The sequence below is a fragment of the Falsiroseomonas algicola genome, assembly GCF_011040385.1.
Lineage (GTDB): Bacteria > Pseudomonadota > Alphaproteobacteria > Acetobacterales > Acetobacteraceae > Falsiroseomonas > Falsiroseomonas algicola.
On the sequence record NZ_JAAIKB010000019.1, the window covers coordinates 1 to 57,671 of the forward strand.

The following is a 57,671-nucleotide window of genomic DNA, read 5'->3' on the forward strand; positions in this document are numbered from 1 at the left end:
CGTCGCCGTGCCGATCGCGGCCAGGTCCGCCGTCTCGAAGGCCGCCACCTGCGCCGTCGTCAGCGATGCCAGCTGCGTCGAGCTGAAGCCTGCCATCTGGGCTGTCGTCAGGGCGACGAGCTGCGCCGTCGAGAAGCTGCGGATTTCCGTCGTGCTCAGACCGGCGATCGTCGCCGTCGTCAGAGTCTGGATCTGGTCGGTGGTCAGGTTGGAGATCAGTGTCATCTGCGGCGTGCTTTCCTGCTTGATCCGTTGTCGCTTTGCTGGGAGGGCAGGGTTTTCCCTGAGGCCTGCCCCATCGATCTCAATGTCAGGTCCACCAGCCGCGGTCGGGGGCGGCCGAGCGGTGTCCTGGGAATGTCGGAGGTGAGTGGGTCGGGCAGCCGTGGCGCGGATTGGGCACGATTTTCTCCATCCTCCCGGCCCCTGCTGGACTGGGATGAAGCCAAATCCTTTGGCCCGTTACGACAGCGCCCGAAGTGCCGAGGCGCACCGCAGTGAGCGAGGCACCATCCAAATGAGCCGCTCCATGCCAGGGCATCCTGGTCCCCGACTATGAACCGCTTTTTAACGCTTCTTCCGAGACGAGCCTTTGCTACGACCCAGGCGACGCGGCCTGCGATGGCGATCCTGGTTCAGAGCCGATCAACAGCGCCATGGTGCCTTGTGATGCCCGGCAACACTGGAACTCGCTTTGGCACCGGAATTCACCGCCCTCCGCAGCCTGTTCCTCATCGCGATGCACCACGGCGTGCAGCTTGCACCCGAGGAACTGCCGCCCGTGGTCAAGGGCGACATGACGGGCACCATCCTCCGCGCGATGGAGCAGGTCGGGCTCTCGCCCAAGGTGCTGCGCAGCCGGCGCTGGGAGGATGCGGCAGGGCTGGGCACGGCCTATCCCGCCATCGCCATCTGCAGGGATGGCAGCTGGATCATCCTCGTGCATGTCGTTGCCGCGGCCAATGGCAACCGCATGGCGGCCGTTCTGGACCCTGCAGACGAGCAGGCCGGCGTCACGCTGGTCACAAGCGACGACTTCATCGCCCGCTGGAGCGGCACGATGATCCTGGTCCGCAAGCAGCACCGCCTGACCGACGAGGACCAGCCCTTCGGACTGCGCTGGTTCCTGCCTGAACTCATCCGCCACGGCCGTCTCCTCTCGGGCGTCGCCGTGGCCGCCATCATGTGCAACCTGATCAGCTTCGCGATCCCGCTGCTGTTCCAGGTCATGATCGACAAGGTGATCGCGCACCGATCGACCCAGACCCTTTTCGCCATCGTCGTGGTCTTCGTGCTGCTCGTCGCCTTCGATGCCCTCTTCAGCCTGGCGCGGCAGCGCCTCATGCTGCTGGCCGGCAACAAGATCGATGGCCGCCTCAACGCCCGCACCTTCAGGCACCTGCTGGGCCTGCCGCTTTCCTTCTTCGAGGCGAATACGGCGGGCGTCCTGACGCGGCACATGCAGCAGGCCGAGAAGCTGCGGCACTTCCTGACAGGACGCCTCTTCCAGACGCTGCTCGATGCGGTCGCCATGCCGGTGCTGCTGGTCCTGCTGCTTCTCTACAGCTGGCAGCTGACCCTGGTCGTGCTGGGGTTCTCGGCGGCCATCGCCGCGGTGATCGGCGGGCTGGTGCCGTGCTTCCGCCGCCGGCTCGACCGCCTCTACCAGGCCGAAGGCGGGCGCCAGGCCTTCCTGGTCGAGACCCTGCACAACATGCGGGCGGTGAAGGCGCTGGTCCTGGAACCGACGCGGGAGAAGACCTGGAACACGAAACTGGCCGAGACGCTGCGCAGCAGCGCCGCCGTCGGCAGGCTCGGCGCAGCGGGCAACGTGACGACCGGCGCGCTCGAGAAGCTCATGCAGATCGCCGTGCTGGCCATCGGCGCCATGCTCGTCTTCGACGGCCACCTGACCATCGGCGCCCTCGTCGCCTTCAACATGCTGTCCTCCCGCGTCACCGGGCCGCTTGTCCAGATCGTGGCGCTGATCAACGAGTATCAGGAGGCCGCGCTCTCGGTCGCGATGCTTGGCACGGTGATGAACACGGCGCCGGAGCGCGCTGGGCAGGACCGCCGCGCACGCCCGGCCATCGCCGGCAACTTCGTCTTCGACGATGTCGGCTTCATCTACCCAGGTGCCGCGGCGCCGACGCTCAACCGCATCAGCTTCGCCATCCGGGAGGGCGAGGTTATCGGCGTCGTCGGCCGATCGGGCTCCGGCAAGACGACGCTGACGCGCGTGCTCCAGGGCATCGCCGTGCCGCAGCAGGGCGTCGTCCGGTTGGACGGTACCGATCTGCGGCATATCGACCTTGCCCATCTGCGGCGCAACGTCGGGGTCGTGCTGCAGGAGAACCTGCTGTTCCGGGGCACGATCCGGGAGAACCTGGCCGCGGCCCGCCCCGATGCGTCCCTGCCGGAGATCGTGCAGGCGGCCCGGCTGGCGGGGGCGGAGGAATTCATCGACCGGCTGCCAAGATCCTATGACACGATGGTCGAGGAGAATGGCGCAAACTTCTCGGGCGGACAGCGCCAGCGCCTGGCGATCGCCCGCGCGCTGCTGACCCGCCCGCGCGTCCTTGTCTTCGACGAGGCGACGAGCGCGCTCGATCCGGAAAGCGAGGCGATCATCCAGCGCAACCTCGCGGACATCGCGCGTGGGCGGACGATGATCATCGTCTCGCACCGCCTCTCCTCGCTTGTCCACGCGGATGCGATCCTGGTTCTTGAAAACGGGCAGGTTGCGGACTTCGCGTCGCATGCCGTCCTGCTCCAGCGCTGCGACGTCTATCGGCACCTATGGCAGCAGCAGACACAGCACCTCCAGGCGGCCTGACCGCCTCCGGCACCGTTTGGACCGGCAACCTCCTTGCGCGCCTGCGCCCAGGACGGGCGGGCCGCCGCGCGCCCGCGCCACGTGTGATCGCCGACGCCCTGGCCTTCCAGGATGAGCTGGACCAGGTGATCGCCGAGCCGCCGCCGCCCTGGCTCCGCGGCCCTCACCTGCTGGCGATGCTCCTCCTGGTCTCGATGTTCGGGATCTCCGCCCTGCTGCGGACCGATATCGTCGTCATGGGCCAGGGCCGGCTGCTCACGGACAGCCCGCCCATCATCCTGCAATCGCTGGAACGGTCGGTCATCCGCGAGATCCGGGTGAGGCCGGGCGATGCGGTGCGTCAGGGCGACGTGCTCGTGGTGCTGGACTCCACCTTCGCGCGGGCGGACCGCGAGGCGCTGCTGATCCAGCAGCGGCGGCTGCAGGCCGAGCAGGCGCGGATCGAGGCCGAGCTGGCCGGCCTGCCCTATCCCGCCGGTGTCCGGGGCGCCGATCACGCGCTGCAGGCACTGCTCCATGCGCAGAGGCAGGCGCAGTACAACGCCCGGCTGCAGGGATTCGACGAGCAGATCGGCGGCCTCGAGGTCGCCTTGCGCTCCGCCCAGGACTCGGCCGGGACCCTCGCGCAGCAATTGTCGATCGCGGTGGATGTGGAGAGGGCCCGGAGCCGCCTGCTGGAGGAGCAGGTCGGGTCCCGCCTGCAATACTGGGGGGCGCGAAACCAGAGGCTGCAGGCGGAACGCGAGCACCGCGAAACGCTGAGCCGGATCGCCGAGCTGCGGCACCAGCTGCAGGCGCTGCAGGCCACCCGCCAGGGCTTCGCCGATGAATGGCGCCGGCAGGTCCTGGAAGACTCGGTCCGGGTCATCGGCGAACGGGCACGGGTCGAGGAAGCCCTGGCCAAGGCCTCGCTCGTCGATTCGATGACGGTCCTCGCAGCGCCCGCCGACGGCATCGTGCTGGAGGTCGTGCGGCGCGCCGCAGGCTCGGTGACGCGGGAAGCGGAACCGCTCGTCAGCATCATTCCCGACGGCGTGCCCCTGATCGCGGAGATCGGCATCGCATCCTCCGATGTCGGGCATGTGCGGGCAGGGGCCGATGTCGTGCTCAAGGTGGATGCCTTTCCCTTCCAGCGCCACGGTCATGTCAGCGGCACCTTGCGGTCGCTCAGCCTCGCCTCCTTCTCCCAGGGCGCGCAGGGCGTTCCTGGAGAGCCCGAGGCGCCGGTCGCCGCAAACGGTTCGGGCGCCTTCCACCGCGCCAGGGTGGAGATCACGGCGCAGCAGCTCGTGGACCTCCCGCCCGGGGCCCGTCTGCTGCCCGGCATGACGCTGACGGCGGAGGTGATGGCGGGCACGCGCAGCGTGCTGTCCTACTTCCTGAACCCGGTCCTGCGTGGCTTCCGGGAGGCTGCGCGCGAACCCTGACGGTCGCCGTCCCTCACAAACGGTTAACAGGCCGATGGCACCTCCTGGTCTCGAAGGATGGCAAGGAGTGCCGGCACAGCTGGACAGGCGATCCGCGGCTCTCCGCGCGATCCACGCCAGCGGACGGCGCTTCTTCCCGCCCCGCCACGATCGACCGGCCGGCCTGATGCCGGAGCGACCGGTCCGGCTGCAGGAAGAGCGATGATCCAGGACACGGCCTTCGCCCCCGACACGAACTGGCTTCGCAGCCGCCTTGGCGTCGACCTGCCGCCCGCCGAACTGGCAAGGCGCCGGGCGATGCTGGGCGGCATGCGGCTGGAGGCGCTGCTGCCGCTGATCGAGGGTGCGGGAAGCGCCTTGCTGCGCATCCAGGCCTATGCCGACTGGATCACCGCGAATCCCGCATCGCCTCAGCGCATTGCCGCCTGGTTCAACCTGGGCGCGGAGTGGTCCGCGTTCGGCGACAAGGCGAAGGCCGCCTCCGCCTACCAGCAGGCCCTGCTGGCCGACCCCACCTTTCATCCGGCGGCGGTCAATCTTGGCCTGGCGCTCGAAGCGCTGGGCCAGCAGGATGCGGCCCTCGCGTGCTGGACCAGGGCGCTGCAGCCGGACGGCGCTCGTACCGCGCTGCTCAATCATCGCGGGCGGCTGCTGGAGGAGCAGGGGCGCCTGGCCGATGCCGAGAAGGCGCTGGTCCAGAGCCTGCTGCTCGATCCCGCCCAGCCCGACGTCATCCAGCACTGGCTGCACATCCGCCAGAAGACCTGCAGCTGGCCCGTCGTGCCGGAAGGCCTGCCCGGCCTTCCCGCGGCCGCGCTGCGCGCGGCCTGCGGTCCGCTGGGTGGATTGGCGCTGGTGGATGATCCCGATGAGCAGCGGCGCATCGCGCAGGACTGGCTCATCCGGAAGGTTCCGCCGGCGCCCGAGCGCCTGAGCCCGCCTGGCGGCTACCGCCATGACAGGATCCGCCTCGGCTACCTCTCCTCCGACTTCTGCCGCCACGCGATGAGCTTCCTGATCGCCGAGATGCTGGAACTGCATGACAGGAGCAGCTTCGAGGTCTTCGGCTACTGTTCGAGCCCCGAGGACGGAAGCGACATCCGCGATCGCGTCATCCGGGCGCTCGACCACCACGTACCGGTGCGGCAGTTGGATGATACGGCCGTCGCCCGACGCATCCGCGAGGATGAGATCGACATCCTCGTGGACCTGAACGGCCTGACCAGGGGCGCCCGGCTGCACACGCTGCGCTGGAAGCCAGCGCCCGTGCAGGTGACCTATCTCGGCTACATCGGATCGGTCCCGCTGCCCGAACTCGACTACCTGCTCTGCGACGACTACGTCATCCCGCCCGGCTTGCGTCCGCAGTACATGCCCGCGCCGTTGAGCCTGCCCGGCATCTATCAGGCCAATGACGGCCGCTCACCCGAACTGCCCGTGGCAACGCGCGCGGCAGAGGGGCTGCCCGAGGACAAGTTCGTCTTCTGCTGCTTCTGCAGCACCTACAAGATCACGCCCGAGATCTTCGACGCGTGGATGGAGATCCTCCGATCCGTCCCCGATTCCGTGCTGTGGCTGGTTTGCGAGAACGAGACCGCGCGCGCGAACCTCGCGGCACGCGCCGGGGCGGCGGGCATCACGGCGGAACGTCTGATCTTCGCGCGGCGGGTGGAGCCGAGCCTCTATCTCGCGCGCATGGCACTGGGCGACCTGTTCCTGGACACGTCGCCCTACAATGCCGGGACGGTGGCGAGCGATGCGCTTCGCATGGGCCTGCCGCTGGTGACGCTGTCGAAGCAGCCTTTCGCGTCGAGGATGGCGGGAAGCCTGCTGAACGCCATCGGTCTGCCGGAGACGGTCACCGATACCGTCGAAGAGTATGTTCGTCTGGCCGTATCCATCGCCTGCAGCCCGGAATTGCTTGCGACCTTCCGATCCCGGATCGGCGGGGACCGCTGGCAGCACACCCTCGGCGACGTGCGCGGCTTCGTCGCGGGCCTCGAGGACATCTTTCGCCGCGTCAGGATACGCCCGGACGCGCTCGGCTGACCGCGGCAACCGGCTCGCGCCCGGTGCCTCCATCGTCGTGCGGCAGAAGCGCTGGCACCAGGATGAATTGGTAGCACGGGGTCGGCGCCATCTGACGTTTCCGCCACCTCCGGCTCGCCCGGCGAGATGCTGATCGCTACCGGGACGGGCTGGGACCAGGTGCTGGCGATGCGCACCGTCTCATGCAGCATCCGGCGGCTGATGTCCCGATTCAGGCCGTCGGCCTCCGCCACAGCAGTGAAGCGGCCGGGGCCGATCAATCCGTGCTGCGCGTGCTGCCACCGAATCAACGCCTCGACGTCGCTCCGCCTGCCGTCTTCCATCCGCATCTGCGGCGGCCGGAAGCCGACTGGCGGCTGTTCCGCGACCGCTTCGTCACCGAAGCCGGCCACGTGCTGGATGGCGACGGCAAGCGTCCGGAAGGCCTGGCCTGGGCGCTGTTCCTCGCGGCGTGGCATGGGGATCCGACGACCTTCGATCTCATGCTTCGCTCAGCCCGGCGGAAGGACGCAGCCGCACTGCTGCCATGGGCGCAGCAGGCTGGGTCGGACGTACCGTTGCGGGCCGATGACGCTTCGGCGCGCTCGTCCCGGCCGATGAAGGGCGCGGCCCTTCGCGGACATGCCACGCAAGGGCGCCGATGCCTGGCCGCGCGATGGCCAGTTCGGCCCGGCAATTCGCTGAAGCACCTTGGCGGCCGCCACCGCTGCCCGGACCCATGGCCTGCACGCGCGCGTCGGCATCACATCAAGGCGCCACATCCGGGCCGGGTGAACGATATCCTGCGGCACTTCACGCGCGCGACGCTGCGGTGCCGCGAGCAGCGGGACCATCGTCCGAGGCCTGAGATGCGTCGGCCGTGCAAGCGTCGTCCCTTCACGCTGAGCGGCCCCGCGGCGTTATTTCCACAAACATACATCGAAGCGCGAACGGGGAGGGCGGCTGGCGAGACGTAGGGCGCCGGCTGGACGGCACTGACGCAGGCCCCGCCGACCGGATGCTAATCAGTGGCGTCCTCGGTGATGCGCGCATGCTCTCGCACCTCGTCGGTGCCGCGAACCGCGCCGAGCCCGGCCACCCGATCACCGGCCTGCGAACGCGCCTCGCCGGGCTCGGTCCCCGACGCGTCGCCTCCCAAGCGCGGAAGGCGACGGCCCGCGCGGCGCTGGCGGATCGACGCGCCGCGCCGGAGGAGCCGGCCCCCGCGACCTGCCCCTGCGGCACGAGCCTGCATGTCGGCGACCGTTCGGGGCAGAGCGCAGCATCGCGCCGACCAGGTCATCATCCCGCTGGATGGCATTGGCCGTGACGCAACCCCTGGCGTGAAGCGCCTCTGCCGGCAGCGGGAACTTGCTTCCGCTCGCGGCCCTGCGGAATCCCGTTTCCCTGCCGGAGTGATGGACGGCGCGGACACGGTGGGCTATGTCCAGTGACATACAACGTTCGCGGGACATGTCCGATGCGCCGCCGCTTCCTTCCCGTGCTTGCCGCCCTTGCGCTGTCACTCTCCGCATGGCCCGCCCGCGCCCAAGGGACTCAAGGCGAGGCGGTCACCGTCTTCGCCGCGGCCAGCCTGACGGACGCTCTGCGCGACCTCGGCGCGCAATGGGCGGCACGCGGCAATCGCGCGCCGCGTCTTTCCTTCGCCGCCTCCTCGGCGCTTGCGCGCCAGATAGAGCAGGGCGCGCCAGCCGACCTGTTCATGTCGGCGGACGAGGCCTGGGCCAACTACCTCCAGGAACGCAACCTGCTGGTGAACGCAACGCGCAGCTCACCGCTCGGCAATTCCCTGGTGCTGATCTCGCCCGTCAACGCCGCGCGGCCGGTCACGCTGGCGCGCGACACCAACCTGGCCGTGCTCCTCGGCCCCAACGGACGCATCGCAACCGGTGATCCGGCGCATGTGCCGGTCGGGCGATATGCGCAGGCCGCCCTCACCTGGATGGGGCAGTGGGACGCGATCGCGCCGCGCGTCGCGCGCGCCGACAATGTCCGCGCCGCGCTGCTGCTGGTCGAACGTGGCGAGGCTCCCTTCGGCATCGTCTATTCCACCGACGCCGCCGCCAGCCAGGGCGTGCGCGTCGTCGGCACCTTCCCCGCTGCCAGCCACGAACCGATTACCTACCCCTTCGCGCTGACGCGGCGCGCGGAGGGCAATGCGCAGGCGCGCGCGCTGCTCGCCTTCCTGACCGGGCCCGAGGCCGCGGCCACCTGGCAGCGCTTCGGCTTCATCCGCGCACAGTGATGCCGGGCCGGGACGGCGCGCGATGACGGCGTGGTTGAGCGCGGAGGAATGGCAGGCGGTCCGCCTCAGCCTCGATGTCGCGACGCGATCCGTGGCTGGTTCGCTGCTGCCGGCAGTCGCCGTCGCCTGGGTGCTGACGCGGCTGCGCTTCCCCGGCCGCGCGCTGCTGGATGCGCTGGTGCACCTCCCGCTGGTCGTTCCGCCCGTCGTGGTCGGCTGGGGGCTGCTGATGCTGTTCGGCATCCGCGGGCCGATCGGCGCGCCCCTGCATGAGTGGTTCGGCGTGCGCCTGGTCTTCACGACGGATGGTGCGGCGCTCGCCACCGCCGTGATGTCCTTCCCGCTGATCGTGCGATCGGTCCGTCTTGGCCTCGAGAACGTGGACCAGGGGCTGGAAGCGGCGGCACGCACCCTGGGCGCGGGGCCGGTGGACCGCTTCCTCACCGTGACGCTGCCGCTGATGTCACCGGGCATCCTGGCCGGCGCGGTGACCGCCTTCGCGGCGGGGCTCGGTGAATTCGGCGCGGTCATCACCTTCGCGTCCAACATTCCCGGCCAGACGCAGACCCTGCCGCTCGCGATCTATGCCGCGACGCAGACGCCGGGCGGGGAGGCAACGGCCGCGCGGCTCGCGCTGGTGTCGTTCGGCCTGGCGGTTTCAGGGCTGCTGCTGGCGGAGCTGATCGCGCGGCGCATGCATCTCTGGCTCGGACGCGGCTGATGCTGGGTGTGGCACTGCGGCATCGCTTCGGGCGAGACGGCTTCACCATCGATGCGTCCTTCAAGGCGCCCGGGGACGGCGTGACCGCGCTGTTCGGACCGTCGGGCTGCGGCAAGTCCACCATCCTTGCCGCCGTTGCCGGGCTGCTTCGGCCGGACGAAGGCCGCGTGACGCTGGACGATGCCGTGCTGCTCGACACTGCGCGGCGCGTCTGCCTCGCGCCCGAGCGGCGGCGCTGTGGCGTCGTCTTCCAGGAGGCGCGGCTGTTCCCGCATCTCAGCGTCGAGGCCAACCTGCGCTACGGCCTGAAGCGTGCGCCGCACGACGCGACCGGTCCGGGCTTCGAGGCGGTGGTCGCGTTGCTGGGCATCGCGCAGCTGCTGCCGCGCCGCCCGGGCCGGCTTTCCGGCGGCGAGCGCCAGCGGGTCGCGCTGGGTCGCGCCCTGCTGTCACGTCCGCGGCTGCTGCTGATGGACGAACCGCTCGCCGCGCTGGACGCTGCGCGACGAGCCGAGGTGTTGCCCTTTCTCGCGCGGCTGCGCGATGCGGCCCGCATCCCGATCCTCTACGTCACGCATGCGCTGGACGAGGTGGATGCGCTGGCTGATCGTCTGGTGCTGCTGGAGGCCGGGCGTGTGGTGGCCGAGGGCAGCGTCGAGGACCTGACCGCGCGCACCGACCTGCCGCTTGCCGCGCGGCGCGATGCCGGCGTGCTGGTCGGCTGCACGGTGCGTTCGGTGCAGGATGGCCTGGCGACGCTGGACTTCGAGGGGGGGACGCTGGTGACCACCTCGCGCCCGGGCCCGCCAGGCACGAGGCTACGCGCGCGGCTGCGCGCGCGAGACGTGGCGGTCGCCACAGAGCAGCCGCGCGGCATCTCGACGCAGAACATCCTGCCAGTGACGCTCGTCGCCATCGACGAAGGCACGGAGGCAGGGGAGGTATTCCTGCGCCTCGCCGCCGGGCCGACGACGCTGCTGGCGCGCATCACGCGCGAGAGCGTCGCGCGGCTGCAACTGCGCCCCGGCATCACCGTCTGGGCGCTGGTCAAGGCTGTGACCTTCGATCATCGCGTCGTCAGGCAGGTCGCGGCGCACACACCGCCGGGGCGAGGGGAGATTCCGACCTGACCGGATTGCCGCCGACATCCCGGTGCGCTCGCTGTCTTTCGGCGGTGATCATCAACGACGTGATCGACGAGCGGGGCTGTTCCATCGCCAGCAAGGCCAGCGCCGTCGTCGAGACTTCGGATGACGGGGACTGACGTTCCGCCGTTGCGCGGCACTGTCCGGAGCATCGGCTGCGCGCCATGATGGGCCGCGATCACGAATCGCGCCGCAGTGCCGCCAAGGCGGCTGGAGGAACGCCATGGGAGGCGCACCGAAGCAGCGAGAGTCCGCCCCGCGGCCTGCGGCCGGCACGCTCAGCCTGCGCATCGACCTGCCGCAGGGCCGCATCGGTCCCGGCAAGATCCACCTGCTGGAAGCGATCGACCGCGAGGGCTCGATCTCGGCCGCCGGCCGTGCGCTGGGCATGAGCTACAAGCGCGCCTGGGACCTGGTGGATGCCCTCAACAAGCTGATCGGGGAGCCGGTGGTGGCGGCGAGCACCGGCGGGTATCGCGGAGGCGGGGCAACGCTGACAGATGCAGGGCGCAACCTGGTCGCCGACTATCGGGCGATCGAGCGGGCGGCGCATCGCGCGGCGGAACCGAGGCTCGCCGCCCTGCTCAGGCGGATGCCCGGCTGAGCTTCCCGGAGAGCCCGCTCGGGCGGGGCCCTGGCCGTGGCGATCCATGACGGCAAGGACTGCCATTCGATCTCGTTGCGACGCGGCGGACAGTCGCTCCGGCACGAGGCGCGCACCGCCCGATCACGGTGAAGGAGGCGAGGCAAGCGGCCGGGTGGCATGGGGCCCGGACGGGCGCCGCGGCATATGCCGCGAAGCCAAGGAAACCGGAGGTTTCCGCCCGGCGTCTGAGGGGGGCCTGAGCGGTCACGCGAACGGGCCGTTGGTATCAGGCCGGCTTTCCCGCGGTGCGAACCGCGGCGACGCTCATCCATGATGTCGGCAACCCCGGGGCACTGCCAGCCCTCAGGCTGCCGCCGAGAAGGGCTGGAGCGTCTCGCCGGAAACCCCGTCGCCACGCCCCCTGTCCCCATCGCCCATGCTTCTGCCGGCCCGCCGGCAGGCGGACGCCGCTCCCCGCCGCCGGCGCCTACTGCACCGTGATGCCGCGCAGCAGCACCGCCTTCTGGTCGATGTCCTGCTGTAGCCGACGATTGAAGTCGGCGGCGTTCAGGAAGTAGTTGGCGGGCTGCGAGGCATTGCGCGCGGCGTTGCGGTAGCTCTCGGTCTGCGCGGCCTGGGCACAGGCCGCCTCGATGCGCGCGATGCGGTCATCGGGCGTGCCGGTCGGCGCGAAGAGGCCGCCGAAACTCGCCGGCGCCACGTCGAAGCCCTGCTCCATCGCCGTCGGCGCTTCCGGGAAGTCCGGATGGCGCTGCGCGTCGAAGACGGCGAGGATGCGCAGGTCGTTCCGCCCCGCGGCCGACCCGAGCACGATCGACCCGACATCGAGCCGCCCGGCCAGCACCTCGGTCATGACCGTGGCATCGGCACGGAAGGGCACGTGCTCCACCTCCACCCCCGCGGCCTGCGCCCACTGCACCATGGCGAGGTGCGGGATGGAGGTGACGCCGAGCGTGCCGTAGGTGACCTGGCTCGGCCGCGCCCGGGCCGCCGCCTGCAGGTCGCGCAGCGTGCGGAAGGGGCTGTCCGGCTTCACCACCAGCGCCATGGAATTGCTGAACACCTGGCAGATCGGGCGGAAGGAATTCCGCTGCAGGCCCGACTGCGCCTGGATCACCGGCAGGACGGAGGCGACGAGCGCCGGGACGAAGAGCAGGGTGTAGCCATCGGCGGGCGACCGCATGACGGAAGCCGAGCCGACCGCGCCGGCGGCGCCGTCGCGGTTCAGCACCACGGCGGACTGCCCAAGATGCGGCTGCATGGCGGCCGCGAGCGCGCGGACCAGCAGGTCGATCGCATTCCCCGGCGGGTAGGGAATCACGATCTGCACGGGCCGGTTCGGGAAGGCTTCCTGGGCGCGCGCCGCGAAGGGCAGCGCGAGGCCGGCCGCCGCGGCGGCCAGGCTTCGACGGGTCAGCATGTCTTTGTCTTTCCGTGGTGGGTGGGCGATCTTGGACGTGAAGCCGGCGGCGCTTCCGCGCCGCCGGGTGAACCTGCAGGCGTCAGCCGGCCGGCATCAGCTTCGATGGGTCGGAACCGACGCGCCCCGCGGGCACCAGCTTGGACGGGTCGGAGCCCACGCGGCCACCGGAGCCATCCAGATCGCGGGACATGGTGAAGTCGTAGCGGATGCTCGGCAGGCCCTTGATGGGCGCGTCCGGCAGGTCGAGCGACGGCATGATGACCAGCGACTTGGACACGCCGAAGACCGTGTCGCTGTCCACATGCTTGTCATCGGCGAAGTAGAGCGCGGTGACGAGTTCCCGGTAGCCGGGTGCCGCGATCAGGGTGTGGATATGGGCCGGGCGGAAGCCATGGCGCGCCTGGCGCTTCACGAGGTCACCGACCGGCCCATCCATCGGGATGGAGTAGCCGAGCGGACGGAAGGTGCGGAAATGGAACCGCCCATTCTCGTCGCATTGCAGTTGCCCGCGCATGTCCATCGTGGTGGGGTCGTAGGCCTGCAGGTCGTAGTGCCCGTCCTCGTTGGTCTGCCAGACATCCATGACGGCATGCGGCACCGGCTTGCCCTCGGAATCCGTCACCTGGCCATAGATGACGATCTCCGAGCCCTTCGAGACATTGGCCAGCGTCCCGCCGAGCGGGATCTTCGGCGCGCTTTCGCGGAAGAAGGGGCCGAGGAGGCTGGTCTCGGTGCCGGCTGCCTCGCGCCCGCCGGCGTCATGCATCACGTTCACCAGGCGCGACAGGCCGATGACGTCCGACAGCAGGATGAATTCCTGCCGGTAGGGCGTGCAGGCCTGGCCGACGGCGGTCATGAAGGCGATGCCCTTCAGCCATTCGTCGGGGGTGAGGTTCGTCTCCCGCGCGAAGGCATGGAGGTGCCGGACGGCGGCCTCCATGATCTCCTTCAGCCGCGGGTCGGGCGTCGTCGCCATCTGTTCGATGACGGCGTCGGTGACGTCGTTGACGTTGAGGTCCTGCACTGCTTCCTCCTGTCGCCTGCGCCGGGCGGCGCGGAAATTGTTCCGGTCCTACGATCCGCCCCGCATGCTTCGCATGGCGGCAGTCTGCTGTCAGCCCGATCGGGCTGGTGTCTCCGATACGCCGTCGCGGCGCGCATCGCCGCGCATCTCCCCCTCCGCACTCACATAGGCAGCCAGGTCCGGCCCGGGCAGCCCCCGCCACATCGGCAGGCAGGCCTCCGGGAAATCCTGGTGGAAGGTCGCGCCGGCATCCTCCAGCCGGCCGAGGAAGGCGTCGAGGTGGCGCGTCGCGCCGTTCGGCAGGTCATGCAGCACCAGGACCGGGCGCGGCTCCGCCAGGCATTGCCGCAGCGCCACCTCCGGCCAGCCATCCGGGTCGCGCCAGTCACCGGGCACGGCGCTCCAGGTGACGATGGTGTGCCGCCCCGCCGCGAGCAGGTCCCTCGCCTCCTGGCTCAGCAGATGCGGGCCGAGAAGGCCGCCGCCGCCGACCGGCCGGAACAGGCGATCGGCATGGGCCAGCGGGCCGAGTTCCGCCTCCGTGCGGGCGATCTCCGCCTCCGCATGGCCGGGATCGTGGCGGTCACCGAGCGGCCCCGAATGGGTCCACGAATGGTTGCCGATCCAGTGCCCTTCGTCATGCGCGCGTTTCGCCAGGGCACGACGCGCAGGTTCCTGCAGCTTCTGGCCGATGACGAAGAAGGTGGCCTTCAGGCCGCGACGGCGCAGCACGTCCAGCACGGCGGGCGTCGCCTCCGGCTCCGGGCCGTTGTCGAAGCTGAGGGTGACCGCCGGCCCCTGCATCGCGCCACTATCCCCCATGCGAGCCCCGAGCAGGCCCCCATTTTCCCGACAAAACACTCGATAATCCCGTTTCATCGACTTGTCGAGCCGGGATGATCGCGCCATGGTGGCGCGGCCATGAGCACGACGGCCGCTGAAACCGACCGCCAGCCCTCACCGGACACGCAGGCGACGGCCGTGTACCGGCGGCTGCGCCTGGACATCCTCAAGGGCCGCCTGGCCCCCGGAATCCGCCTGAAGGTGCAGGACCTGTCGGCAGCCTATGGCGCCGGCCAGGCGCCGCTGCGCGAAGCCCTGGCGCAACTGGCGGCCGAGGGCCTGGCCCGGCGCATCGAGCAGCGCGGCTTCCGCGTGGCGGATGCCGATCCGACGGAATTCGCCGGCCTGATCCGCACGCGCTGCCTGACGGAAGCCCTGGCGCTTCGGGAATCCATCGCGCGCGGCGATGCGGCGTGGGAGGATGCCGTGGCCGCCGCGGAACGCCGCCTGCAGCGCCTGCCGCGCTCCCTGGAAGCGGGGCGCTTCGTGGCCAATCCGGCCTGGGAAACCGCGCACCGGGCCTTCCATACCGCCCTGCTGGCCGCCTGCGACGCGCCACCGCTGCTGGCCTTCTGCGAGCGGCTGCGGGAGGAGGCGGACCGCTACCGCATGCTGGCCAATGCCATCGCCTATCCGGGCCGGGACGTCGCTGCCGAACACGCCGCCATTGCGGAAGCCGCGCTCGATCGGGATGCGGAGCGCGCCGGCGCCCTGCTGGCGCAGCACCTCGGCAGCACCGGCGAATTCGTTCGCCTTGCCCTCGAACGCCGCGCGGCCCATCAGGGGCAGCAGCGCAAGCGGCGGCATGCCGCCGTGCTGGCGGCCGAATAGCACCCCAGGAGACACCATCGCATGGCAACCCCGCAGAAGCTGCTGCCGACCACCGTCGTGGGCAGCTACCCGCAGCCCGCCTGGCTCGTGGACCGCAACATCCTCATCAAGAACAACGTCGTGCCGCGCGTGCGGCTGAAGGAGATCTGGCGCGTCGCGGAGGATGCGCTGGAGCAGGCGCAGGACGACGCCACGCTGATCGCCATCCGCGACATGGAGCGCGCGGGCATCGACATCATCACCGATGGCGAGATGCGGCGGGAGAGCTATTCGAACCGCTTCGCCCTGGCGCTGGATGGCGTGGATGTGGACACGCCCGCCATCGTGAGCGGCCGCAACGGCAAGCCGACGCCGGTGCCGCGCGTGGTCGGCCCGATCCGGCGGCGGGAGCCCGTGGAACTGCGCGACATGCGCTTCCTGCGCGCCAATACGGAGCATGGCGCGAAGATCACGCTGCCCGGCCCCTTCACGCTCTCCATGCAGGCGGTGGACGAGTACTACCAGGACCCCGAAGCCCTCGCCATGGCCTATGCCGAGGTGGTGGCGGAGGAAGCGCGGGACCTGAAGGCGGCCGGCGCCGACGTGATCCAGCTGGATGAGCCCTGGCTGCAGGCCCGCTCCGAACAGGCGAAGCGCTACGGCGTGAAGGCGATCAACCGCGCGCTGCAGGGCGTGGAGGGCACGACCGTGGTGCATCTGTGCTTCGGCTACGCGGCCGTCGTCTCCGACAAGCCGTCAGGCTATTCCTTCCTGCCGCAGCTGGCCGACAGCACCGCGGCGCAGATCTCGATCGAGGCGGCGCAGCCGAAGCTCGACCTCGGCATGCTGTCCGATCTCTCGAACAAGACGATCATGCTGGGCGTGCTGGACCTCGGCACCCCGGAGGTGGAGACGCCGGACATCGTCGCGGCGCGCCTGCGCGAAGGCCTGCGCCACGTGCCGGCCGAACGGCTGGTCGCGGCGCCGGATTGCGGCATGAAGTACCTGCCGCGCGACCGCGCCTTCGCCAAGCTGAAGGCGCTGGCCGATGGCGCCGCGATCGTGCGGCGCGAACTGGCGGGGTGACGCCGCAGGCGGCGCATTGCCGCGGCAGTCCCGCTTCCTGAACGTCGTGGGCGCGGACCTCGTCCGCGCTCACGAACAGGCCGACCTCAGCCTTCGCGCCGCAGGCCTGTGGGATAGAGCCGCCCTTCCGGCGCTGCGCGCATCGCCTCCAGCACGAAGCCACGCGGCAGGGCGATGGCGGCCTGGATGGGCGCCGCATCCTCCGCCGGCGCCCAGGCCGCGCGCAGCGGGCGGCCTTCCATGCCCTCATGCGACAGGCCGAGCAGGTGCAGCACGGTCGGCGCGATGTCGGTCAGGTCCGCCGGCATCGTCGCCACGGCGCCGTGGGCGAAGGGCCCGCCTTCCATCACCAGCACCGTCGCCAGCTCCGCGCGGTGCAGCCCCCCATGCATGCCGCCGCCCTCCGGCACATCCGGCGCATCGAAGGGCGCGAGGCCGGGCAGGCCCCATTCATCCGGCGCCTCGCTGCCCGCGAAGGTCACGACCAGGTCTGCGCTGCGACGATGCCCGCTGCCGAGCAGCGAGAGCGACGCGGCCTGGCCGTCCGGCAGGATGGCAGGATCGCGCGCCAGCAGCGGCCCGGCCCAGGGCTGTTGCGCCAGGAAGGCCGCGACCTGCGGCGCCAGCGAAGGATCGCGGAACCAGAGGCCCGGTGCCGCGGCCGGCGCCACGGCGATATCCACGCCCTCCGCCAGGCCCGTGCCGGCGCGGAAGCCGGCGCGGACCAGTTCCTCCCGCAGCGAGAGCTTGCCGCGGCCGGTCACATGCCCGTGGTCGGACAGCACGATGATGGCGATGTCCTCGGCATCCGGCTGCGCGTCGCGCCAGGCGATGACGTCGCCCAGCACGGCATCGGCGGCGCGCAGGCCCTCTTGCGCCTCATGGGAAAGCAGGCCGCCCCAGTGGAAGGCGATGTCGGGCTCGGACAGCCAGACCAGCGTCACATCGGGCCGACGTTCCGGCAGCACGATCTCCAGCAGCACCTGCGCGGCGTGGCGCAGCCGCGCCAGGTTCGGCACGGCATGGGGCGGCGTGGGGCCGAGGCGATCGCGCACCAGCCGCGCCGTCTCGCCCTCCTCATCCTCGACATTCCAGCGAAAACTGCCGAGGCGCTCCGCTGCCGGGTGCAGCAGCCGCGCCGCGCCCGCCGTGCCGGCGCTGACGAGGGCGAAGCTGAGCCCCTTCTCCGCCAGCCGCTCGCCGAGGCTCGGCCGTTCCAGCGGGCTCTCCCGCCCCTGCGCCATGGCGAGCACATCGGCGACGAGCTTGGTGCGCAGCAGCCGGTCCGGCGCCACGGCGGCATCGAAGAGCGTGTTGGCCACCATCCCATGCCCGCCGGGCCGGCAGCCCGTGATGAGGGAGGGGGTGGCCACGCGCGTCTCGCTCGGGAAGACGCTGCGCGCATTGGCGAAGCGCGTGCCGCGCGCGGCGAGGGCGGCGAGGTTCGGCGTCGCGGACGGCGAGACCATGTCCGGCCGCAACCCGTCGAGCGCCACCAGGATGAAGCGTGTCATGGCAGGAAAGCCTATCGCAGCGTGGGGTCGAGCCGGTCGCGCAGCCAGTCGCCGATGAGGGAGACGGAAAGCGTGGTCAGCACGATGGTGAGGGCGGGGGAGAGCAGGATCCAGGGCGCGCGCGTCAGGTATTCGCGCCCATAACCCACCATGGAACCGAGCGACGTCGCCGGCGGCTGCACGCCGAGGCCGAGGAAGGACAGGCCGCTTTCCAGCAGGATGATCTCCGGGAAGGCGAGCGTCATGGAAACGATCAGCGTGGAGGCGATGTTCGGCAGCACGTGGCGCCCATAGATCCGCCAGGGAGAGGCGCCCAATTGCCGCACCGCCGCCGCATAGCCCTGCGACCCCGCGCTGATGGCCAGCCCGCGCGCGATGCGGGCGTAGCGTTCCCAGGCATGCAGGCCGAGCAAGCAGATGAACAGCACCATCGAATTGCCGAAGAAGGCCAGCACGGCGAGGGCCAGGATCAGGAAGGGCAGGCTGGCAGAGAAATCGACCAGCGCCAGCACCACCTGTTCGACGAAACCCCGGAAGTGGGCCGCGAGGAAGCCGAGCGTCGTGCCGATCAGCGCGCCGATGATGGTGGCGCCAAAGGCGATCAGCAGGCTCATGCGGATGGAGTAGATCAGCCGCGCCAGCACATCCCGCCCCAGCTCATCCGTGCCCAGCGGATGCAGCCAGGTGCCACCCATGAAGGCGGGCGGCGAGAGGCGGTTGCGGAGGTCGAGCGCGGTATAGGCATAGGGGCTGATGACATCGGCCAGCACCGCCGTCAGCAGCATCAGCGTGAGCCACACCAGGCCGAACATCACCATGGGCGGCGGCAAAGCGCGCTTGGCGCGCGGCGGCGCCTCCGCGATGGCGGGCAGGGTCATGTCGGACATGTCAGGCCATCCCCGCCGCGCGCCGCGGCTGGTTGCGCAGCCGCGGGTCGAGCAGCCCGTAGAGCAGATCGACGATGAGGTTGGAGGTCACCATCGTCATCGCCACCAGCAGCAGCACGCATTGCACGACGGCGAGGTCCCGGTTGGCGACGGCGACGACCAGTAGCCGCCCTACCCCGGGCCAGGAGAAGACGCTTTCGACCACCACGGCGCCGGCGATCAGGCTGCCGACCATGAAGCCCACGATGGTGACGGTGGGGATGGCGGCGTTGGGCAGCGCATGGCCCCAGACCACGGCGCGCCAGGGCACGCCCTTGGCGCTGGCGGTACGGATATAGGGCTGGCCCAGCACTTCCAGCATGGCGCTGCGGGTGAAGCGCGCCAGCACCGCGGCACCGCCAATGCCGAGCGTGATGATCGGCAGGATCGCGTGCCGCCAGCTGTCCTGCCCGCCGGAGGGAAGCCAGCCCAGCTGCACCGCGAAGACCAGCACCAGCAGCAAGCCGAGGACGAAAGACGGCACGGTGAAGCCGGCGACGGCAAGCATCATCACCGCGCGGTCGATGAAGGAATTGCGGTGCAGCGCCGCGGTGATGCCGGCGGGAATGCCGAGGCCCACCTTGATGGCCAGCGCCGGCAAGGTGAGTGCCAGCGTCGCGGGAATCCGCTCCGCCACCAGCACGATCGCGTCGCGCCCGTCGCGCATGGAGCGCCCCAGGTCGCCCTGCAGGATCGCACCGAAGTAGTGGAAGTACTGGATCCAGACGGGCTGATCGAGGCCCCAGGCGGCGCGGAAAGCCTCCACGGCTTCCGGCGGCGCGTCGGCGCCCATGATGATCTGCGCGGGGTCGCCCGACAGGCGCAGCACGACGAAGGCGAAGGTGACGACCATCACGATGGTGACGGCCGCGCGCAGCAACCGGCTGCCGAGGAAGCGGATCATCTCAGGCGGCCCTTTGCGTGACGGCAGGCGCGACATCGCCCTGCGCGACGTGGCAGGCGACAAGGCGCCCGTCGCCGCGCCGCGGCTTCAGCACCGGCGCCTCCCGCGCACACAGCGCGGTCGCGACGGGGCAGCGCGGGTGGAAGGCGCAGCCGGTCGGGCGGTCCGCGGGGTTGGGCGGATCGCCCTGCAGCACGATGCGCTGGCCCGATCGGCCGGGATGCGGGATGGCGGAGACAAGGGCCTGCGCATAGGGATGCGCGGGGTCATGCAGCACCGCATCGGGCTCGCCTTCCTCCACGATGGTGCCGAGATACATCACGGCGACCCGGTGGCTCACCTGGCGCACCGCGCGCAAATCGTGGCTGATGAAGAGGATGCCGAGGCCGAGGCGTTCCTGCTGGTCCACCAGCAGGTTCATCACCTGCGCCTGGATCGAGACATCCAGCGCGCTGATCGGCTCGTCGCAGACCAGCAAGGCGGGTTCCGTCGCCAGCGCGCGGGCCAGCACGGCGCGCTGGCGTTGGCCGCCGGAGAGTTCATGCGGATAGCGCGCGGCCTGGTCGGGGCGGAGCCCCACGGCGCGCAGCGCCTCGATCGCGCGGGCGGGGCGGTCCTTCGCCTCTCCGATGCCGTGGATATCCAGCGGTTCCTGCACCTGCGCCAGGATGGGCAGGCGGCGATCCAGCGCGCCGAGCGGGTCCTGGAACACCATCTGCATGCGCGACCGCAGCGCGCGCCAGGGGGCCGTGCCGGGCGCCGGCATGGGCTTGTCCTGGAAGGAAACGCTGCCGGCATCCGGCGCTTCCAGCCCCAGCACGAGGCGACCCGTGGTGGATTTCCCGCAGCCTGATTCACCGACCAGCCCCAGCGTCCGCCCGCGCTCCACGGAGAGCGAGACGCCGTCGACGGCGCGGACCTCCACGCTGCGCCCCATCAGCCCGCGCCGCATGGCGTAGCGGCGCACCAGGCCCTTGGCCTCCAGCATCGGCGTCATGCGGCGACGGTTTCCTTCAGCAGGCCCATGGCGGTGGCGCGGATGCAGGCGGCCTGGTGGCCGGGCGCGAGCGGCACGGCGCCCGGCACGGCGATGTCGCAAGCGGGCGAGCGTTCGGCGCAGCGTGGCGCGAAGGCACAGCCCTTCGGCATGGCCCAGGGTTCCGGCACGCTGCCGGGGATCGCCGCGAGTCGACGGCGCGGCCCGTCCAGCGGCGGCAACGCGCCGAGCAGGCCGTTGGTGTAGGGATGGGTCGGTGCCTCGAACAGCCGCGCCACCGGCGCCTGTTCGACGATGCGCCCGGCATACATGACGCAGACGCGGTCGCAGCTGTCGGCGACCACGCCGAGGTCGTGGGAGATCAGCACCAGCGCCATCCCCGTCTCCCGCCGCAGATCCTGCAGCAGGGTCAGGATCTGCGCCTGGATGGTGACGTCGAGCGCCGTGGTGGGTTCGTCCGCCACCAGCAGTTCCGGCCTTCCGGCCAGCGCGATCGCGATCATCACGCGCTGGTTCTGCCCGCCGGAGAGTTCATGCGGCCAGGCATCGAGCCGCCGCGCGGCATCGGGGATGCCAACCTGGTCGAAGAGCCGCTTCGCCTCCGCCCGCGCCGCGGCGCCCTGCATGCCGCGATGCAGGCGGAGCGCCTCCTCAACCTGGCGACCGATGCGGATCACGGGGTTCAGGCTGCTGGCGGGGTCCTGGAAGATCATGGCGATGCGGCCGCCACGGACGCGATCCAGCACCGCCGGCGCCGCGCCCAGCAGTTCCTGCCCCTGCAGCGTCGCGCTGCCCGTGACGCGCGCCTTGGCCGGCAGCAGGCCGAGCGCGGCGAGCCAGGTCACGGATTTCCCGCAGCCGGATTCACCGACGAGGCCGACGGCCTCGCCCGGCGCGACATCAAGGTCGATGCCCCGCAGCGCCGCCTGGCCATCGAAGCTGACGCGCAGGTTGCGCAGCGAGACGAGGGCGTTCACGAGGCGAAGTTCCGGCTGCGGAAATCCATCTGGAAGGACTGCCCCGGCGCCCAGCCGAGGTCGCGCCGCTTCGCCGTCAGGTTCACCGACTGGTGCAGCACGGTGTAGGCGGGGTCCTCCCGCTCCGCGATCTCCAGCATGCGGCGGAAGGTGCGGCGGCGCTCCGCCGGATCGGTGCCGGTCTCCAAAGCCTCCGACAGGCGGCCGAATTCCTCGTTCCGCCATTCATTGATCTGCCATTGCTGGCCTTGCGGCCCATGGGCCGCGACGATGGAGGAGACGGGGTCGTTGAAGCTGGCGCTGCCCGACCAGTCCCGCACCCCGCGCTGCCCCTCGCGAGACAGCACCTGCGGGAAGTTCTCGCGCATCTCGATGACGACGTTGAGGCCGACGGCGCGCCAGCCCTCCACCAGGATCTGCGCGGTGGGCACCTGGTTGGTGTAGTAGCCGTTCAGCAGGCGATAGGGGATCGGCTCCCCGCGATAGCCGGCTTCCCGCAGCAGGCGGCGCGCCTCGGCGGGGTCGAAGCGCGGCGCGGACCAGTCGGCCTGGTACATCGGGCCGTAGAATTCGAACTGCAGCCCCTTCGGCACCGGCGCGCGATTGCCCCAGAGCGCCTGCACGATGGCGTCGCGGTCGATGCTGTGGGTGAAGGCGCGGCGGATGCGCGCGTCCCGCAGATGCGGGTGATTCTTGTCGAACACCGTCAGGCGGTGGTTCATGATCGGGCCGCCGACGACGTGATGGCGCGGGCTGCGCTCCACCGTCGCGATCTGGTCGGGCGGAATGTCGCAGGCGAAATCGGCCTCGCCCGAGAGCAGCGCGTTGATGCGCGACGACACCTCCGGCACTTCCAGGAAGCGCAGGCGCCGCACGGGCGGGCGCCCGCCCCAGTAGTCGTCGAAGGCGTCCAGCACCAGCGAATGGTCGGGGCGGAACTCCACCACGCGGAAGGGGCCGGTGCCGACGGGCCGGCGAGCCCAGTCGAGCCAGGAGCCCGCCTTTTCGAAGGCGTCGCGGGACAGCACCATCGCGACGTTGCGGCTGATGCGGCCTTCCAGCGTCACATCGGGCACGCGGTTGTGGAAGCGGATGGTGCGGGCATCGACGATCTCGATGCGCTCCAGCCCCGGAAAGGTGCGGCGTGCCACGGCCAGCGCTTCCGGCGGCGGGGTGCGGCCCTGGGTCTGGCCGGGGACGGAGCCGAACAGGTTCCGCGCCTGCTCCACCGTCAGGTTCCAGCCCATGCGCTCCGCGCTGAAGGTGAAGGCGACATCCTCCGCCGTCATGGTGCGGCCGTCATGGAACAGCACGCCCTGGCGCAGGGTCAGTTCCAGCGTGCGGTCATCGATCCGCCGCCAGGACTCCGCCAGGCCCGGACGCAGCGAGAGGTCGCCCGTCCAGGACTGGTCGATCAGCGTCTCCGCATAGGAATTCCAGGTGCGGCTGCCGACGTTCGACTGCTCGCGCAGCGTCTCCAGCGTGTTGGTGTTGGCGATCTTCTGCACGGCGATGGTCATCACCGGGCGCTGGTCGGATTGCGCCAGCGCGGGGGCAGCCAGCAGGGTCGGGCTGGCGAGGAGGAAGCGGCGCGTCAGCATGGCGTCAGGCCCCCCAATTGCCCTGGCGGAAATCCATGGCGAAGGCGGGGCTCGCCTTCCAGCGGATGTCGCGGCGCTTGGCGGTGAAGGTCGCGTTCTGGTGGATGACGGTGTAGGCAGGGTCTTCCCGCTCCGCGATCTCCAGCATGCGGCGGAAGGCGGCGCGGCGGCGGGCGCGGTCCGTGCCCGTCTCCAGTTCCACCGACAGGCGGTTCAGTTCCTCGTTGGCATATTCGCCGACCTGCTGCTGCTGGCCGTTCGGGCCATGCTGCGCGACGAGGGAGGAGACGGGGTCGTTGAAGGGCGCGCTGTTCGACCAGTCCCGCACCGCGCGCGTCGGCGTGCGTTCCAGGATCTGCGACCAGTTCTCCTTCATCTCGATCTGGATGTTGAGGCCGACGCTGCGCCACATCTCCACCAGCACCTGCGCGGTCGCGTTCTGGTTGGTGTAGTAGTTGTTCAGCAGGCGATAGGGGATCGGCTCCCCGCGGTAGTTGGCCTCCCGCAGCAGGCGCCGCGCCTCCGCAGGGTCATAGGCCGGGACGTCCCAGTCGGCATGGAACATCTGGTCGTAATAGGGCCATTGCAGCCCCTTCGGCACTTCCGTCCGTCCGGCCCAGAGGCTGTCCACGATCGCCTTGCGATCCATCGAATGGGTGATCGCACGCCGAACCCGCGCATCGCGGAGCTGCGCGTGGTTCTTGTCGAAGCAGATCAGGCGGTGGTTGAGGATCGTGCCGCCCTGCACCTCGAAGGCGCGGTTGCGCTCGATGCCCGGAATCTGGTCGGGCGGGATGTCGCAGGCGAAGTGGTAGTCGCCGGCCAGCAGGCCGTTGATGCGGGAGGATACTTCCGGCACCTCCACGAAGCGGATCTGCCGCAGCGGCGGGCGGCCGCCCCAGTATTCGTCATGCGCGACCAGCAGCAGCGACCGGTCGGCCTGGAAATCCGCGACGCGATACGGGCCGGTGGTGACGGGCTTGCGCGCCCATTCCAGCCAGGACGGCGCGGCTTCGAAGGCGCGGCGGCTGATGATCTCGCTGCCATAGCGGGACAGGCGGCCTTCCAGCGTCACGTCCGGCGTCGCGTTGTGGAAGCGCACCGTCATCCGGTCCACCGCCTCCACCCGCTCCAGCGCCGGCCAGGCGCGGCGTGCCACGGCGGGCACTTCCGGGGGCAGTTCCTTGCCCGGGCGCGGCGCGGGCATGCCCTCCCCGATCGGAATGGTGCGGCCATGCGCGGTGGCCAGCGTCTCCCCGAACATGCGTTCGCGGGAGAAGGAGAAGACGACGTCTTCCGCCGTCAGCTCGTCGCCATTGTGGAAGCGCACGCCGGGGCGCAGCTTCAGCTCGATCACGCTGTCGGAGATGCGGCGCCATTCGGTGGCGAGCCCCGGCACGGGCCCGAGTCCGCCCAGCCAGTCGCGGCCGATCAGCCCTTCCCAGATCGAGGAGAAGAAGATCCGCTCCCCCACATTCGACTGCTCGCGCAGCACTTCCAGCGTGTTGGAGTTGCTGATCTTCTGCACGGCGATGGTGATGGCGGGGCGCTGGTCCGCCTGCGCGATGGCGAAGCCCGGCAGGAGAAGCGCGGGAGAGGCGAGAAGCAGGCGGCGCTGGAACATCGGGATCGCTCCTTATTCGGCGGCTTCGCGGGTGACGGCGGCGGCGGGGCTCGGCTTCCGCTCCTCCAGCCCCTGCGGCGTGGCGCGGAAATGGGTCAGGGTGCGTTCGGCATGGCGCATCCGCAGCGACAGCGCCTTCTGCGCGTAGTCGCGCACCAGGCCCGCATGGGCGGGATCGTCGGCCAGGTTCTCGAACTGGTTCGGATCGCGTTCCAGGTCGAAGAACAGCGGCGGCAGCGCGGCGAAGTGGACGTATTTGTAGCGATCATCCTGCACGACGCAGAGGCTGCTTTCATCCATCGAGAGGCCGAGCTCGCCCTCCGGCTTCGAGTAGTGCACGTCACGGAAATCGTATTCGTAGTGCAGGACGTCGCGCCAATCCGCGGGCTTGTCCCCGGCGATGACGGGCAGCAGCGAACGGCCATCGACGCTGCGCGGCGCCTCACCCCCCAGCCATTCCAGGATGGTCGGCATCACGTCCACGCTTTCCGTGTAGCTGGCGTCGATCTCGCCGGCGCGATGCGTGCCGCCCGCGCCCTTCACCACCAGCGGGATGCGGAAGCTCTCATCGAAATAGCCGACCTTGCCGAGCAGCCAATGGTCGCCGAGCTGCTCGCCATGGTCGGAGGTGAAGATGATGGTGGTGTCGTCCCACTGCCCCGTCTGCTCGAGGTAGTCGAAGACGCGGCCGAGGCAGTCATCGATCTCCGACATCAACCCGGCATAGGTCGCGCGCATCTGCCGGATCGCGGCCTCATCAAGGCCGGTCGCGACGCCGCCGGCGCCGTGGAAGAAGCTGCCCTGGCGGATGCCGCGGAGGTAGTGGCGCAGCATCGGATGCTGCGCGGCCTCCTCCTCCCACATCGCCCGCCGGATCGGCGCCGGCATGTCGGCGGGGTCGTACATCGTGTTGTAGGGCGCAGGCGCGATGAAGGGGGGATGCGGGCGATAGTAGCCAAGGTGCAGGAACCACGGCTTGTCGCCCTTCCCCTTGAGGTAGGTCAGCGCCTTCTCCGTGAAGAAGGTGCTGTCCGACAGCTCCGCCGGGATGCGGCAGGGGCGGTTGGTGGCGCCGGGCACGGCGTCCTCGCCTTCCGGCAGCCAGATGTCTTCCCGCTTCGGCGGCAGCGTGTAGCCCTGATGCGCCAGCCAGCCGAAATAGCCATCCATGTTCGGCTCGAAGGCGCCGACGCTGCGGAAGCCGTCCATCAGGTCGCCGAGCGTGGTGAAGCGCGGATCCTTCGGGCCGCTCGTGCGCGGATCCGGCGTGGTGGTGGTGTAGCCGATCAGCGCGGGATCATAGCCCAGCAGCCGCAGCTGCTTGCCGAGGTTGGTGTGGCGCGCATCCAGCGGCACGGTGTTCTGCACCGCACGGTGGTTCATCAGATACAGGCCCGTCAGCAGGCTGGCGCGCGCCGGGCCGCAAGGAACCGCGGTGGTGACATGGTTGCGGAACGTCACGCCTTCGCGGCAGAGGCGGTCGAGGTTCGGCGTGCGCAGGAAATCCGCGCCGAGATGCGGCACGAAATCCGCCCGCCATTGATCGACCACGATGAGAAGTACGTTGCGCCGCTGCCGCATGGATCCCCCGCCTTGTCCTGACGGGGGCGATCTACGCCCGCTGGGCGACCATCCGATGACAGTCAGGCTGCGGGTTTGTGAAAGCGGGCACCCCTTCCGTCAGGCCAATGATCGTCGGCGCGGCAATCCGAGCGTGAAGAGCCAGCACGCCGCGAGCATGAGGGCGGAGCCCGCGAGGCAGGCCTCGAGGCCGCCCACCCCGTACAGCAGGCCCGACAGCAGGGTGCCCGCGAAGCGGCCCGCGGCATTGGCGGCGTAGTAGAAGCCCACATCCTCCGCCGCCTTCTCCGACCCCGCATAGGCCAGCACCAGGTAGGAATGGACGGAGGAATTGACTGCGAAGACGAAGCCGAACAGCGCGAGGCCCAGGACCACCACCAGGTCCGGCCGCGGGACATCGGCGGCCAGCGCGCCGGTCAGGACGACCGGCACCATGACCAGCAGCAGGGACCACCACCGCGCCGCCGGCACTTCCGCCGAAAGCCCGTCGGCGCTGCGGCGGACCAGCGATGGCGCCGCGGCCTGCACCACGCCGTAGCCGATGGTCCACAGCGCCAGGAACGCGCCCACCATGGTGAAGGTCCAGCCGGCGGCATAGAGAAAGACCGGCAGCCCCACGACGAACCAGACATCCCGCGCGCCGAACAGGAAGAGGCGCGCCGCCGCCAGCAGATTGACGCCGCGGCTCTTGCCGAGGAATTCTCGCGCCGTCCGGGACGCCTTCGCCTTTCCGGCCAGCGGCGGCAGGGAGAGCACGACGCAGGCCAGCACCAGCGCCAGCGCCGCCGCCATGGCCCAGAGCGCGCCGCGGAAGCCCGCGACCTCCAGCAGCAACCCGCCCAGGAAGAAGCCCAGCCCCTTCATCGCGTTCTTGCTGCCGGTGAAGAAGGCGACCCAGCGGAACAGCCGCCCGGCAGCCTCGCCGGCCGTCAGCTTGATGGCGGATTTGCTGGCCGTCTTGGTCAGGTCCTTCGCGACGCCGCAGATCCCCTGCGCCACCACCACCCAGGCGACGGAGAGCGTGGCCCCCCAGGCCGGCGACATCGCCGACAGCAGAAGAAAGCCCGCGATCTGCGTGGCCAGCCCGATGGCCAGCATGCGCGTGATGCCGAAGCGCGTCGCCAGCCAGCCGCCGACCAGGTTGGCGCCGATGCCCGCGGCCTCATACAGCAGGAAGAGGAAGGCAAGCGTGAAGGGCGAATAGCCCAGCCGGAAGAAGTGCAGCAGCACCAGCATCCGCAGCGCGCCATCGGTCAGGGTGAAGCCCCAATAGGCCGCCGTGACGATGGCGTAGTGCCGGGTGCCGGCGTTCAAAGGCTGACGCTTTCCAGGTGGCAGGCCAGGTCCACCATGCGGCAGGCATAGCCCATCTCGTTGTCGTACCAGGCATAGACCTTGAGCAGCGTACCATCGGTAACGAGCGTGCTGGCCGCATCCACGATCGCGCTTCGCGTGTCGCCGGCATAATCCGCGCTGACCAGCGGCCGCGCCTCATGGCCCAGGATGCCGGCCAGCGGCCCGGCCGCGGCGGCGGCGAACAGCGCGTTCACCTCCTCCGCGCTCGTCTCCCGCTTCATCTCGAAGACGCAGTCGGTCAGCGAGGCATTGAGCACCGGCGCGCGCACGGCATGGCCGTTCAGCCTGCCCTTCAGCTCCGGATAGATCAGTGCGATGGCGGTGGCGCTGCCCGTCGTCGTCGGCTGCAGCGACAGCATGGCGGACCGCGCCCGGCGCAGGTCCTTGTGCGGCGCATCGACCACGACATTGGTGTTGGTGGGATCGTGGATCGTGGTGATCTGGCCATGGCGGATGCCGATCGCCTCATGCACCACCTTCACCACGGGGGCGAGGCAGTTGGTGGTGCAGGACGCCGCGGTGACGATCGGGTGCCGCGTCGGATCGTAGAGGTCGTGGTTCACGCCGACGACGACGTTCAGCACGGTCTCCACCTTCACCGGCGCGGCGACGATGACGCGCTTCGCCCCGCGGTCGAGATGGCCCTGCAGCACGTCGGGCGTCAGGAACTTGCCTGTGCATTCCAGCACCAGATCGACACCCAGGTCGCCCCAGGGAATATCGGCCGGCCTGGCATGCTCGGAGAAGCCGATGCGCCGGTCGCCGGTGCGGGGGTCGCCGATGTGGATCGCCGCCGCGCCCTCCGCCGCGATGCGCGGCCCGCGCCAGCGGCCCTGCACGCTGTCGAATTCCAGCAGATGCGCACAGGCCGTGGCGCCGCCCTTGATCTCATTGAGGTGGACGACCTCCAGCCTATTGCCGCGGCGCGGATCATCCTCTGGCCGATGCGCCCCCCCCATCGCCGCCCGCAACGCGAGCCGCCCGATCCGGCCCATGCCGGAGATGCCGACCCTCATGCCCGCGCCACCGCGCCGGGCTGCGCCAGCTCATCCAGCCGCGCCTTCAGCGCCATGCGGTCCAGCGTGCCGAAGGGCAGGCTGGTGAAGATGTCGAGCCGCCGGTGCAGCGCGGCATAGAGCTCGTTCAACAGGGTCGCGCGTTCCGGCGGGCTGCCGCTGAACTTGGCGGGATCGGGCAGCGGCCAGGCGGCGGTGATGGTGGTATCGCCGAAATCCGGGCAGGCCTGGCCGGCCAGCGTGTCGCAAAGCGCCACGACGAAATCCATGCGAGGCGCCTCGGGCCCGGTGAATTCCTGCCAGGATTTCGACCGCAGCGTCGAGACATCGTGGCCGAGCGCCTTGAGCTGCTGCAGCACTTCCGGCAGCGGCCCTTCCGCCGATGGTTCCGACCCCGCGGAGAAGGCGCGGAAGCGCCCGGCCCCGATCCGCGCCAGGATGGCTTCCGCCATGATCGACCGTGCGGCGTTCCGCGTGCAGAGGAACAGCACGTTGAAGACAGGGGGCTGCATCCGGGTGATCTCCCTGGAAGGGTCGAAGAGACGGGCGAGGTCGCCGCAGCGGTCAGGCGCCCCGCCGCAGCAGGCTTCGGCGAGGAAGGCGACCAGGGCGCGCAGCGCCGCGATCCGCGGCGCATAGACCAGGCTGCGCCCATGGCGCGTCGCGGCCACCAGGCCGACCTGTTCCAGCGCCTTGAGGTGGAAGGAGAGCGTGGAGGGCGCCACGCCAAGCCGCCCCGCGATGTCACCAGCGGCGAGGCCGCTGGGCCCGGCAGCCAGCAGGGTACGCATCAGGTCCAGCCGTGTGGGCTGGCCCAGCGCCATGAAGCCGGCAGCAGCCTGTTCCGTATCCATGATTCCAGAATAGTCGAAGCATGGATGCGGCGGCGTGAAGCTTCGGTGACAGGCGCCTCAGAAGGCCAGCTGCACCTTCATGGCGCGCGTGCGGTCACTGGCCAGGTCGAAGGCCCGCTTGGCTTCCGCCACCGGCACCACCTCCGTCAGCAGCGGCGTCACGTCGATGCGCCCCGCGCCCAGCGCCTCCACCGCCCAGCGGAATTCCTCATGGAAGCGGAAGGTGCCGCGCAGCGCGATCTCCTTCGCCACCAGCGCATTCACGGGCAGCGGCACCTCGCCCCCCAGGCCGAGCTGCACGATGGTGGCGCCGGGCCGCGCCGCCGCGATCGCGCCCGCCAGCGCCGCCCCGGCGCCGGACGCCTCGAACACCACGTCGAAATGCCCCTTCTCCGCGGCATAGGGTTCGAGGGCGGCGGGGTCCGCCCGCAGGTCCAGCGCGGCATCAGCGCCGAGGCGCCGAGCGATGGCGAGCGGCGCGGGGGACAGGTCCGTGCAGACCACCTCCCGCGCGCCGGCATGGCGGGCGACGAGGATCGCCAGCGCGCCGATCGGCCCCGTGCCCGTCACCAGCACGCGCGCGCCCATCAACGGCCCCGCCTGGCGCGCGGCATGCAGGCAGACCGCCAGCGGCTCCGCGAAGGCGGCGCGCGCCAGATCCATGCCGGGCGGCAGCGTCACGGCCTGCGCCTCCTCGCAGACCAGCGCCTCCCGGAAGGCGCCCTGCACATGGGGGAAGCGCATCGCGGAGCCGTAGAAGCGCATGTCGAGGCAATGGTTGGGCTTGCCTTCCAGGCAGTAGCGGCAGGCGCCGCAGGGGAGAGACGGGCTGACGGCGACGCGGTCACCCGGCTGCACCGTGGTGACCTCGTGCCCCACCGCCGTGACCTCGCCGGCGACTTCATGGCCCAGCACCATCGGCTCCCGCAGCCGCACCGTGCCGAAGCCGCCCTGGTGGTAGTAGTGCAGGTCTGACCCGCAGATGCCGCCGGCGCGGATGCGCACCGCCACCTGGCGCGGGCCGGGCGCCGCGGGGGGCGGCGCCTCCTCCACGCGAAGGTCGTGCGGGCCATGGATGATGACGGCCTTCATGCTTCCTCTCCCCGGGGCCTGCCTTCACGCGGCGGCCGCTGGCCCGCATTCTCCACCGCGCGGCGCGCGCCGTCGATCCGGCCCGCTCAGGCCGCCACCGCCTGGGACGCCGCCGCCAGGCGCTGCACCGCGGGGTAGTCGATCTTCCCCGTGCCCAGCAGCGGCATGGCCGCCACCGGCAACACCGCGCGCGGCACCATGAGTTCCGGCACGCCGCGCGCGCGGGCCTCCGCCAGGATGTCCCGCACCGCCGCATCGCGCCGCGTCGTCACCAGCAGCAGCGCCTCTCCCTTCCGCGCATCGGGCAGGCTGACCACGGCGTGCTGCGCCTCCGGCCACAGGGTCGCGACCAGGCTTTCCGCCGCGGTCATGGACACCATCTCGCCCGCGATCTTGGCGAAGCGCTTCGCGCGGCCGCGGATCTCGACGAAGCCCTGCGGGTCCAGCGCGACGATGTCGCCGGTGTCGTAGTCGCCGCCGCTCGGCACCAGCGCGCCGGGCGCGCTGGGCAGCAGGTAGCCCAGCATCACGTTCGGCCCGCTGACATGCAGGCGCCCCGCGCCCTCCACCCCCGGGACCGGTTCCAGCCGGTGGCGGATGCCGGGCAGGAAGCGGCCGACGGTGCCGGGGCGGTTGTTCATCGGCGTGTTGATGGCCAGCGCCGGCGCGGTTTCCGTCGCGCCATAGCCTTCCAGCAGCCGCACGCCGAAACGGTCGGCGAAGAGCCGCCGCGTCTCCTCCCGGATCTTCTCCGCGCCGCCGAAGATCATGCGCATGGCGTAGAAATCGTAGGCATGCGCATGGCGCGCCCAGCCATTCAGGAAGGTATCCGTGCCGAAGGCGATGGTGGCGTCGGTGTCGTAGATCAGCGCCGGCACCACGCGGTAATGCAGGGGCGAGGGATAGTGGAAGGTCCGCACCCCGTGCAGCAGCGGCAGCAGCGTGCCGCCCTGCAGGCCGAAGGAATGGAAGACCGGCATGGCGTTGAAGACGCGGTCGGCTGCCGTGAAGTCGATGACGGAGGCAAGCTGCGCGCAATTCGCCAGCAGCGATCGGTGGCTATGCACCACGCCCTTCGGCGTGCCCTCCGACCCGCTGGTGAAGAGCACCACGGCCCAGTCATCGGCCGCCGCGCGCGCGCCCGGCAGGCGGCGGGCGAAGGCGGCGTCCCACTGGGCGCGGAGCTTGTCGCGCAGCCCGATCCCGGCGCGGATATCCTCCAGCCAGAGGAACTCGACCTCCTGCTCCATCCGCGCCACCACGGCGCCGAGCCTGCCCTTCTCCACGAAGGCGCGGCTGGAGACGATGTGGCGCAGCTTCGCGGCGCGGCAGGCCGCCAGCATGCCATCCGCCCCCGCGCTGAAGTTCAGCATGGCCGGCACCAGGCCGAAGGCCTGCAGGCCCATGAAGGCGACCAGCGTGGCATTGGCGTTGGGCAGCATCAGCCCGACCGTCGCAGCCTCCCCCGTCACGCGCTGGGCAATCTGCCGGCCGAGCGCCGCAGCGCCCAGCACCAGCCGGTCATAGGAAACCGGCGCGCGGTTGATGTCCTCCGCGATCAGGGTGCGGCCGCCATGCAGCGCGCGGGCATCGAGCAGCGCCGCGAAGAGCGTGCGGTCCGTGTTCCGGGCCTGGAAGACCGTCTCCACCATCAGATCCTGCAGCGCGCGGCCGATCGCCTCCCGCCGCCGCCGCGGCGTCTGGCCTTCCAGCCGCGGCGGGTCGATCCGGACGGGCGGCATGATGGTCAGCGACAGGCGCGGGAACCAGCGCATGGGCAGCTTGCCGCGCATGCGGCCGAGCCGGGTGAATTGCAGCCCCTCGATGCTGATGGGCAGGATGGTGGCGTCGGCCTTGTCGGCCACCACGCCGGCGCCCTCATAGACCTTCATCAGGCTGCCGGTCTTGGTCAGGCGGCCCTCGGGGAAGATCATCAGCTTCCGGCCGTCCCGCACCGCCTCCATCATCGGGCGGATGGCGAAGGGCGACTGGATGTCGACCTTGAAGGTCTCGACGGTCGCCAGGAAGGGCCGTACCCACCAGGCCTGCGCCATCCTCGTGTCGATGGCGAAGGTCGGGCTTTCCGGCAGGTAGCAGGCGATCAGGCAGGCATCCGCGAAGCTGAGGTGGTTGGCCACGATCACCACGCGGTCGCCGGCGGCGCGGTAGTGGTCCAGCCCCTTCACCCGCACGCCGTGGAAGGTCTCGAAGTAGAAGCGGAACAGCGCGCGCAGCACCTGCTGCGGCAGCAGGCGGATGATCCAGCAGGCAACGGCGAGGTTGGCGATCGCCGCGGCCATCAGCACGGTCGCCGGCGCCAGGCCCAGCGCCGCCAGTCCCGCCGCCACGCCCGCCCCCGCCACCATGAAGACCGCGTTCACCACGTTATTGGCCGCGATCATCCGCGCCCGCCCCGTCTCCGGCGCGCCATCCTGCAGGATGGCGTAGAGGGGGACGGAGAAGATGCCCCCGCAGGCCGAGAGCAGGGCGAGGTCCACCAGGATGCGCCAGCCCGCCAGGCTGCCCAGCACATCACCCACCGTGGCGAGCCCACCCGCCGCCGTGCAGGCCGCCGCGAAATCCCAGAGGAAGACGGACATGCCGATCGCCGCGAAGGGCACGTGGCGGGGCGAGACCTCCCCCTTCAGCAGGACGGAGGATACCAGGGAGCCAGCGCCGACGCCGACCGCGAAGACGGTCAGGAACAGCGTCACCACATGGCCATCGGCGCCGAGCGTATCGCGGGCCAGAAGCGGGAATTCCGTCAGCAGCAGCGCGCCCACCGTCCAGAACCAGGACAGGCCGAGGATCGCCAGCCAGACCGGGCGGATCGACGCGGCCTGGCGCACCGTGCGCCAGGTCTCCGCCAGGATGTTCGCATTGATCCGCAGCGCCGGGTCGGCTGGCGGCGCCGGCAGCACGCGGAGCGCCGCCGCCACGCCGACCAGCGCGGCGCCGAGACCCACGGCGGAGACCAGAGTCGCCCCATCCTCTAGCAGGATCAGCGCGCCGCCGGCGACGGTGCCGGCCAGGATGGCGAGGAAGGTGGAAGCCTCGATCACGCCATTGCCGGCGACCAGCTCCTCGCCCCGCAGCTGCTCCGGCAGCAAGCCGTATTTCAGCGGGCCGAACATGGCGGATTGGACGCCGAGGCCGAACAGAACGGCGAGCAGGCCGGGGATGCTGCCGGTGGCGAAGCCGGCGGCCGCCGCGCCCATCAGCCCGACCTCCGCCAGCTTCGCGACCAGGACCAAGCGCGGCTTCGGGAAGCGGTCCGCCAGCTGCCCTGCCGTGGCGGAGAGCAGGATGTAGGGCGCGATGAACAGCGCACCCGCCAGGGCGGAAAGCCCCGCGCCGCCTGCCCCGAGCTTGAAGAGCGCCAGCACCACCAGCGCGTTCTTCACGAGGTTGTCGTTGAAGGCGCCGCAGGCCTGCGCGAGCGCGAGCGGCCAGAGGCGACGGGTCTTCAGGAGCGCGAAGGGAGAGGCGGGTGGCATCGGCGGGTTCCTGCTTTGAACAACGTTCATCGCCACGCTAGCCGTCACCTGAACATGGTTCAAGTAGCATTTGAACGGCGTTCAGCATCCGGCAGCGCTCTTGCGGTGAACATCGCATAAAGATATCTGGATATGGCGTTGGTCCCGCGCGAGCGGGTGAAAAGGGAAGTCCGTCCGGGGTTCGCGCCTCAAGTCGGACGCTGCCCCAGCAACTGTCGGCGGGAAGCCGCCGGCCCGATCCCTCCCTCCCTTTCCAGGGTCCGGGGGGCGCCACTGCGCAAGCGGGAAGGCAGGGCCGGCAGCGAGGGGCGCAAGCCCGGCACCCGCGAGCCAGGAGACCTGCCCGCGCCGTGCACCCTGCCTCGCGCGGGGGCGCGCCACCCCCACGGCCGGGCTGGGTGCACCGGGCGACGGAGACGACTGCGATGACCATCGCCGCCAATCTCGGCTACCCGCGCATCGGCCCCCGGCGCGAGTTGAAGACCGCGCTCGAGGCCTTCTGGGCCGGCCAATCCACCGAAGCCGAGCTGCAGGCCACCGCCACGGGGCTGCGCGCCGGCGCCCGTGCCCTGCAGCAGGGCAGCGGGATCAGCCACATCCCCTCGGCCGATTTCGCGCTCTACGACCATGTGCTGGAAACCGCCTGCGCCTTCGGCCTGGTGCCCCAGGGCTATGGCTGGAACGGGGAGGGCCCGGTCTCCCTCGCCACGCTCTTCGCCCTCGCGCGGGGTGCGCGCGGCAGCGCGGCGGAACGCGCCGCCGGCATCCCCGGCGATGCGGTGGCGCTGGAGATGACCAAGTGGTTCGACACCAACTACCACTACATGGTCCCGCGCCTCTCCGCCGCCACGCGCCCGCGCCTGGTGGACAATCGCTGGGCCCGCGCGCTGCGGGAGGGCACGCAGCACGGCACGCGCACCCGGCCCGTGCTGCTCGGCCCCGTCTCCCTGCTGCTGCTGTCCAAGGCGTCCGACGGCACGCGACCGCTGGACCTGCTGCCGGCGCTGCTGCCCGCCTATGCCGATGCGCTGCGCTACCTCGGCGAGGCTGGCGCCAGCTGGGTGCAGCTGGATGAGCCCTGCCTGGTGACGGACCTGCCCTGCGGCGCGCAGGACGCCTATCGCACCGCCTTCCGCGCCCTGGCGGATGCCGCGCCGGGGCTCGACCTGCTGCTGACGACCTATTTCGAGGGGCTGCGCGACAACCTCGCCCTCGCCACCTCCCTCCCCGTCTCCGGCCTGCATGTGGACCTGGTCCGCGCGCCGGACCAGCTTCCGGCGGTGCTGGGCGCGCTGCCGCGGGACCGTTGGCTGTCCCTCGGCCTGGTGGATGGCCGCAATGTCTGGCGCACCGATCTCCGCCAGGCACTCGGCCAGGTCCAGCTGGCGCAGCAGGCGGGGTTCGAACGCCGGCTGATGGTCGCCCCCTCCTGCTCCCTGCTGCATGTGCCCCACAGCCTGGCGATGGAGACGTCGCTGGACCCCGCCCTGGCCCGCCGCCTGGCCTTCGCCAATGAGAAGCTGAAGGAGGTCTGGGCCCTGGCCCGCGCGGCGGACGAGGGCGAGAAGTCTGTCGCCGGCGTCTTCGCCGACAGCGACCGCGCCCTGGCCGAAGCCCGCGCCGATGCGCGGCTGCATGACCCCGCCTTGGCCGCGCGGCTCGCCGCCGTGACGCCCGCCATGGAACACCGCGCGCGCCCCTATGCCGAACGCGCCGTGGCGCAGCAGGCGCGCCTCGACCTGCCCGACCTGCCCGTCACCGCCATCGGGTCCTGGCCGCAGACGGCGGAGGTGCGCCGGCTGCGCGCCGACCTCGCCCGCGGCGCCATCGACCAGGCCGCGCATGATGCGGCGATGGAGGCGCTGATCGCGGAGTCCGTGCGCTGGCAGGAGGAGATCGGCGTGGACGTGCCCGTCCATGGCGAGTTCGAACGCAACGACATGGTCAAGCATTTCGGCGAAAGGCTCGGCGGCTACGCCTTCACGAAGCATGGCTGGGTGCAGAGCTACGGCAGCCGCTGCGTGGCACCGCCCATCATCTGGGCCGATGTCACACGCCCCGCGCCGATGACGGTCCGCTGGTCCGCCTTCGCGCAATCCCTGACGGCGAAGCCGATGAAGGGGATGCTGACGGGGCCGGTGACGATGATGCAGTGGTCCTTCGTCCGCACCGACATCACCCGCGAAGCCGTCTGCCGCCAGGTCGCCCTCGCCATCCGCGACGAGGTGGCCGACCTGGAAGCGGCGGGCATCCCCATCATCCAGATCGACGAGCCCGCCTTCCGCGAAGGCCTGCCGCTGCGCCTGGCCGACCGCGCCGACTATCTGCGCTGGGCCACGGCGTGCTTCCGCCTCTCCGCCAGCGCGGTACGGGACGAGACGCAGATCCACACCCACATGTGCTACAGCGAGTTCAACGACATCATCGACAGCATCGCTGCCATGGATGCCGACGTGATCTCGATCGAGACCGCGCGCAGCGACATGGAGCTGCTGGAAGCCTTCGCCGCCTTCGACTACCCGAACGGCATCGGCCCGGGCGTCTGGGACATCCATTCACCGCGCGTGCCAGGGGCGGCGGAGATGGCGCGGCTGGCGCAGCGGGCAGCGCAGCGCATCCCGCGCGACCGGCTCTGGCTGAACCCCGACTGCGGCTGCAAGACGCGGGGCTGGGCGGAGGTGAAGCCGGCCATGGCGAACCTGGTCGCGGCGGCGAGGCTGTTGCGGGCAGAGGCAGCGTAGCGGCGCGCCCTGGGGAAGGCGCTGCCTTCCCCAGACCCCCTTCGCCCAAGGGGCCAACGGGGCCGTGACGGCCCGGACCATCCTCAGTAGCCGTCAAGAGCCGAGGCGTGCATGCCGCGATCAGCGCGGGGGAGGAAGGTGATGACGGCGCGATTCGACAGGCGCCGCCGCCACGCGCTGGGGCGTGCCTCCGGCGGAATGCACGACGGAGCCTGGCTTCGTCATCCACGCCACGACCGGCCGGTGCCTGGCCGATGCACAGCTAACCGAGGTCGCGCTGATCGACCATGCCGAGCATCCCGTCGGCCTGGGCGAGGCTGGTGTCCCGGGCGCCGCCGTCGCGAATGCCCTGTCGGTACTGGGTGGTGATGTTCCCACGCGCATGCCCCTCATCTCACGACGGTCCAGGGGCGTCTCGCCCCTGGCATGGGGGGCCGGAGGGAACAGCGTTCCCCCCGCGCTTACTGACCTTTGAAGCTCGGCCTTCGCTTCTCCCTGAACGCCGCCTGTCCTTCCTTCAGGTCGTCGCTTTCCGCGCAGGCCTGTGACAGCGCCGCGATGCGTGCGGGGTCGCGCAGTGCCGGATCGCCGCCGACCTGGTCGATGGTGATCTTGGCCGCGCGCATGGAGAGCGGTGCGTTGCGCGCGATGATCCGCGCGAACTCCATCACCGCGTCTTCCAGATCGGCCGCCGGGACCACTCGGTTCAGCAGCCCGCGCGCGAAGGCGATATCGGCGGGGTAGTTGGTCCCGGTGAAGAGCATCTCCTTCGCGAAGCCGGGTCCGACCAGTGCCGTCAGCCGTTCCAGGCTCCAGGTGGCATAGGCGATGCCGAGTTTGGAGGCAGGCACGCCGAAAACGCTGTCCTCGGAGGCCACGCGAAGGTCGGCGCGCAGAGCCAAAGCGAGGCCCCCGCCGATGCAGTGCCCCTGGATCATCGCGATCAGCGGTTTCTCCAGTGTATCGAGCACGGCGCGGGCGGCGGTGGCGCGGGCGGTGTACTCGGCCGCGCGGCCTTCGGCCCGCATGCGCTCCATCTCCCCGATATCCGCACCGGCCGCGAAGGATTTCCCGCCGGCGCCGGTCATCACCACCAGGCGCACGGCGTCATCCGCCATGAAGTCGGTCACAGCGGCTGCCATCGCGTCCCACATCGCCAGCGTGATGGCGTTGCGCTTCGCGGCGTTGTTCAGCGTGATCCAGCCGATGCCGTCCGCCTTCCGGACCAGGACAAGGTCCGTCACACCACGCCCTTCTCGCGCAGGCTGGCGATGGCGGCCTCGTCATAGCCGAGCGAGGCCAGCACTTCCGCCGTGTGCTGTCCGTGGCTCGGCGTCGGCAGGCGGATGCCTTCCTCCACGCCCGCCATGTTGATGGCGGTGCCGACCATGTGCTGTTCGCCAAGCCGGGGATGCGTGACGGGCTGCGCCATGCGCAGATGCTGCACCTGCGGATCGGCGAAGACCTGGTCCACCGTGTTGATCGGCCCGCAGGGAATGCCTGCTTCCTCCAGCAGGGAGATCCAATGCGCGGAGGGCTGCGTCGCGGTGACGGAGGAGATGGCTTCGTTGATCGCCGCGCGATCCTTCGATCGCCCGTTCATGGTCTGCCAATCGGGATGCTGCAGCCATTCCGGCTTGCCGACCACTTCGCAGAACCGCGTCCAGTGCCGCGCCGACGACGCCGCGATGGTGATCGGCCGATCCGTCGTCGGGAAGACGCCGGTCGGGATTCCTGTCGGATGGTCATTGCCCGCCTGTCCCGGCACCTCGCCCGCCATCAGCCAGCGGGAGGCCTGGAAGTCGAGCATGAAGATCATTGCCTCCAGCAGGCTCGTCTGGACCCATTTGCCACGTCCCGTCGCCTCCCGCTCATACAGCGCCATCATGATGCCGAGCGCGAGCAGGTTGCCGGCGGTGAGGTCCGCGATGGGGATGCCGACGCGCACCGGCCCCTGGCCCGGCAGGCCGGTGATGGACATGAGGCCACCCATCCCCTGCACGATCTGGTCGAGCCCCGCGCGATGGGCATAGGGCCCGTCCTGCCCGAAGCCGGAAATCGATCCGTAGACGATGCGCGGGTTCAGCGCGCTCAGCGTCTCGTAATCCACCTTCAGCTTGTACTTGACCGGTGCCCGCATGTTCTCGACGACCACATCGGCGTCCGCCGCCAGGCGCCGGAAGATCGCCTGGCCTTCCTCGGTCTTCAGGTCGAGCGTCATGCAGCGCTTGTTGCGATGCAGGTTCTGGTGGTCGAAGCCGTCCTGCTTGCCGGTGATCTCGCCCGCCGCCGATCCCGGCGGCTCGATCCGCAGCACATCCGCCCCCCAATCGCCGAGGTGCCGCACGCAGGTCGGTCCCGCCCGCGCCAATGTCAGGTCCAGCACCTTGATGCGGGACAGCGGCAGGGTGGCACCGATCATGACACTATCGTCCTCATTCCTGCAGGTTCATCGCGCCGAGCACGGCGCGGAAGCGCGCCTCCCGCTCCCGCATCCCCGCCAGCGCCGTGGCGCCATCGAGATCGACGGGCGTCAGCTCCGCCGCCAGCAGCCGGTCGCGCAGCGCGGGCCCGTATTTCTCCATCACCGAGCGGTGCGCGGCCAGCAGGCGCGCGGTGACCGCGGGCGGCAGGCCGCGCGGCCCGGCGACGGTGTTGGTGAAGCCGAGTTCGACGTCATGGCCGAGCTCGCGCATCGTCGGCACATCCGGCGCATAGGCAAGGCGCTGCGGCGCGGAGGTGGTGAGCACGCGCACGCTTCTGGCATCGCTGCTGCCGCCGAGCGAGCCGATGATGCCGATATCCACCTGGCGTCCGAGCAGCGCGACATTCGCCTCCGCGGTCGATCGATAGGGGATATGCGCGACATCGACGCCGAGTGCCCGCCACAGCATCGTGCCGCCGAAATGCGCCAGGCTCGCGATGCCGTAGCTGGCATAGGTGAGCTTCCCCGGATCGCGCCGCGCCGCCTCAGCAAGATCGGCCAAGGACCGGTAGGGCGAGGCGCCGTGCACCGCGACGAAGAGCGAGCCGACGCCGTAGGAGAACAGCATGGTGAAGCTGTCGAGCGTGTAGCCCGTGTCGCTCCGTGTCAGCGGGACGGTGACGAAGGAGGAATCGCTCGCGACCAGCAGCGTGTAGCCATCCGGCGCCGCCTGCGCGACGGCGCGGGTTCCAATGGCGGAGGCGCCGCCCGCGCGGTTCTGGATGACGATGGGCTGGCCGAGGAACTCGCTCCAGAGCGGGGCCAGCATGCGGGAGGAGAGATCGAGCGTCCCGCCCGGCGAGGTCGGCACGATCAGCTGGATCGGCCGCGTCGGGTAATCCTGCGCCGCAACGGGTCGCGTTGGCGCGACGCCCGCCAGAAGGACAAGGAGTGGCGCCAGCAGGCGCAACGGGAACCGCGACATGCCGCATCCTCCCTCGGCCGCCGCGTGCATCCTGCGCGGCGGACGGGGAAAGACGACCGGATGAGGATGGGCCTGTCAATCGCGTACGACGGCCGCAACCCGGCCGTCGCACGGCAGCATCACATGTCCGCCGCACCCGCTTCGGCCGCGAAGGCCTTCACGATGGACAGCAGGCGCCGGCGGGATTGCGGATGGCGCATGGAAGCGAAGGCGGAGACGAGTTCGGCCGTCTCCCGCTCATCCGGCCCCTGATGCGGCGGCACGATGGCCTCCTGCGCCTGCACGCCGGCCAGCAGCAATTCGGTGTCCACGCCCAGCATCCGCGCCAGCACCGGCAGCATGCGCGCGGGCAGGCGGGTCTTGCCGGTCTCGTATTTCTGCACCTGCTGGTAGGTCACGCCGAGCGCCTGGGCGATGTCGGCCTGGGACAGGCCGCGCAGGCGCCGCAGCTGCCGGACGCGGACGCCGAGCCGCGCATCGGAGGTATCCGCCGCCCGGCTGCTGGCGGGGCGGTCTTCGAGGATCTGGACGTGCATGTCGGGCATTTCGGGTCGAGCCTCGATCAATGGGCGGTGCCGAAGGCGTTGACGGGGTTGCCGACCCCGGGGCGCGCGCCGCTGGACGGCGCCTCCACCCGATAGCCCACGCCCCAGACGGTGCGGATGATGTCGTCGGCGCCGGCCTCGGCCAGCTTGCGGCGCAGGCGGCAGACGAAGACGCGCAGCACGCCGGGGGCGGCATCGCCCTCCCCCTCCCGCAGCGCGTCGCAGATGCGTTCCTTGCCCAGCACGCCGCCACGCGCGCCCATCAGCATGTCGAGCACGCGCAACTCGCAGGGCGTCACCTCCACCGGCTGGCCGGCCACGCTCAGCAGCCCGCTCTCTCGGTCGATGCTGACATTGCCGCAGCGGATGCCGGCGACCTTGCGGCTCGGCGCACGGCGGCGGATCGCCTCGATCCGCGCCATCAGCGTGGCGGCCGGGGCGCCGCGCGGCATCACGGCATCGGCGCCGAGGTTGAAGGCCTCGGCCTCCGTGCGCGGGGATGCATTGGCCAGCAGCAGCAGCGGCAGCTTATGCCCGGCTTCCCGGAAGCGGCGGAGCAGCGGGAAGCCCATGCCGGCCAGGTCGCCGGTATCGATCACCACGCCATCCACGCCGTCATCCAGCGCCTGCTCGGCTTCCGCGATGCCGCCCGGCGTGGTCACGAAGGTGCCCACCTGTGCCGCCGCCAGCTTTTCCGCGACCCGGCTCGGCCCGTTCGCCGCATCCGCAATGATGAGAACCTGCATGACACTGCCCCGTTCTGTCCGCCCGCCGCGCTCAACTCGCGGGCGAGTGGCCATTGTCTAGCGCCATGATTGTCGCGGCGCCTGTCGGGCTTCGTCAGGAATTCTCGTCGGCGGGGAACCGTTCCGCGTGGGGAGACGGGTAATCCGGCGTGATCGTGGTCAGCCTTCCGCCGTCACGAGCGCCGTGGCGGCGGCTGCAGTCAGGGGGCGGCCCAGCAGGTAGCCCTGCGCGGCCTCGCATCCGGCCTGGCGCACAACCTGAAGCTGACCATCCGTCTCGATCCCTTCCGCCACCACCTTGAGGCCGAGCGCGTGGATGGTGGAGACGAGGCCCGTCAGCAGTCGCCTCTCCCGCGTATCGGTCACCACGCGCATGACAAGCGCGCGGTCGAGCTTCACGGTATCGACCGAAAGCCCACCCAGCACGCCGAGTGAGGAGTAGCCGGCGCCGAAATCATCCAGGGCCACGCGGATGCCAAGCGCCCGGATCGCCTCCACCACCTCGCCCGCCTTGGGGCCGAGGGCGACGGTTTCCGTCACCTCCGCCACCAGGGCCTTGGCGGGCAGCTTCTCGGCATCGAGCACCGCCTTGAACATGCCGGGCACATCGGCCTCCGCGATCTGGCGGCCGGAGAGGTTGACCGTGACGTAGAGGTCCCGGGTCGTGCCCGCTCCCCATTGCGCCGCCTGCGCCGCGGCGACGCGCAGCGCCCAGGCGCCGAGGTCGAGGATGATCCGCCCTTCCTCCGCGATGGCGATGAACTCGCCCGGGGAGACGAAGCCCAGCGTCGGGTGCCGCCAGCGCATCAGCGCCTCGAACCCCAGCAGGCGGCGATCGGCGATGTTGAAGATGGGCTGGTAGTAGATGGCGGTTTCCTGCCGCGCGATGGCATGCGGCAGGTCGCGCACCACGGTCAGGCGGCGTTCCGCGGCTTCCTGCATGGCGGGGGTGAAGAGGATGCAGCGGCTGCCGCCCTCCCGCCGCGCCACGCTGCCCGCCACCAGCGCGGCGTCGTCCAGCGCCACGCGGTCCGCCGTGGCGCGATGGGCGACGCCGATGCTGGCGGTCAGGTGCAGGGCGCCGGTCGGCTGGGGCACCGGTTCCTCGATCGCGGCACGCAGCCGCTCCGCCACCGCCAGCGCATCCGCCTGGCTGGCGCAGGAAGCGGAGGCGATGGCGAATTCATCGCTGCCGATGCGGGCGGTGAACCATTCCGGCCCCGCCGCCTGGCGCAACCGGGCACCGATGGTCTGCAGGATGATGTCGCCAACGGCGCTGCCGCCGGCCTCGTTCAGCGCGGCGAAACCGTCGAGGTCGATGGCGATCACCGCCATGCCGCTGCCATCGCGGGCCGCGTCCAGGGTCATCTCCGCCAGGCGGGCGCTGAAGGCGGCACGGTTGGGCATGCCGGTCAGCGGGTCGCGCGCCCGCGCCTCCTCCCGCTCCGCCTCGGCCTCCGCCAGGCGGCGGCTTTCCTGCACGCGGCTCCGCGCCTCATGCCGCTTGGTGGCGGCGCGGCTGCGGGCGGCGGCCACCACCGCGATCATCTCATCCAGCGTGAAGGGCTTGCGGACGAAATCGAAGGCGCCGGCGCGCACGGCGGCCACCGCATCCTCGATCGTCGCATGGCCGGTCATCACCACCGTCTCGATGGCATCCGTCTCCGGCCGGTTCATGACCAGGCGGCGGACCAGGGACAGGCCATCCTCCCCCGGCATGCGGATATCCGTGACGACCACGCCGATATCGGCGGTCTCCGCCAGCGCGGCCTGGGCGGTGATGGCGGAGGTGGCGATCTTCACCGCCATCCCGGCCTCTTCCAGGCCGAGCGCCAGCTCCTCCGCGATCCAGACCTCGTCATCCACGACCAGCACGACCAGCCGGGCCTCTTCGGCCGGCATCCCATCCCCGGTTGCGGGCTGGGTCTCGTTGGCGAACATGCCTGGTCATCCTTGGCAAACTGTCGTCGTCGCCCCGGACTCAGCGGGAACGCCGGCCGGGGACAGCGGCACACACAAGCAGGATGATATTAGCAAGTGCTGAAGCAGCCGCCATCAAGATCGGGCTTGGCGAGGCACGGCCGTGAAACCAACGAAACAATCCGGCAGCGGGCACGCCGCCTGGGTCAGTCGCCCGCGCCCGGATTCCCCACACCGGGATCCCGGCTGGAGATGCCCGCCCGGCGCGCCCGCGCCAGGTCCAGCGCTTCCTCCACCGCCCGCGCCAGGTCGTCCCAGGCGAAGGGCTTGTTCAGCACCACCCGCGCCCCGGCCTGCCGCGCCGCCTGCTTCTCGGCCGCGGAGGCGTGGCCGCTCATCATCACGACTTCCGGCACCGCGGCACCTCGCGCGGGGTCGCGCAGCCGGCGGATCAGGCCGAGCCCGTCCATGCCCGGCATCCGAAGGTCCGTCACCACCACGCCGATACGGCCCTCATTGGCATCAAGCAGCGCGAGGACCTGCTCCGCCGAACCGGCGGCCAGGGTCTGGAATCCATCTGCGGACAGGCCCTCGGCGATTTCCCGGGCGATGTCGGGTTCGTCGTCCACCACGACCACCATGGCGCAATCGGTGGATGACACGGTCCCAATATCCATTATCCGGTCTCGCTGGACCCCCTGCGGATCCTTTGCCGATGGGGGAGGGATCCGTGGTGCGGGGCACCCCGCGGCGTGTCCAACGCCGCCCATCTTCATGGCGGCGGGATATTGACGGAAGACAGGGCTTTGAGTTTGTCGGGAAGTGTCGGATTTTCTGTCCTGTTGTCCCGAAGATACCCAGACCGCACGAAATCAGGGCATCATGGGGCGACGCCGGCTACGGATCGGGAGCTTTGGTCTTGTCAATGTCGTCAGGCACGGAACTCGGCGCGGAGGAGGCGGGGCCGGCGCCCAACGTCCTCATCGTCGAGGATGACGAGGCGCTGGCCGAGGAGATGGCGCTCACGCTGTCCGACTACGGGATGCGCCCCACCACGGCTGCCACCTGGGAAGCCGCCATCGCGGCGGTCGAGGCCGCGCAACCCGACCTGGTCGTGCTCGACCAGCGGCTGGGCCGCGTCGACACCCTCCCGCGCATCGGCACGCTGCGCGCGCTGACCGACGCGCCGGTCCTGATCCTGACCGGCAACCGCGCCGAGACGGACCGGATCGTGGCGCTGGAGATCGGCGCCGACGATTTCCTCCTCAAGCCGATCTCCGGGCGGGAACTGGTCGCCCGCATCCGCGCCCATCTGCGCCGCGTCCAGCAGACCCGCCCGGCCGAGAAGGAGCGGGAGAAGGAGAAGGAGCCGGAGGCCCCCCAGGGCAGCGCCTGGACCCTGCTGACGGTGGAACGGGAGTTGCGCCGCGGCGATGGCTCCGTCGTGCCGCTGACGGGCGCGGAGTTCGACCTGCTGGCCGTGCTGGCCGAAGCCCCCGGCCACCCGGTGGACCGGGAGACGCTGACCAAGCGCGTGCTCCGCCGCCCCTGGCGGCCGGATGACCGGGCGCTCGACAACCTGGTCATGCATCTCCGCCGCAAGCTCGGCCCGGGCGGCGACAGGGCGATCACCGCCATCCGCAGCCAGGGCTACGTCTTCACGGGCTTTCCCCGGGGCTAGCGACGATGGCCGCGGGCGGCAGCCCGGCCGCACGGCCAGGCGCCCCTACCGCACCCGCGCCGCAGGGCGCCGGGCTTGGCCATGCGCGCGCCCTGTTGGCGCCGGAAGGCGGCGCCCCTGCCCGCCGCCACATTCCGGCAACACCCATCCGCCATGAAGGCACCTGCACCGGACCAGGTTCGCCCACCCTTCCCCCATGCCCGTGCCGCCCCGTCCCATGAATGCGCAGGCGCCGCTTCCGCCGCTGGCGCCCGCCGCGGCCCCGCCCCGCCGCTGGCTGGCCTGGCTGTCCGCCATCGCCATCGGCTGCGCGCTGCTCCTGGCCGGGGAGGCGCTGATCGCCCGCCTGTCGCGCGATGCGACCGACAGCGCGCGGGTCGAGGCGGAGGCCGCCGCCGACGTCGTCCACCAGGTGCTGCTGCGGCGGCTGGAGGCGGTGGAAGTCCTGCACCGCCTCACCCAGTCCTGGCTGGTCCTGCGCGAATCCGGCAACGACCAGGGCCGCTCCGCCATCGAGACGGAACTCGCCAGCACGGTGAATGCCGGCCAGTTCGGCTTCATCCAGGTCGCCATCATCGGCCGCGACGGCTGGATGCTCTGGTCCTCCATCCCCGGATCCGGCGCGCCCGTCTATCTCGGCGACCGGGAGCATTTCCAGGTCCATGCCCGGGGCCTGCGCAGCCTGTTCATCAGCATCCCGCTGGTCGGCCGCGTCAGCCAGCGCTGGACGGTGCAGTTGACCCGCCCGCTGCTCGGCCCCGACGCAGCCTTCGCCGGCGTCGCCGTCGTCTCGATGGACCTGCATGACCTGTCGGATGCGCTGGCGGAAATCCAGTTCCGTCCGCAGGACAGCGCCATGCTCCTGCGCGGCACGATGCGCGCCGCCCACAGCCGCAATCCGGGCGCCGCCATCGGCACGGAACTGCCGGCGGAGGATCCGCTGCGCCTGGCCCACCCCGACCAGATGACCGGATCCATGCTGCGCGCCACGCCGGAGGGGCAGCAGAGCATCACGGCCTGGCGGCGGGTTGCCGGCACGCCACTCACCGTCGCCTATATCCGGGACTATGCCGCCAGCCAGGCCGGCGTCGCCAACCTCGCGCTCCTTGTCCGCCTGACCGCCGGCGCGGGTGCCGCCATGGCGCTGATGCTGGTCTGGGTCGGCCTGTCCCGCCGCGGCCGCGCCGCCGCCCGCCGTGCCGCGGAAGCGGCGGAGATCGAACGCTCCCTCGCCCAGGCGGCCAGCCGCACCTATGCGCGCCGCATCGGCGGCCTGCCCGGGCTGATCTATGGCGGCGACATCCTGCCCGACGGCACCTTCACCCTGACGCATGCCAGCGAGAGCGCGGAACGCGTCATCGGCTGGACCGCCGAACAGCTGCTCTCCCTGCCCGATCCGCATGTGCTGATGGAGCCCGAGGACGCGTCCCGCCAGGGCGACTTCTACGCAAGCGTCGCGGACCAGGGGGAGGCGCAGCGCGAGTTCCGGGTGCGCCGCGCCGACGGGCAATGGATCTGGGTGCGCGATTCCGTCCGCGTGGTCGATCGCCGCGCCGATGGATCGACGGAAATGGTGGGCTACGTCGCCGACATCTCCGACGAACGCGCGATCCAGGCCAGGCTGCAGAATGCCGGCCGCCTGACCACGCTGGGCGAGATGGCGACCGGCCTGGCGCATGAGCTGAACCAGCCGCTCGCCGTCATGTCGCTGGCGGCCGACAACGCCTCCCGCGCCCTGCAGCGCCGGGGCGCGGCGGCGCTGCCGGACATCCAGGAAAGGCTGTCACGCATCGGCCAGCAGGCCCAGCGCGCCCGCGACATCGTGGACCACCTCCGGGTCTTCGGCCGGTCGGACGAGGGAGAGCCGGAGCCGATCGCCCTCTCCCAGGCCGTGCAGGGCGCCGCGGTGCTGACCAATGGCGCGCTGCATGCCTCCGGCATCGACCTGGCGGTGGAACTGCCGGGCGACCTGCCGCTGGTGATGGCGCGGCTGGTGCCGCTGGAACAGGCCATCGTGAACCTGGTGATGAACGCCCGCGACGCGATCGACGAGCATCGCCGCGATGGCGAAGGCCCGGGCTGGATCCGCATCGGCGCGACCGTGCAGGGGCGGATGGTGGCCATGACCATCGCCGACAGCGGCGGCGGCATCCCCGACAGCCACATGGAACGGCTCTTCGAGCCCTTCTTCACCACCAAGGCGCCCGGCAAGGGCACCGGGCTCGGCCTGCCGCTGGTGCATGCCGCCATGCGCGCCTTCGGCGGATCGATCACCGCCGCCAACGGCCCCGATGGCGCGGTGATGACGCTGACCTTCGCCATCGCGACGCCGCCAGCGACCCCGCCAGGCCTGGAAGCCTGATCGCCCCACCAACGGCCCGCCATGGCATGCCGCCCGCCCCCGGCGCGGCATGCCTGGCTGACACTTCAGGATCAGCGTCGAGACATTTCCTGACATACCGCACAAAACACGTAAACGAGAGCTTGTGGCGGTGACCAACCCTTAAGAAAGCCGACTCGATCCTGAGACACCCTGCGGCGACATTGATCCCGTTACGGATCGAGGGCGAACGAACATCGTTCGCTGCCGGGCGAAGATCGCGAGGGATACCGACATGCGCATTCTGGTTGTCGCTTCCACCCTGCCGGCGGGACAGAGGCTGAAGGTTGCCCTCGGGCATGAGGGGCTGATGGTGGACACCGTTGCCCTCGACGAAGATCCCGGCGCCGTCGCTGCGCAGACCGGCCCCTACGACGCCATCCTGATCGAGGCCGCGGGCCTCACCCCCGGTGTCATCGGTGGCATCCGCGCCGTGGCCCGCCAGCGCCTGGGCGTCCCCACCGTGGTGCTCGTCGCCGCCGCGACGCCAGAGAGCGAGGCGGAGGCACTCGATGCCGGCGCCGATGACGTGCTGATGGCGCCGATGGCGATCACCACCCTCGTCGTCCGGCTGCGGGCCCTGCAGCGCCGCATGCTCGGCCACCTCTCCGCCTGGATCACCATCGGCAACACCACGCTGGACCAGGCGAACCTGGCGCTGACCGTCGATGGTCGCGATGTCCGCATCACGCGCCGCGAATTCGACGTGCTGGAGATGCTGTTCCTGCGCCGCGGCAGCCTGGTGACGAAGGCCGATTTCCTGCAGCGCCTCTACGGGTCGGATGAGGGGCCGGACAGCCGCACGCTCGACGTCTTCATCTGCAAGGTGCGCCGCAAGCTGGCGGCCGCCGGCGCTGCCGAGTTCATCCGCACCGCCTGGGGCCGCGGCTACATGGCGGAGGAGCCGCCGCCGGCCGCGATCGCCGCAGCCCGCGCCCGCTTCGCGGAAGGCCATCTGCGCCGCCCGAACCGCCTGACCAGCCCGGCCAAGGCCTGGGCAGAGGCCGCCTGACGGCGGCGGGGGCCGAAGCCGCCTGACGGCGGCGGGTGGCGGAAGCCGCCTGACGGCGGTGGAGGGACGGCGGCGGCGCCGCGGCCACCGTCCCCACTGAAGCAGCAAAGCGCCCGCCCGGATGGCAGCATCCGGGCGGGCTTCGCCGTTTCTGCAACGCCCCGGCACCCCCTCAGTTTCTGCGGCCTTTCCCGATACTTGCGACCGGTTTCTGAACCTTCCCGACCGAACCCGACGGGATTTTCCCGCGCGCATGCGGCAACGATGCGGGAAGCCCGTCGTGCCCCAAAAACGGGCCATGGACGGCGCGGAGGAGTATCGTGGCCATCACCGAAGCGCCCTGCATGCCGTCGACGCCCGCGCAAACCGCGCGGCGCGGCTCCGTGCTGCCTGGGCGAAGAGCCTTGCTGACCCTCGGCCTCGGCGGCGCGGCGAGCCTGACCCTGAGGCCGCGCACCGTCGCCGCGCCGGCGGCCAATCCCGGCATCATGCACCTGCCGCCAGCACCGCCCCTGGCCTCCACCGCCGATGTGCGGGACATCGCGGAATGGCGCCAGTTCCGCGACCGGTTCGTCGCGCGCGATGGCCGCGTCATCGATACCGGCAATGGCGGCGTCTCCCATTCCGAAGGCCAGGGCTTCGCGCTGCTGCTCGCCGAATGGTGCGCGGACCGCGCCAGCTTCGAACGCATCCTGTCCTGGACGCGCGACAATCTCGCCCGCCCGCGCGACAACCTCTTCGCCTGGTCCTGGCGGCCACACCAGGCCATCGCGGTGCCGGACAACAACAACGCGACCGATGGCGACATCGCCATCGCCTGGGCGCTGCAGCGCGCCGCCGCGCGCTGGTCGGTCCCGGCGTGGGAGGACATGGCCGCCGCCATCACGCAGGACATCGTCAGGCTCTGCACCCGCGACATCGCCGGACGGACGGTACTGCTGCCGGGTGCCTATGGCTTCACGCGGCCGAATGCCTGCGTGGTCAACCCCTCCTACTACATCCTGCCCGCCATCCGCTCCCTTGCGCCGCTGGTGCCGGGGGCGGAGCTGCGGCGGATCGATGCCGATGGCCGCCACATCCTCTCCGCCGGCCGCTTCGGCAATTGGCGCCTGCCGCCGGACTGGCTGCACATCGATGCCGCGACGGGCCGCATGACGCCCGCCAGCGGCTGGCCGCCGCGCTTCTCCTGGGATGCGATCCGCGTGCCGCTCTACCTCGCCTGGGCCGGGCTGAACGAGGCCGACTCGCTCCGTGCCGCGGCCGCCTTCTGGGAAGCCGCGCGGCCGGAGACGCTGCCCGCCTGGACGGACCTGCATACCGGCGCGCTATCCCCCTATCCCGGGCATGAGGGGGTGCGCGCCGTCGCCTCCCTCACCCTGTCCACGCGTCGCGCGGGGGCCGGGATCGTCCGGCCGGATTTTCCCGCCGTGTCCTCGGCGCCGGACTACTACGCGGCGGCGCTGATCATGCTGGCGCGCATGGCCTCCATGGAAGCCGGCCGGGGCGCCGCCGCGGGCGCGGTGCCGGCCGAAGGCGCCGCCTGAACGCCAGCCGCGCGGGACGCGCGGCCGGGAATGTTTCCCGGCCGGCGCGATCGGCGCTATGGTCACGCATGGGTCTTCGCCTGGGTTTCCGCGGCAGGGACGGCGGCAAGGACAGGAGCAGGGGCGCCGGTGCGGCCCGGCTGGCACTCGGCGCCTTCGCCCTGCTGGTGGCGATCCCCGCCTGGATGGCAGCCGAAGCCATCATCGACCGCGCGGAAAGGCTGGTCGCGCAGGACGCCTATCTCCGCGCCAGCGCCGCCGCCGCCGCCGTCGGCCATGTCGCATCCCATGTCGTGGACGACGCGAATTTCGCGACCATCCTCGCGCGGCGTTGGCTCACGCTCCGCGCCAGCGGCGACGACGTCGCACGGGCGGAGGCGGAGCGGATGATGCGCACCATCATCGGCCAGGCCGCCGCCGGCCGCGCCGCGCTGGCCAGCATCGTCATCGCCGGGGCGGATGGCGACGTGATCTTCCACTCCGATCCCGCCGCGCCGCCCTTCTCCGTCGCCGACCGTGCCTATTTCACCGAAGCGGAAGCCGGGTTCACGGGCCTGCGCATCAGCGCCCCCTTCTCCGGTCGCTATGTCACCCAGCCCCTCTTCGCCGCGGTGGCGCGGCTGGAGGATCCGGGCGGACGCTTCGCCGGCGTGGTCATCTCCTCCGTCAGCCCGCGCGACATTTCCGTCCGCCTCGGGCAGATGACGCCGCGGACGAACGATATCCTCGCCATCCTGCGGGAGGAGGGGGAGCTGCTCGCCCGCAGCCATGGCGTGGCCGCGTTGCTCGGCCTGATCATCCCGCTGCCGGAACCGGCGATCGCTGCGCTGCAGCGGGACGGCGCCTTCACCTTCCGACAGGCCAACCAGTTCACCGGCCGCGACCAGTTCGTCGCCGTGCAGGCCGTGGACGACACCAACCTCGTTGCCTTCGCCGCCGTCGATGCGGAAGCGGAGATGGAGGCGATGCCGCTGCTGCGCGGCGCGGCGCGCATCGCCGTCGTCGCCGTCACGCTCGGCGCGCTGCTGGCGCTGCTGTTCGGCCGGCTGGCGGTCCGCAGCATGGCATTGGCCGGCACGGCCGAGGCGCTCCGCCGGGGCCGCGAACAGGTGGAACGCCTGCATGCCGGCCTGCCCGTCGGCCTCTTCCTCCTCGATGTCGAACCCGATGGTGCGGCACGGCTGCTCTATCGCGCCGGCGGCGCGCAGGACCCGCCGGCGGAGATGCTGCAGGAAGCGCTGCGCACCACGCTGTCGGCGGAAACCGGCAGCTTCGAATGGACCGCGCCTTCCGCCTTCGCCCCCCGGCCGACGCTGGTGACGAGCCTTCACCGCCTGTCGCTCCGTGCCGATGGCGGCGGCGAGGTCGTCGGCTACACCCGCGACGTGACAGCGGAGCGGGAGGCCGCAGCCCAGGCCGATGCCGCGCGGCGGGAGTTGGACCGCACGCTGGAAGGCGCACCGATCGTCGTCTTCCGCGTGCTGATCGCGCCGAACGGGCGCGGCACCAAGACCTATGTAAGCCGTTCCATCGAACGCATGACGGGCTGGCCCTATGACCAGGTGAACGCCCCGGGCGGCCTGCGGTCCATCTTCGATCCGCCGCAGGCCGGCTTCACGGGCGACCGCACGCTGTTCGCCGGTGCCGATGAATGGTCGAAGGACCTGCGCCTGCGCTGCGCCGATGGCCGCCTGCTGGCGGTGAAGGTCACGCTGACGGTCATCGCCCGCCTGCCCGATGGCAGCGCCGATGCCGTCGGCTACATCGCCGACGTCACCGCCGAACGCGCCGCCGATGCGCGCGCCATCGCCGCCGCGCGCCTCGCCTCGTTGGGTGAGATGTCGGCCAGCCTGGCGCATGAGCTGAAGCAGCCGCTGCAGGCCATCGCGCTGGCGGCCAACAACGCCCGCACCGCCATGCGGCGCGACCGCGTGGACATGGCGGAACAACGGCTGGACCGCATCGCCGGCTATACCCAGCGCGCCGCCGCGCTGATCGAGCATCTGCGCCGCTTCGCCCGCGGCGCCGACGAACAGGCCGCGCCCCAGCCCGTGCCGCTGGCGGATGCGGTGGAAGGCGCGCTGGTGCTGACTGGCGCGGGTCTGCGGGAGGCGGGGATCGAGATCCGCTGCACGCTCGGCGATCCGCCGCCCGTGGTGCTGGGCCACCTGGTGGCGCTGGAGCAGGTGCTGGCCAACCTGCTCGCCAATGCGCGGGACGTGCTGGCGACCGCGCCCGGTGACGCACCGCGCTGGATCGCCATCACCGCCGCACCGGCCGCTGCCGGCTTCACCGCGCTGCGCGTGGCGGACAGCGGCGGCGGCCTGCCCGCGGAAGTGCTGGCCCGGCTGTTCGAGCCCTTCGTCACCACCAAGGGGCCGGACCGCGGCACCGGCCTCGGGCTTTCCATCTGCCATGGGCTCGTCGTGGCGATGGGGGGCAGCATCACGGCGGAGAACGGGCCGGATGGCGCCGTCTTCACCATCCACCTGCCGGATGCGCCCGCGCTGCCGGATGACGGCAGGCCGGCCTCCATCTCTGCCTCGGAACCCAGCAACGGTTAATTCAGGGGTCACATCCCCGGCGTCTCCTCCACCCGTGGAATGCCGTCGCCACGGCATTGCGCATGGAAGACCCAGAGCGGCCGGGAACATCCCGGCGGAGGACCGAACAGTGGCCAGGATGAACGCCGCAACGGCGCATGGAGCGCGCCCATGAGCCTGGAATCCGCGCTGCTGCGCGCCACCGCCGGAATCCGCCACACCTCCCGCCAGATGGAGGCGACCTCCCAGAACGTCGCCAATGCAGGAGTCGAAGGCTACACGCGCAAGACCGTGCGCGGCGAGCAATCCGCCGCCGGTGTGCGCAGTTCCACGCCGCAGCGCGACGTCGACCGTTCGCTGCGCACGGAAGCGCGCGGCGCGCGCGGGGAAGCGGCGGCGGCCTCGCTCCGCGCCGATGTGCTCGGCCCGCTGGCCGAATTGCAGGGCGCGCCGGCGGATGGCGCCAGCCTCGGTGGCCAGATCGGCTCGCTGCGCGACCGCTTGACCGAACTGCGTGCCAATCCGAACGACACCGCCGCGCAGGCGGAGGCGCTGGGCGTCGCCAAGGATGTCGCCGCACAGCTGAACGACCTTTCCGGCGCCATCACGCGGTCGCGGCAATCCGTGCAGGACGGGCTGCGCACGGATGTCGATACCGCCAACGCCCTGCTGCGGGATGTCGCCGCGCTGGACAAGCAGGCGCGCGCCATGCGCAGCGCCGGGCTCGACGATGCCGGGCTGCTCGACCGCCGTGATGCCGCGATCGGCCAGCTTTCCGAACTCATCGGCGTGACGCCGGCGGAGGGCCGGAACGGGGAACTGACGCTGATCCTGCAGGGTGGCGCCGTGCTGCCGCTGGAGGAGAATGGCAGCCCGCTCGGCATCGCCGATGCCGTCATCGCCCCCGGTTCCTACTACGGCGCGCCGGCGGGCACGTTGCCGGGCCTGACCTTGAACGGCATCCCGCTGTCGGACGTGCCGCGTGGCGGCCGCATCGGTGCTGGCCTCGAGCTGCGGGACGAGACGCTGCCGCGCATGACGGCGGAGCTCGACACCCTGGCCACCACCATGGCCGGGCGCCTCAGCGAACAGGGGCTGACGCTGTTCACCGACAATGACGGTTCGGCACCACCCGCCGCCGGCAGCGCGGCCGCGGTGGGCTTCGGGGGCCGCATGATCGTGAACCCCGATGTGGCGGCGAAGCCTGCGCTGCTGCGCGACGGCACCAGCGATGTCCCCGCCTTTCCGCCCAACCCGGACAACCAGGCGGGCTACACGAAGCTGCTCGACCGCGTGCTGGACTACGCCTTCGGCAACCAGCGCGCCGCGGGCGTGCCGCATGCGGCGATCCCCGGCACCGGCCTTGGCCCGGATGGCACGCTCACCGCCTCCTTCTCGCCGCCCCGCGCGCTGCTCGACTACGCCGCGGCGCTGACCTCCGCCCATGCCAAGGAAGCAAGCGACGCGGCGGCGGAGGAGATGACCACCGCCAGCCTCTCCACCCAGATCAACGCCCTGGTGCAGAAGCGGGAAGGCGTCGATGTGGATGCCGAGATGGCGTCGATGGTGACGCTGCAGAATGCCTATACCGCCAATGCGCGCGTGATCTCCGCGATCCAGTCCATGTGGGACGCGCTCATGGGCATGGTCCGCTAGAAGGAATCCGGCCATGACGATCTCGGGCTTCGCCGCCGTGGACCGCGCCACGGAAGCCGCCAGCCAGCTGCGCGTGCGGCTCGCGGAACAGACGCGCCAGACCTCCAGCGGCCAGCGCGCCGCGACCTATGCCGGGCTCGGCGGCGATGCGCGCCGCGCGATCGACCTGCGCACGGAAGTCGCGCGGCATGAATCGCTCACCCGCGCGGCGGAACGCGGGGAGGCCCGCGCCGCCGTCACGCAATCCGCGCTGTCGCGCATCACCAAGATCAGCACCGACATGGTCGCGACCGCCACCGCGCTGCTCAGCGGCGGCGCCACGCAGGTCAGCGCCGCCGCGATCGGCGCCCGGTCCGCGCTGCGCGAGGTGACCGGCATGATCAACGAACGCTACCAGGGGGAGAGCCTGTTCGGCGGCGCCGACCTGGATGGCACGCCCATCCCCGGCGCGATCGAGGACAGCCCGCTCTTCGCCGCCATCCGCGACGCGATGAAGGGCATGGCGCAGGGCGGTGGCGCGGCGTTGCGCGGCACGCTGCGCGACCTCGGCGCCAGCAACGACCCCGCCATCACGCCCTTCTCCGCCTATGCGACGGCGGCGCAGAACGGGGAGGTGGAGGACAGCCTGACCTCCGTACCGGTCAGCGAGGGCGGCGCCGTGCAGATCGGCCTCTATCCCAACCGCAATGCCGGCGCGATGCCGTCGAAGGATGCGGACAGCACGGGATCCTGGGCGCGGGACCTGATCTACGGCCTGACGGTCATCGCCAATCTCGACCAGCTCGGCGTCACCGATGGCGCGGACTACCAGCAGGTGGTGACGGGTGCGCTGGGCGCGCTGCGCGCCGGCCTTTCGGGCGTGAGCGACGAGGCCGCGGGCCTCGGCACCGCGGAACAGCGCTTGGCCGATTCCCGGCTGCGGCACAGCGAACTCGCGACGCAGCTGGAGGGGCAGCTCTCCGAGATCGAGGGCGTGGACCTGGCGGAAGCGATCAGCCGCGCCCAGGCGACGCAGGCGCAGCTGGAGGCCAGCTACCGGTCGCTCGCCATGCTCTCCGGCCTGTCGCTGACCAAGTTCCTGAGCTGACGCGAAGCGCCAGCGCCGGGCGACCGACGCCGCGCCATCCCGGAAGGGGTGGCGCGGTTTTTTGTTGTCTGGGTCAGGAGAGTCGGGGAAGGCGCTGCCTTCCCCAAACCCCATCCGCCAGGGGGGAGACCCCCCTGGACCATCGTCAATTCACGGGTTCCAAGGGCCCGCTGGCCCTTGGCCGGGGGTGCAGGGGGGCGGAGCCCCCTTGCATAAACGCTCGGTGCAGGGGTGAGGGGAGGGCAACGCCCTCCCTGCGGGGCCGCTCAGAACAGCCGCCGGTTCCCGATGCCGCCCAGCCCCACTTCCGCCACCACATGCGGTGCCCGCGCGGCCACCACCTGCACCAGCGGCGCCGGCGCGGCACTCGGTGCCGGGTTGGGCGCTTGGCTCGGCAGATTCTGCCCACGCCCGGCGACGGGGATCGGCGCGGCCCGATAGGCATCCAGCGCCCCCCGCGGCGGCGGCGCCACCGCCGCCAGCGCCATGCCGCCCGGCGCGGGCGGCGCCGCGGCCAGGCGCGGCAGCGCGGCCGGCTCCGGCGTCGGCGACCGGCGTTCATTCGCCATCACTGCCGCCAGGCGGGCGCGGTAGCGCTCCGCGAATTCCGGCGTCTGCGAATGGTAGTGGCCGGAGGCCACCGTCCAGTCGCCCGCCCGCTGCTGCAGGCTCGTCAGGAAGCGCGCGGCGTAGCGCGCGCTGGCCTGCGGGTCGAAGGCCTCCTCCAGGCTCGCGAAGGCATTGGGGTGGTGGCGCAGGTTGATCTGCATGCAGCCCACATCGATGGACCGCACGCCGGAGGCCTGCAGCGCCCGCACCGCTTCCACCGCCGCCTCGCGCGATGGGAAGAAACTGCCGCGTCCCTCCGCATTGATGGTCCAGGGCCAGGGGTCGAAGGCGCCGGTCTGGGGATCGCGCCGGCCGCTTTCCACGCGCCCGATGCCCAGCAGCAGCCGGTCGGGGATGCTGAACTCGGCCTCCGCGGCCGTGATGGCCGCGCGGCACAGCGCGACCTGCGCGCGCGCGGGCGCACCCAGGATGGACAGCGACAGCAGCAGCAGGAAAGCCAGGATGCGGTTCATGCGCCGCGCGTCGCAACGCCTGTGCCAGCAGCGCTACCAAATCTGAACGACGACGATCTTCGCGACAGCGCGCGCAGCCGCGATCACGAAACCGTGCGCAGCGTCTGGCGCTGCCGCGGCCCCGGCCCACGCCGGGCGCATTGTTCACACCGCAGAAATCGACGGCGCGCAAATGGGCAGTCGCGAAACCCAGAAGGGGTGCCCTTGCCCATGTTGCGCGTCGCCACCGCCGCTTCCCCGTCGCTGCCGCCCGCGGCATCGCGGCTGCGCGCGCTGCGGGGCGATTTCGGCGCGCTGCTCGGCAGCAGCGAAGCCGGTAGCGGCATCATGGCCGGCGGCGGTGCGCAGGCGGCCGCCGGCCTCTTCGCCATCCAGGGCATTGCGGACCAGCCGCAGGATCCACCGCCACGCCGGCGCCACGCCTCGCCCCAGGATGCCGCGCAGCAGGGCCTCGCCTTGCTCCGGACCGTGCAGCGCCAGCTGCTGTCCAACGAACCCCCCTCGCTGGAGGTGCTCGAAGCCGCCGCGGCGGAAGCCGATTCCCTCGCCGCCGAAGGGGCGGAAGCGCATCGAATCTGTGCCCCCGTGGCACTGCGCCTGCGCATCGAGATCGCCAAGCGGCTGCCGCCCGACGGCGCCGCCGCCGGCCGCGCGTGAGGCGCGGTGGACATGTCCTTTTTCAGCGACGCCGCGGCGTCGCGCACTCCCCCTGCGAAAATCGCGAGGCAAAGACCGATGAGAATCCTGCTCGGCGCCACGGCCGATGATCAAGCGCCTCTCCGCCGGGCGCTGACCGGTGCCGGCCGTTTCGTCGAACAGGCCCCGGATTTCGACGGCATCGGTGCCACCACCGCGGCCAGCGGCCCCTTCGATGCCGTGGTGCTCAGCGTGGACGATCTCAGGCGGGAAGCGCTGCCCGTGCTGCGCGACATCCGCCGCCAGGGCGTGCAGGCACCGATCCTCGTCATCGCCGGTGCCGTCAGCCCCGCGGAGGAAGCGGCCGCGCTGAACCATGGCGCCGATGACCTGGTGGCGCGCCCCGTCGCCAATCCCGTCGTGGTCGCACGCGTGCAGGCCATGGTCCGTCGCACCGCCGCCCATGCGCCGACGCTGCTGGTCTGCGGCAATGTCGCGCTGGACCGCGACCGACAGGCCGTCTCCGTCGATGG

Annotated in this window: 44 protein-coding genes, 1 pseudogene and 1 riboswitch (1 of these 46 running past the window's edge); of the genes and pseudogenes, 19 read left to right on the plus strand and 26 right to left on the minus strand. The window is 71.0% G+C overall.

Going from position 1 to position 57,671, the window contains the following annotated elements; translation table 11 throughout:
- Positions 1 to 225, minus strand: a 225-nt coding sequence (locus G3576_RS27415) for a hypothetical protein (RefSeq protein ID WP_164697680.1), incomplete at its 3' end; no start/stop codon positions are given.
- A gap of 469 nt (positions 226 to 694) precedes the next feature.
- Between G3576_RS27415 and G3576_RS27420 the strand changes: the two genes are divergently transcribed.
- The 3 genes from G3576_RS27420 to G3576_RS27430 all read left to right on the plus strand — a co-directional run bounded on the left by G3576_RS27420 (position 695) and on the right by G3576_RS27430 (position 6,312).
- Positions 695 to 2,836, plus strand: a complete 2,142-nt coding sequence (locus tag G3576_RS27420) for a peptidase domain-containing ABC transporter (protein WP_207623067.1) — start codon at positions 695 to 697, stop codon at positions 2,834 to 2,836.
- A gap of 83 nt (positions 2,837 to 2,919) precedes the next feature.
- The gene (locus G3576_RS27425) at positions 2,920 to 4,263 is read left to right on the plus strand and encodes an HlyD family type I secretion periplasmic adaptor subunit (RefSeq protein WP_164697681.1); all 1,344 of its coding nucleotides are present in this window, start codon (positions 2,920 to 2,922) and stop codon (positions 4,261 to 4,263) included.
- A 297-nt stretch (positions 4,264 to 4,560) separates the two neighbouring features.
- Positions 4,561 to 6,312, plus strand: coding sequence for an O-linked N-acetylglucosamine transferase, SPINDLY family protein (locus G3576_RS27430; protein ID WP_164697682.1), 1,752 nt, complete (start codon positions 4,561 to 4,563; stop codon positions 6,310 to 6,312).
- Positions 6,313 to 6,491: 179 nt separating this feature from the next.
- On the opposite strand, the pseudogene G3576_RS32725 reads toward G3576_RS27430, so the two are convergent.
- A pseudogene (locus G3576_RS32725) lies at positions 6,492 to 6,770 on the minus strand (EAL domain-containing protein); the annotation flags it as partial.
- Positions 6,771 to 7,771: 1,001 nt separating this feature from the next.
- Between G3576_RS32725 and modA the strand changes: the two are divergent.
- The 4 genes from modA (at position 7,772) to G3576_RS27455 (ending at position 11,027) form a co-directional block, all read left to right on the plus strand.
- Complete coding sequence (modA, locus tag G3576_RS27440; RefSeq protein WP_164697684.1) at positions 7,772 to 8,557, plus strand: molybdate ABC transporter substrate-binding protein; 786 nt, start codon at positions 7,772 to 7,774, stop codon at positions 8,555 to 8,557.
- 22 nt (positions 8,558 to 8,579) lie between these two features.
- Entirely contained in the window at positions 8,580 to 9,278 is a 699-nt protein-coding gene (modB, locus tag G3576_RS27445; RefSeq protein ID WP_207623068.1) for a molybdate ABC transporter permease subunit, read from the plus strand.
- Positions 9,278 to 10,408 carry a molybdenum ABC transporter ATP-binding protein gene (modC, locus tag G3576_RS27450; RefSeq protein WP_164697685.1) on the plus strand — a complete coding sequence of 377 codons (1,131 nt, stop codon included), beginning with the start codon at positions 9,278 to 9,280 and terminating at the stop codon, positions 10,406 to 10,408. The genes modB and modC overlap by 1 nt, the downstream gene beginning before the upstream one ends.
- 238 nt (positions 10,409 to 10,646) lie before the next feature.
- Complete coding sequence (locus tag G3576_RS27455) at positions 10,647 to 11,027, plus strand: winged helix-turn-helix domain-containing protein (RefSeq protein ID WP_164697686.1); 381 nt, start codon at positions 10,647 to 10,649, stop codon at positions 11,025 to 11,027.
- 469 nt (positions 11,028 to 11,496) lie between these two features.
- Here G3576_RS27455 and G3576_RS27460 read toward each other — a convergent pair whose 3' ends face one another.
- From G3576_RS27460 to G3576_RS27470, 3 genes are all read right to left on the minus strand, one after another.
- Positions 11,497 to 12,450 carry a tripartite tricarboxylate transporter substrate binding protein gene (locus G3576_RS27460; RefSeq protein WP_164697687.1) on the minus strand — a complete coding sequence of 318 codons (954 nt, stop codon included), beginning with the start codon at positions 12,448 to 12,450 and terminating at the stop codon, positions 11,497 to 11,499.
- Between the two features lie 82 nt (positions 12,451 to 12,532).
- Positions 12,533 to 13,477 (minus strand): dioxygenase family protein, encoded by a 945-nt coding sequence (locus G3576_RS27465; protein ID WP_164697688.1) that lies wholly within the window; start codon positions 13,475 to 13,477, stop codon positions 12,533 to 12,535.
- 90 nt (positions 13,478 to 13,567) lie between these two features.
- Complete coding sequence (locus tag G3576_RS27470; protein WP_164697689.1) at positions 13,568 to 14,281, minus strand: polysaccharide deacetylase family protein; 714 nt, start codon at positions 14,279 to 14,281, stop codon at positions 13,568 to 13,570.
- Positions 14,282 to 14,398: 117 nt separating this feature from the next.
- Here G3576_RS27470 and G3576_RS27475 point away from each other — a divergent pair, with 117 nt between their 5' ends.
- Together G3576_RS27475 and G3576_RS27480 are read left to right on the plus strand one after the other, a co-directional pair.
- Positions 14,399 to 15,151, plus strand: coding sequence for a GntR family transcriptional regulator (locus G3576_RS27475; RefSeq protein ID WP_164697690.1), 753 nt, complete (start codon positions 14,399 to 14,401; stop codon positions 15,149 to 15,151).
- Between the two features lie 21 nt (positions 15,152 to 15,172).
- Positions 15,173 to 16,216 carry a 5-methyltetrahydropteroyltriglutamate--homocysteine methyltransferase gene (locus G3576_RS27480; RefSeq protein ID WP_164697691.1) on the plus strand — a complete coding sequence of 348 codons (1,044 nt, stop codon included), beginning with the start codon at positions 15,173 to 15,175 and terminating at the stop codon, positions 16,214 to 16,216.
- An 86-nt stretch (positions 16,217 to 16,302) separates the two neighbouring features.
- Here G3576_RS27480 and G3576_RS27485 read toward each other — a convergent pair whose 3' ends face one another.
- From G3576_RS27485 to G3576_RS27545, 13 genes are all read right to left on the minus strand, one after another.
- Complete coding sequence (locus G3576_RS27485) at positions 16,303 to 17,730, minus strand: alkaline phosphatase family protein (RefSeq protein WP_164697692.1); 1,428 nt, start codon at positions 17,728 to 17,730, stop codon at positions 16,303 to 16,305.
- Positions 17,731 to 17,741: 11 nt separating this feature from the next.
- Positions 17,742 to 18,617 carry an ABC transporter permease gene (locus G3576_RS27490; protein ID WP_207623069.1) on the minus strand — a complete coding sequence of 292 codons (876 nt, stop codon included), beginning with the start codon at positions 18,615 to 18,617 and terminating at the stop codon, positions 17,742 to 17,744.
- Between the two features lies 1 nt (position 18,618).
- Positions 18,619 to 19,560: an ABC transporter permease gene (locus G3576_RS27495; protein ID WP_164697693.1), complete on the minus strand. Its 942-nt coding sequence runs from the start codon at positions 19,558 to 19,560 to the stop codon at positions 18,619 to 18,621.
- Between the two features lies 1 nt (position 19,561).
- The gene (locus tag G3576_RS27500) at positions 19,562 to 20,557 is read right to left on the minus strand and encodes an ABC transporter ATP-binding protein (protein WP_164697694.1); all 996 of its coding nucleotides are present in this window, start codon (positions 20,555 to 20,557) and stop codon (positions 19,562 to 19,564) included.
- Entirely contained in the window at positions 20,554 to 21,534 is a 981-nt protein-coding gene (locus G3576_RS27505; RefSeq protein WP_164697695.1) for an ABC transporter ATP-binding protein, read from the minus strand. The genes G3576_RS27500 and G3576_RS27505 overlap by 4 nt, the downstream gene beginning before the upstream one ends.
- Complete coding sequence (locus G3576_RS32030) at positions 21,531 to 23,135, minus strand: ABC transporter substrate-binding protein (protein WP_164697696.1); 1,605 nt, start codon at positions 23,133 to 23,135, stop codon at positions 21,531 to 21,533. The genes G3576_RS27505 and G3576_RS32030 overlap by 4 nt, the downstream gene beginning before the upstream one ends.
- Positions 23,136 to 23,139: 4 nt before the next feature.
- Complete coding sequence (locus tag G3576_RS27515) at positions 23,140 to 24,759, minus strand: ABC transporter substrate-binding protein (RefSeq protein ID WP_164697697.1); 1,620 nt, start codon at positions 24,757 to 24,759, stop codon at positions 23,140 to 23,142.
- A gap of 12 nt (positions 24,760 to 24,771) precedes the next feature.
- Positions 24,772 to 26,340 (minus strand): phosphoric/sulfuric ester hydrolase PehA, encoded by a 1,569-nt coding sequence (gene pehA / locus G3576_RS27520; RefSeq protein ID WP_164697698.1) that lies wholly within the window; start codon positions 26,338 to 26,340, stop codon positions 24,772 to 24,774.
- A 99-nt stretch (positions 26,341 to 26,439) separates the two neighbouring features.
- Positions 26,440 to 27,654, minus strand: coding sequence for an organoarsenical effux MFS transporter ArsJ (arsJ, locus tag G3576_RS27525; RefSeq protein ID WP_164697699.1), 1,215 nt, complete (start codon positions 27,652 to 27,654; stop codon positions 26,440 to 26,442).
- Positions 27,651 to 28,712 carry an ArsJ-associated glyceraldehyde-3-phosphate dehydrogenase gene (locus G3576_RS27530; protein ID WP_164697700.1) on the minus strand — a complete coding sequence of 354 codons (1,062 nt, stop codon included), beginning with the start codon at positions 28,710 to 28,712 and terminating at the stop codon, positions 27,651 to 27,653. The genes arsJ and G3576_RS27530 overlap by 4 nt, the downstream gene beginning before the upstream one ends.
- Positions 28,709 to 29,566 carry a metalloregulator ArsR/SmtB family transcription factor gene (locus tag G3576_RS27535; RefSeq protein ID WP_164697701.1) on the minus strand — a complete coding sequence of 286 codons (858 nt, stop codon included), beginning with the start codon at positions 29,564 to 29,566 and terminating at the stop codon, positions 28,709 to 28,711. Before G3576_RS27535 ends, G3576_RS27530 begins: the two co-directional genes overlap by 4 nt.
- 57 nt (positions 29,567 to 29,623) lie before the next feature.
- Positions 29,624 to 30,658 (minus strand): L-idonate 5-dehydrogenase, encoded by a 1,035-nt coding sequence (locus tag G3576_RS27540; RefSeq protein ID WP_164697702.1) that lies wholly within the window; start codon positions 30,656 to 30,658, stop codon positions 29,624 to 29,626.
- A gap of 86 nt (positions 30,659 to 30,744) precedes the next feature.
- Entirely contained in the window at positions 30,745 to 34,155 is a 3,411-nt protein-coding gene (locus G3576_RS27545) for an acyl-[ACP]--phospholipid O-acyltransferase (RefSeq protein WP_164697703.1), read from the minus strand.
- Positions 34,156 to 34,277: 122 nt separating this feature from the next.
- Positions 34,278 to 34,516, plus strand: a riboswitch (cobalamin riboswitch).
- A 64-nt stretch (positions 34,517 to 34,580) separates the two neighbouring features.
- Here G3576_RS27545 and metE point away from each other — a divergent pair.
- Entirely contained in the window at positions 34,581 to 36,896 is a 2,316-nt protein-coding gene (gene metE / locus G3576_RS27550) for a 5-methyltetrahydropteroyltriglutamate--homocysteine S-methyltransferase (protein WP_164697704.1), read from the plus strand.
- A gap of 461 nt (positions 36,897 to 37,357) precedes the next feature.
- Here metE and G3576_RS27555 read toward each other — a convergent pair whose 3' ends face one another.
- The 7 genes from G3576_RS27555 to G3576_RS27585 form a co-directional block, all read right to left on the minus strand.
- On the minus strand, positions 37,358 to 38,140 hold the full coding sequence (locus tag G3576_RS27555; protein ID WP_164697705.1) for an enoyl-CoA hydratase: 783 nt from the start codon (positions 38,138 to 38,140) through the stop codon (positions 37,358 to 37,360).
- A complete protein-coding gene (locus G3576_RS27560; protein WP_164697706.1) occupies positions 38,137 to 39,318 on the minus strand; it encodes a CaiB/BaiF CoA transferase family protein in 1,182 nt (393 codons plus the stop codon). Before G3576_RS27560 ends, G3576_RS27555 begins: the two co-directional genes overlap by 4 nt.
- A 13-nt stretch (positions 39,319 to 39,331) precedes the next feature.
- Positions 39,332 to 40,306, minus strand: coding sequence for a tripartite tricarboxylate transporter substrate binding protein (locus G3576_RS27565; RefSeq protein WP_164697707.1), 975 nt, complete (start codon positions 40,304 to 40,306; stop codon positions 39,332 to 39,334).
- A gap of 119 nt (positions 40,307 to 40,425) precedes the next feature.
- On the minus strand, positions 40,426 to 40,851 hold the full coding sequence (locus tag G3576_RS27570) for a helix-turn-helix domain-containing protein (protein ID WP_164697708.1): 426 nt from the start codon (positions 40,849 to 40,851) through the stop codon (positions 40,426 to 40,428).
- A gap of 17 nt (positions 40,852 to 40,868) precedes the next feature.
- Positions 40,869 to 41,597, minus strand: a complete 729-nt coding sequence (locus G3576_RS27575) for a response regulator transcription factor (RefSeq protein WP_164697709.1) — start codon at positions 41,595 to 41,597, stop codon at positions 40,869 to 40,871.
- Between the two features lie 159 nt (positions 41,598 to 41,756).
- On the minus strand, positions 41,757 to 43,538 hold the full coding sequence (locus G3576_RS27580) for a putative bifunctional diguanylate cyclase/phosphodiesterase (RefSeq protein ID WP_164697710.1): 1,782 nt from the start codon (positions 43,536 to 43,538) through the stop codon (positions 41,757 to 41,759).
- A 185-nt stretch (positions 43,539 to 43,723) separates the two neighbouring features.
- Entirely contained in the window at positions 43,724 to 44,179 is a 456-nt protein-coding gene (locus G3576_RS27585) for a response regulator (RefSeq protein WP_164697711.1), read from the minus strand.
- Between the two features lie 263 nt (positions 44,180 to 44,442).
- Between G3576_RS27585 and G3576_RS27590 the strand changes: the two genes are divergently transcribed.
- From G3576_RS27590 to G3576_RS27620, 7 genes are all read left to right on the plus strand, one after another.
- Positions 44,443 to 45,198: a response regulator transcription factor gene (locus G3576_RS27590; RefSeq protein ID WP_164697712.1), complete on the plus strand. Its 756-nt coding sequence runs from the start codon at positions 44,443 to 44,445 to the stop codon at positions 45,196 to 45,198.
- A gap of 196 nt (positions 45,199 to 45,394) precedes the next feature.
- Positions 45,395 to 47,560 (plus strand): ATP-binding protein, encoded by a 2,166-nt coding sequence (locus tag G3576_RS27595; RefSeq protein WP_164697713.1) that lies wholly within the window; start codon positions 45,395 to 45,397, stop codon positions 47,558 to 47,560.
- A 253-nt stretch (positions 47,561 to 47,813) separates the two neighbouring features.
- Entirely contained in the window at positions 47,814 to 48,590 is a 777-nt protein-coding gene (locus tag G3576_RS27600; RefSeq protein WP_164697714.1) for a winged helix-turn-helix domain-containing protein, read from the plus strand.
- A gap of 404 nt (positions 48,591 to 48,994) precedes the next feature.
- The gene (locus tag G3576_RS27605; protein WP_164697715.1) at positions 48,995 to 50,134 is read left to right on the plus strand and encodes a glycosyl hydrolase family 8; all 1,140 of its coding nucleotides are present in this window, start codon (positions 48,995 to 48,997) and stop codon (positions 50,132 to 50,134) included.
- Between the two features lie 68 nt (positions 50,135 to 50,202).
- Positions 50,203 to 52,698 (plus strand): ATP-binding protein, encoded by a 2,496-nt coding sequence (locus tag G3576_RS27610; protein ID WP_164697716.1) that lies wholly within the window; start codon positions 50,203 to 50,205, stop codon positions 52,696 to 52,698.
- Positions 52,699 to 52,848: 150 nt separating this feature from the next.
- Positions 52,849 to 54,333, plus strand: a complete 1,485-nt coding sequence (locus G3576_RS27615) for a flagellar hook-associated protein FlgK (RefSeq protein WP_164697717.1) — start codon at positions 52,849 to 52,851, stop codon at positions 54,331 to 54,333.
- Between the two features lie 13 nt (positions 54,334 to 54,346).
- Positions 54,347 to 55,420: a flagellin gene (locus G3576_RS27620; protein WP_164697718.1), complete on the plus strand. Its 1,074-nt coding sequence runs from the start codon at positions 54,347 to 54,349 to the stop codon at positions 55,418 to 55,420.
- 266 nt (positions 55,421 to 55,686) lie between these two features.
- Here G3576_RS27620 and G3576_RS31350 read toward each other — a convergent pair whose 3' ends face one another.
- The gene (locus G3576_RS31350) at positions 55,687 to 56,502 is read right to left on the minus strand and encodes a transglycosylase SLT domain-containing protein (protein WP_207623071.1); all 816 of its coding nucleotides are present in this window, start codon (positions 56,500 to 56,502) and stop codon (positions 55,687 to 55,689) included.
- A 204-nt stretch (positions 56,503 to 56,706) separates the two neighbouring features.
- Here G3576_RS31350 and G3576_RS27630 point away from each other — a divergent pair, with 204 nt between their 5' ends.
- Complete coding sequence (locus tag G3576_RS27630; protein WP_164697719.1) at positions 56,707 to 57,159, plus strand: hypothetical protein; 453 nt, start codon at positions 56,707 to 56,709, stop codon at positions 57,157 to 57,159.
- Between the two features lie 78 nt (positions 57,160 to 57,237).
- Positions 57,238 to 57,671 carry the 5' portion of a response regulator transcription factor gene (locus tag G3576_RS27635; protein ID WP_164697720.1) on the plus strand. It continues 343 nt past the right edge of the window, so 434 of the gene's 777 nt are visible here — the first part of the coding sequence; its start codon is at positions 57,238 to 57,240; its stop codon lies beyond the right edge, outside the window.

Bases quoted from the DNA above. Each gene is read 5' to 3' on its own strand.
- G3576_RS27430 (WP_164697682.1), top strand. From the start codon at position 4,561: ATGCTGGGCGGCATGCGGCTGGAGGCGCTGCTGCCGCTGATCGAGGGT.
- modA (WP_164697684.1), top strand. From the start codon at position 7,772: ATGCGCCGCCGCTTCCTTCCCGTGCTTGCCGCCCTTGCGCTGTCACTC.
- modB (WP_207623068.1), top strand. From the start codon at position 8,580: ATGACGGCGTGGTTGAGCGCGGAGGAATGGCAGGCGGTCCGCCTCAGC.
- modC (WP_164697685.1), top strand. From the start codon at position 9,278: ATGCTGGGTGTGGCACTGCGGCATCGCTTCGGGCGAGACGGCTTCACC.
- G3576_RS27455 (WP_164697686.1), top strand. From the start codon at position 10,647: ATGGGAGGCGCACCGAAGCAGCGAGAGTCCGCCCCGCGGCCTGCGGCC.
- G3576_RS27460 (WP_164697687.1), bottom strand. From the start codon at position 12,450: ATGCTGACCCGTCGAAGCCTGGCCGCCGCGGCGGCCGGCCTCGCGCTG.
- G3576_RS27470 (WP_164697689.1), bottom strand. From the start codon at position 14,281: ATGCAGGGGCCGGCGGTCACCCTCAGCTTCGACAACGGCCCGGAGCCG.
- G3576_RS27475 (WP_164697690.1), top strand. From the start codon at position 14,399: ATGAGCACGACGGCCGCTGAAACCGACCGCCAGCCCTCACCGGACACG.
- G3576_RS27480 (WP_164697691.1), top strand. From the start codon at position 15,173: ATGGCAACCCCGCAGAAGCTGCTGCCGACCACCGTCGTGGGCAGCTAC.
- G3576_RS27485 (WP_164697692.1), bottom strand. From the start codon at position 17,730: ATGACACGCTTCATCCTGGTGGCGCTCGACGGGTTGCGGCCGGACATG.
- G3576_RS27490 (WP_207623069.1), bottom strand. From the start codon at position 18,617: ATGTCCGACATGACCCTGCCCGCCATCGCGGAGGCGCCGCCGCGCGCC.
- G3576_RS27495 (WP_164697693.1), bottom strand. From the start codon at position 19,560: ATGATCCGCTTCCTCGGCAGCCGGTTGCTGCGCGCGGCCGTCACCATC.
- G3576_RS27500 (WP_164697694.1), bottom strand. From the start codon at position 20,557: ATGACGCCGATGCTGGAGGCCAAGGGCCTGGTGCGCCGCTACGCCATG.
- G3576_RS32030 (WP_164697696.1), bottom strand. From the start codon at position 23,135: ATGCTGACGCGCCGCTTCCTCCTCGCCAGCCCGACCCTGCTGGCTGCC.
- G3576_RS27515 (WP_164697697.1), bottom strand. From the start codon at position 24,759: ATGTTCCAGCGCCGCCTGCTTCTCGCCTCTCCCGCGCTTCTCCTGCCG.
- pehA (WP_164697698.1), bottom strand. From the start codon at position 26,340: ATGCGGCAGCGGCGCAACGTACTTCTCATCGTGGTCGATCAATGGCGG.
- G3576_RS27530 (WP_164697700.1), bottom strand. From the start codon at position 28,712: ATGAGGGTCGGCATCTCCGGCATGGGCCGGATCGGGCGGCTCGCGTTG.
- G3576_RS27535 (WP_164697701.1), bottom strand. From the start codon at position 29,566: ATGGATACGGAACAGGCTGCTGCCGGCTTCATGGCGCTGGGCCAGCCC.
- G3576_RS27540 (WP_164697702.1), bottom strand. From the start codon at position 30,658: ATGAAGGCCGTCATCATCCATGGCCCGCACGACCTTCGCGTGGAGGAG.
- G3576_RS27545 (WP_164697703.1), bottom strand. From the start codon at position 34,155: ATGCCACCCGCCTCTCCCTTCGCGCTCCTGAAGACCCGTCGCCTCTGG.
- metE (WP_164697704.1), top strand. From the start codon at position 34,581: ATGACCATCGCCGCCAATCTCGGCTACCCGCGCATCGGCCCCCGGCGC.
- G3576_RS27560 (WP_164697706.1), bottom strand. From the start codon at position 39,318: ATGATCGGTGCCACCCTGCCGCTGTCCCGCATCAAGGTGCTGGACCTG.
- G3576_RS27565 (WP_164697707.1), bottom strand. From the start codon at position 40,306: ATGTCGCGGTTCCCGTTGCGCCTGCTGGCGCCACTCCTTGTCCTTCTG.
- G3576_RS27570 (WP_164697708.1), bottom strand. From the start codon at position 40,851: ATGCCCGACATGCACGTCCAGATCCTCGAAGACCGCCCCGCCAGCAGC.
- G3576_RS27575 (WP_164697709.1), bottom strand. From the start codon at position 41,597: ATGCAGGTTCTCATCATTGCGGATGCGGCGAACGGGCCGAGCCGGGTC.
- G3576_RS27580 (WP_164697710.1), bottom strand. From the start codon at position 43,538: ATGTTCGCCAACGAGACCCAGCCCGCAACCGGGGATGGGATGCCGGCC.
- G3576_RS27590 (WP_164697712.1), top strand. From the start codon at position 44,443: ATGTCGTCAGGCACGGAACTCGGCGCGGAGGAGGCGGGGCCGGCGCCC.
- G3576_RS27595 (WP_164697713.1), top strand. From the start codon at position 45,395: ATGCCCGTGCCGCCCCGTCCCATGAATGCGCAGGCGCCGCTTCCGCCG.
- G3576_RS27600 (WP_164697714.1), top strand. From the start codon at position 47,814: ATGCGCATTCTGGTTGTCGCTTCCACCCTGCCGGCGGGACAGAGGCTG.
- G3576_RS27610 (WP_164697716.1), top strand. From the start codon at position 50,203: ATGGGTCTTCGCCTGGGTTTCCGCGGCAGGGACGGCGGCAAGGACAGG.
- G3576_RS27615 (WP_164697717.1), top strand. From the start codon at position 52,849: ATGAGCCTGGAATCCGCGCTGCTGCGCGCCACCGCCGGAATCCGCCAC.
- G3576_RS27620 (WP_164697718.1), top strand. From the start codon at position 54,347: ATGACGATCTCGGGCTTCGCCGCCGTGGACCGCGCCACGGAAGCCGCC.
- G3576_RS31350 (WP_207623071.1), bottom strand. From the start codon at position 56,502: ATGAACCGCATCCTGGCTTTCCTGCTGCTGCTGTCGCTGTCCATCCTG.